The organism is Streptomyces sp. NPDC013317 (genome assembly GCF_055563155.1).
In genome coordinates this window covers 1-51939 of the sequence record NZ_JBVHDX010000009.1, presented here as the reverse complement: position 1 = coordinate 51939, position 51939 = coordinate 1, and the positions used below count along the sequence as shown (strand labels likewise).

General features: G+C 71.4%; 67 protein-coding genes and 1 pseudogene (1 of these 68 only partly in view). 38 read left to right on the top strand and 30 right to left on the bottom strand.

Annotated elements, in window-relative coordinates; all coding sequences use genetic code 11:
* The 8 genes from ACZ3IJ_RS22965 to ACZ3IJ_RS22930 all read right to left on the bottom strand — a co-directional run.
* Positions 1–262, bottom strand: the 5' portion of a protein-coding gene (locus ACZ3IJ_RS22965; RefSeq protein ID WP_467470960.1) for a hypothetical protein. Its footprint begins 212 nt before the window's first position; only the first 262 of its 474 coding nucleotides appear in the window; the start codon lies at positions 260–262; the stop codon falls past the left edge of the window.
* A gap of 195 nt (positions 263–457) precedes the next feature.
* A complete protein-coding gene (locus ACZ3IJ_RS22960; protein WP_467470958.1) occupies positions 458–820 on the bottom strand; it encodes a cytidine deaminase in 363 nt (120 codons plus the stop codon).
* A 27-nt stretch (positions 821–847) separates the two neighbouring features.
* On the bottom strand, positions 848–1573 hold the full coding sequence (locus tag ACZ3IJ_RS22955; RefSeq protein WP_467470956.1) for a hypothetical protein: 726 nt from the start codon (positions 1571–1573) through the stop codon (positions 848–850).
* A gap of 217 nt (positions 1574–1790) precedes the next feature.
* Positions 1791–2144, bottom strand: coding sequence for an MmcQ/YjbR family DNA-binding protein (locus ACZ3IJ_RS22950; RefSeq protein ID WP_352187912.1), 354 nt, complete (start codon positions 2142–2144; stop codon positions 1791–1793).
* Positions 2134–3438, bottom strand: coding sequence for a hemolysin family protein (locus tag ACZ3IJ_RS22945; RefSeq protein ID WP_467470954.1), 1305 nt, complete (start codon positions 3436–3438; stop codon positions 2134–2136). The genes ACZ3IJ_RS22950 and ACZ3IJ_RS22945 overlap by 11 nt, the downstream gene beginning before the upstream one ends.
* 7 nt (positions 3439–3445) lie before the next feature.
* The gene (gene ybeY / locus ACZ3IJ_RS22940; RefSeq protein ID WP_352187910.1) at positions 3446–3943 is read right to left on the bottom strand and encodes an rRNA maturation RNase YbeY; all 498 of its coding nucleotides are present in this window, start codon (positions 3941–3943) and stop codon (positions 3446–3448) included.
* Positions 3944–3971: 28 nt separating this feature from the next.
* Positions 3972–4994, bottom strand: a complete 1023-nt coding sequence (locus ACZ3IJ_RS22935) for a PhoH family protein (RefSeq protein ID WP_467470952.1) — start codon at positions 4992–4994, stop codon at positions 3972–3974.
* A 106-nt stretch (positions 4995–5100) separates the two neighbouring features.
* Positions 5101–6234 carry a PfkB family carbohydrate kinase gene (locus ACZ3IJ_RS22930; protein ID WP_467470950.1) on the bottom strand — a complete coding sequence of 378 codons (1134 nt, stop codon included), beginning with the start codon at positions 6232–6234 and terminating at the stop codon, positions 5101–5103.
* A 239-nt stretch (positions 6235–6473) separates the two neighbouring features.
* On the opposite strand from ACZ3IJ_RS22930, the gene ACZ3IJ_RS22925 reads away from it, so the two are divergent.
* Positions 6474–7838, top strand: coding sequence for an MFS transporter (locus tag ACZ3IJ_RS22925; protein WP_467470948.1), 1365 nt, complete (start codon positions 6474–6476; stop codon positions 7836–7838).
* A gap of 76 nt (positions 7839–7914) precedes the next feature.
* Here the strand turns inward: ACZ3IJ_RS22925 and ACZ3IJ_RS22920 are convergent, their stop codons facing one another.
* From ACZ3IJ_RS22920 to ACZ3IJ_RS22895, 6 genes are read right to left on the bottom strand one after another with little or no spacing between them, the layout of a single operon-like run.
* On the bottom strand, positions 7915–8913 hold the full coding sequence (locus ACZ3IJ_RS22920; RefSeq protein ID WP_467470946.1) for an adenosine deaminase: 999 nt from the start codon (positions 8911–8913) through the stop codon (positions 7915–7917).
* A 4-nt stretch (positions 8914–8917) separates the two neighbouring features.
* Entirely contained in the window at positions 8918–9820 is a 903-nt protein-coding gene (locus ACZ3IJ_RS22915) for a ribonuclease Z (protein ID WP_467470944.1), read from the bottom strand.
* A 3-nt stretch (positions 9821–9823) separates the two neighbouring features.
* Complete coding sequence (locus ACZ3IJ_RS22910; RefSeq protein WP_391797586.1) at positions 9824–10183, bottom strand: histidine triad nucleotide-binding protein; 360 nt, start codon at positions 10181–10183, stop codon at positions 9824–9826.
* A 55-nt stretch (positions 10184–10238) separates the two neighbouring features.
* Positions 10239–11327: a tetratricopeptide repeat protein gene (locus tag ACZ3IJ_RS22905; RefSeq protein ID WP_467470941.1), complete on the bottom strand. Its 1089-nt coding sequence runs from the start codon at positions 11325–11327 to the stop codon at positions 10239–10241.
* Positions 11327–12412 carry a tetratricopeptide repeat protein gene (locus tag ACZ3IJ_RS22900; protein WP_467470939.1) on the bottom strand — a complete coding sequence of 362 codons (1086 nt, stop codon included), beginning with the start codon at positions 12410–12412 and terminating at the stop codon, positions 11327–11329. Before ACZ3IJ_RS22900 ends, ACZ3IJ_RS22905 begins: the two co-directional genes overlap by 1 nt.
* Positions 12409–13734 (bottom strand): AAA family ATPase, encoded by a 1326-nt coding sequence (locus ACZ3IJ_RS22895; RefSeq protein WP_467470937.1) that lies wholly within the window; start codon positions 13732–13734, stop codon positions 12409–12411. Before ACZ3IJ_RS22895 ends, ACZ3IJ_RS22900 begins: the two co-directional genes overlap by 4 nt.
* Positions 13735–13825: 91 nt before the next feature.
* On the opposite strand from ACZ3IJ_RS22895, the gene ACZ3IJ_RS22890 reads away from it, so the two are divergent.
* Entirely contained in the window at positions 13826–14191 is a 366-nt protein-coding gene (locus tag ACZ3IJ_RS22890; RefSeq protein ID WP_467470935.1) for a hypothetical protein, read from the top strand.
* Here the strand turns inward: ACZ3IJ_RS22890 and ACZ3IJ_RS22885 are convergent.
* The 4 genes from ACZ3IJ_RS22885 to hrcA form a co-directional block, all read right to left on the bottom strand.
* Complete coding sequence (locus ACZ3IJ_RS22885) at positions 14188–14931, bottom strand: 16S rRNA (uracil(1498)-N(3))-methyltransferase (protein ID WP_467470933.1); 744 nt, start codon at positions 14929–14931, stop codon at positions 14188–14190. The genes ACZ3IJ_RS22890 and ACZ3IJ_RS22885 overlap by 4 nt on opposite strands.
* Positions 14928–16007, bottom strand: coding sequence for a nitronate monooxygenase (locus tag ACZ3IJ_RS22880; protein ID WP_467470931.1), 1080 nt, complete (start codon positions 16005–16007; stop codon positions 14928–14930). The genes ACZ3IJ_RS22885 and ACZ3IJ_RS22880 overlap by 4 nt, the downstream gene beginning before the upstream one ends.
* A 308-nt stretch (positions 16008–16315) precedes the next feature.
* Positions 16316–17455 carry a molecular chaperone DnaJ gene (gene dnaJ, locus ACZ3IJ_RS22875; RefSeq protein ID WP_383169887.1) on the bottom strand — a complete coding sequence of 380 codons (1140 nt, stop codon included), beginning with the start codon at positions 17453–17455 and terminating at the stop codon, positions 16316–16318.
* On the bottom strand, positions 17456–18475 hold the full coding sequence (gene hrcA / locus ACZ3IJ_RS22870; protein WP_361434985.1) for a heat-inducible transcriptional repressor HrcA: 1020 nt from the start codon (positions 18473–18475) through the stop codon (positions 17456–17458).
* Between the two features lie 152 nt (positions 18476–18627).
* On the opposite strand from hrcA, the gene ACZ3IJ_RS22865 reads away from it, so the two are divergent.
* Together ACZ3IJ_RS22865 and ACZ3IJ_RS22860 are read left to right on the top strand one after the other, a co-directional pair.
* Entirely contained in the window at positions 18628–19356 is a 729-nt protein-coding gene (locus ACZ3IJ_RS22865) for an MBL fold metallo-hydrolase (RefSeq protein WP_467470928.1), read from the top strand.
* 10 nt (positions 19357–19366) lie between these two features.
* Positions 19367–20167, top strand: a complete 801-nt coding sequence (locus ACZ3IJ_RS22860) for a DUF3097 domain-containing protein (RefSeq protein WP_467470926.1) — start codon at positions 19367–19369, stop codon at positions 20165–20167.
* Between the two features lie 261 nt (positions 20168–20428).
* Here the strand turns inward: ACZ3IJ_RS22860 and hemW are convergent, their stop codons facing one another.
* The 3 genes from hemW to lepA form a co-directional block, all read right to left on the bottom strand.
* Positions 20429–21631: a radical SAM family heme chaperone HemW gene (gene hemW, locus ACZ3IJ_RS22855; RefSeq protein WP_467471384.1), complete on the bottom strand. Its 1203-nt coding sequence runs from the start codon at positions 21629–21631 to the stop codon at positions 20429–20431.
* A 105-nt stretch (positions 21632–21736) separates the two neighbouring features.
* Positions 21737–23611, bottom strand: coding sequence for an AMP-dependent synthetase/ligase (locus tag ACZ3IJ_RS22850; protein WP_467470923.1), 1875 nt, complete (start codon positions 23609–23611; stop codon positions 21737–21739).
* A gap of 228 nt (positions 23612–23839) precedes the next feature.
* A complete protein-coding gene (gene lepA / locus ACZ3IJ_RS22845; protein WP_467470921.1) occupies positions 23840–25711 on the bottom strand; it encodes a translation elongation factor 4 in 1872 nt (623 codons plus the stop codon).
* 185 nt (positions 25712–25896) lie between these two features.
* Here lepA and rpsT point away from each other — a divergent pair, with 185 nt between their 5' ends.
* Positions 25897–26163: a 30S ribosomal protein S20 gene (rpsT, locus tag ACZ3IJ_RS22840; RefSeq protein WP_137989361.1), complete on the top strand. Its 267-nt coding sequence runs from the start codon at positions 25897–25899 to the stop codon at positions 26161–26163.
* Between the two features lie 315 nt (positions 26164–26478).
* Here the strand turns inward: rpsT and holA are convergent, their stop codons facing one another.
* Positions 26479–27465 (bottom strand): DNA polymerase III subunit delta, encoded by a 987-nt coding sequence (gene holA, locus ACZ3IJ_RS22835; protein WP_467470919.1) that lies wholly within the window; start codon positions 27463–27465, stop codon positions 26479–26481.
* A gap of 38 nt (positions 27466–27503) precedes the next feature.
* Between holA and ACZ3IJ_RS22830 the strand changes: the two genes are divergently transcribed.
* Positions 27504–27764 carry a hypothetical protein gene (locus ACZ3IJ_RS22830; RefSeq protein ID WP_467470917.1) on the top strand — a complete coding sequence of 87 codons (261 nt, stop codon included), beginning with the start codon at positions 27504–27506 and terminating at the stop codon, positions 27762–27764.
* Positions 27765–27779: 15 nt separating this feature from the next.
* Here ACZ3IJ_RS22830 and ACZ3IJ_RS22825 read toward each other — a convergent pair whose 3' ends face one another.
* Positions 27780–28685, bottom strand: coding sequence for an arylamine N-acetyltransferase family protein (locus tag ACZ3IJ_RS22825; RefSeq protein ID WP_467471382.1), 906 nt, complete (start codon positions 28683–28685; stop codon positions 27780–27782).
* A gap of 37 nt (positions 28686–28722) precedes the next feature.
* Here ACZ3IJ_RS22825 and ACZ3IJ_RS22820 point away from each other — a divergent pair, with 37 nt between their 5' ends.
* On the top strand, positions 28723–28875 hold the full coding sequence (locus ACZ3IJ_RS22820; protein ID WP_467470915.1) for a hypothetical protein: 153 nt from the start codon (positions 28723–28725) through the stop codon (positions 28873–28875).
* A gap of 23 nt (positions 28876–28898) precedes the next feature.
* On the opposite strand, the gene ACZ3IJ_RS22815 is transcribed toward ACZ3IJ_RS22820, so the two are convergent.
* From ACZ3IJ_RS22815 to ACZ3IJ_RS22805, 3 genes and pseudogenes are all read right to left on the bottom strand, one after another.
* Entirely contained in the window at positions 28899–30161 is a 1263-nt protein-coding gene (locus ACZ3IJ_RS22815) for an MFS transporter (protein ID WP_467470913.1), read from the bottom strand.
* A 3-nt stretch (positions 30162–30164) separates the two neighbouring features.
* Positions 30165–30815 carry a winged helix-turn-helix domain-containing protein gene (locus ACZ3IJ_RS22810; protein WP_467470911.1) on the bottom strand — a complete coding sequence of 217 codons (651 nt, stop codon included), beginning with the start codon at positions 30813–30815 and terminating at the stop codon, positions 30165–30167.
* Positions 30816–30870: 55 nt separating this feature from the next.
* Positions 30871–32511: pseudogene (locus ACZ3IJ_RS22805) on the bottom strand (ComEC/Rec2 family competence protein); the annotation flags it as partial.
* A gap of 37 nt (positions 32512–32548) precedes the next feature.
* On the opposite strand from ACZ3IJ_RS22805, the gene ACZ3IJ_RS22800 reads away from it, so the two are divergent.
* Entirely contained in the window at positions 32549–34054 is a 1506-nt protein-coding gene (locus ACZ3IJ_RS22800; RefSeq protein ID WP_467470909.1) for a recombinase family protein, read from the top strand.
* On the opposite strand, the gene ACZ3IJ_RS22795 is transcribed toward ACZ3IJ_RS22800, so the two are convergent.
* Together ACZ3IJ_RS22795 and ACZ3IJ_RS22790 are read right to left on the bottom strand one after the other, a co-directional pair.
* On the bottom strand, positions 34044–34583 hold the full coding sequence (locus tag ACZ3IJ_RS22795) for a hypothetical protein (protein WP_467470907.1): 540 nt from the start codon (positions 34581–34583) through the stop codon (positions 34044–34046). The two genes, ACZ3IJ_RS22800 and ACZ3IJ_RS22795, sit on opposite strands and share 11 nt — an antisense overlap.
* 15 nt (positions 34584–34598) lie before the next feature.
* Entirely contained in the window at positions 34599–35048 is a 450-nt protein-coding gene (locus tag ACZ3IJ_RS22790) for a helix-turn-helix domain-containing protein (protein WP_467470905.1), read from the bottom strand.
* A gap of 235 nt (positions 35049–35283) precedes the next feature.
* Here ACZ3IJ_RS22790 and ACZ3IJ_RS22785 point away from each other — a divergent pair, with 235 nt between their 5' ends.
* From ACZ3IJ_RS22785 to ACZ3IJ_RS22670, 24 genes are all read left to right on the top strand, one after another.
* Positions 35284–35514 (top strand): helix-turn-helix domain-containing protein, encoded by a 231-nt coding sequence (locus ACZ3IJ_RS22785; RefSeq protein WP_467470903.1) that lies wholly within the window; start codon positions 35284–35286, stop codon positions 35512–35514.
* On the top strand, positions 35511–35672 hold the full coding sequence (locus ACZ3IJ_RS22780; protein ID WP_467470901.1) for a hypothetical protein: 162 nt from the start codon (positions 35511–35513) through the stop codon (positions 35670–35672). Before ACZ3IJ_RS22785 ends, ACZ3IJ_RS22780 begins: the two co-directional genes overlap by 4 nt.
* An 84-nt stretch (positions 35673–35756) precedes the next feature.
* On the top strand, positions 35757–36086 hold the full coding sequence (locus tag ACZ3IJ_RS22775) for a hypothetical protein (RefSeq protein ID WP_467470899.1): 330 nt from the start codon (positions 35757–35759) through the stop codon (positions 36084–36086).
* A complete protein-coding gene (locus ACZ3IJ_RS22770; RefSeq protein ID WP_467470897.1) occupies positions 36083–36799 on the top strand; it encodes a hypothetical protein in 717 nt (238 codons plus the stop codon). Before ACZ3IJ_RS22775 ends, ACZ3IJ_RS22770 begins: the two co-directional genes overlap by 4 nt.
* A 78-nt stretch (positions 36800–36877) precedes the next feature.
* On the top strand, positions 36878–37246 hold the full coding sequence (locus tag ACZ3IJ_RS22765) for a hypothetical protein (protein WP_467470895.1): 369 nt from the start codon (positions 36878–36880) through the stop codon (positions 37244–37246).
* Complete coding sequence (locus ACZ3IJ_RS22760; protein ID WP_467470893.1) at positions 37243–38136, top strand: PD-(D/E)XK nuclease-like domain-containing protein; 894 nt, start codon at positions 37243–37245, stop codon at positions 38134–38136. The genes ACZ3IJ_RS22765 and ACZ3IJ_RS22760 overlap by 4 nt, the downstream gene beginning before the upstream one ends.
* Positions 38133–39005: a hypothetical protein gene (locus tag ACZ3IJ_RS22755; RefSeq protein WP_467470891.1), complete on the top strand. Its 873-nt coding sequence runs from the start codon at positions 38133–38135 to the stop codon at positions 39003–39005. Before ACZ3IJ_RS22760 ends, ACZ3IJ_RS22755 begins: the two co-directional genes overlap by 4 nt.
* Entirely contained in the window at positions 39002–39706 is a 705-nt protein-coding gene (locus ACZ3IJ_RS22750) for an exonuclease domain-containing protein (RefSeq protein ID WP_467470889.1), read from the top strand. Before ACZ3IJ_RS22755 ends, ACZ3IJ_RS22750 begins: the two co-directional genes overlap by 4 nt.
* On the top strand, positions 39703–40287 hold the full coding sequence (locus tag ACZ3IJ_RS22745; RefSeq protein WP_467470887.1) for a hypothetical protein: 585 nt from the start codon (positions 39703–39705) through the stop codon (positions 40285–40287). Before ACZ3IJ_RS22750 ends, ACZ3IJ_RS22745 begins: the two co-directional genes overlap by 4 nt.
* Positions 40284–40880, top strand: a complete 597-nt coding sequence (locus ACZ3IJ_RS22740) for a WhiB family transcriptional regulator (protein ID WP_467470885.1) — start codon at positions 40284–40286, stop codon at positions 40878–40880. The genes ACZ3IJ_RS22745 and ACZ3IJ_RS22740 overlap by 4 nt, the downstream gene beginning before the upstream one ends.
* Positions 40877–41125, top strand: coding sequence for a hypothetical protein (locus ACZ3IJ_RS22735; RefSeq protein ID WP_467470883.1), 249 nt, complete (start codon positions 40877–40879; stop codon positions 41123–41125). The genes ACZ3IJ_RS22740 and ACZ3IJ_RS22735 overlap by 4 nt, the downstream gene beginning before the upstream one ends.
* A complete protein-coding gene (locus tag ACZ3IJ_RS22730) occupies positions 41122–41445 on the top strand; it encodes a hypothetical protein (RefSeq protein WP_467470881.1) in 324 nt (107 codons plus the stop codon). Before ACZ3IJ_RS22735 ends, ACZ3IJ_RS22730 begins: the two co-directional genes overlap by 4 nt.
* Positions 41445–41747 (top strand): hypothetical protein, encoded by a 303-nt coding sequence (locus ACZ3IJ_RS22725; RefSeq protein WP_467470879.1) that lies wholly within the window; start codon positions 41445–41447, stop codon positions 41745–41747. Before ACZ3IJ_RS22730 ends, ACZ3IJ_RS22725 begins: the two co-directional genes overlap by 1 nt.
* An 8-nt stretch (positions 41748–41755) precedes the next feature.
* Positions 41756–43522, top strand: a complete 1767-nt coding sequence (locus tag ACZ3IJ_RS22720; RefSeq protein ID WP_467470877.1) for an AAA family ATPase — start codon at positions 41756–41758, stop codon at positions 43520–43522.
* 14 nt (positions 43523–43536) lie between these two features.
* Complete coding sequence (locus ACZ3IJ_RS22715) at positions 43537–43692, top strand: hypothetical protein (RefSeq protein ID WP_467470875.1); 156 nt, start codon at positions 43537–43539, stop codon at positions 43690–43692.
* A 55-nt stretch (positions 43693–43747) separates the two neighbouring features.
* Entirely contained in the window at positions 43748–44215 is a 468-nt protein-coding gene (locus tag ACZ3IJ_RS22710; RefSeq protein ID WP_467470874.1) for a hypothetical protein, read from the top strand.
* On the top strand, positions 44212–44547 hold the full coding sequence (locus ACZ3IJ_RS22705) for a hypothetical protein (protein WP_467470872.1): 336 nt from the start codon (positions 44212–44214) through the stop codon (positions 44545–44547). Before ACZ3IJ_RS22710 ends, ACZ3IJ_RS22705 begins: the two co-directional genes overlap by 4 nt.
* A 42-nt stretch (positions 44548–44589) precedes the next feature.
* Positions 44590–44775 carry a hypothetical protein gene (locus ACZ3IJ_RS22700; protein WP_467470870.1) on the top strand — a complete coding sequence of 62 codons (186 nt, stop codon included), beginning with the start codon at positions 44590–44592 and terminating at the stop codon, positions 44773–44775.
* A 71-nt stretch (positions 44776–44846) separates the two neighbouring features.
* A complete protein-coding gene (locus ACZ3IJ_RS22695) occupies positions 44847–45458 on the top strand; it encodes a hypothetical protein (protein ID WP_467470868.1) in 612 nt (203 codons plus the stop codon).
* A 189-nt stretch (positions 45459–45647) separates the two neighbouring features.
* The gene (locus ACZ3IJ_RS22690; RefSeq protein ID WP_467470866.1) at positions 45648–45866 is read left to right on the top strand and encodes a hypothetical protein; all 219 of its coding nucleotides are present in this window, start codon (positions 45648–45650) and stop codon (positions 45864–45866) included.
* Positions 45863–46198 (top strand): hypothetical protein, encoded by a 336-nt coding sequence (locus tag ACZ3IJ_RS22685; protein ID WP_467470864.1) that lies wholly within the window; start codon positions 45863–45865, stop codon positions 46196–46198. Before ACZ3IJ_RS22690 ends, ACZ3IJ_RS22685 begins: the two co-directional genes overlap by 4 nt.
* Complete coding sequence (locus tag ACZ3IJ_RS22680; protein ID WP_467470862.1) at positions 46195–46401, top strand: hypothetical protein; 207 nt, start codon at positions 46195–46197, stop codon at positions 46399–46401. The genes ACZ3IJ_RS22685 and ACZ3IJ_RS22680 overlap by 4 nt, the downstream gene beginning before the upstream one ends.
* A 98-nt stretch (positions 46402–46499) precedes the next feature.
* A complete protein-coding gene (locus ACZ3IJ_RS22675; protein ID WP_467470860.1) occupies positions 46500–47129 on the top strand; it encodes a hypothetical protein in 630 nt (209 codons plus the stop codon).
* A gap of 38 nt (positions 47130–47167) precedes the next feature.
* Positions 47168–47446, top strand: coding sequence for a hypothetical protein (locus ACZ3IJ_RS22670; RefSeq protein ID WP_467470858.1), 279 nt, complete (start codon positions 47168–47170; stop codon positions 47444–47446).
* Here ACZ3IJ_RS22670 and ACZ3IJ_RS22665 read toward each other — a convergent pair.
* Both ACZ3IJ_RS22665 and ACZ3IJ_RS22660 read right to left on the bottom strand, forming a co-directional pair.
* Entirely contained in the window at positions 47443–47667 is a 225-nt protein-coding gene (locus ACZ3IJ_RS22665) for a hypothetical protein (RefSeq protein ID WP_467470856.1), read from the bottom strand. The genes ACZ3IJ_RS22670 and ACZ3IJ_RS22665 overlap by 4 nt on opposite strands.
* A 92-nt stretch (positions 47668–47759) precedes the next feature.
* Positions 47760–48065, bottom strand: a complete 306-nt coding sequence (locus tag ACZ3IJ_RS22660) for a sigma factor-like helix-turn-helix DNA-binding protein (RefSeq protein ID WP_467470854.1) — start codon at positions 48063–48065, stop codon at positions 47760–47762.
* Between the two features lie 155 nt (positions 48066–48220).
* Here ACZ3IJ_RS22660 and ACZ3IJ_RS22655 point away from each other — a divergent pair, with 155 nt between their 5' ends.
* The 6 genes from ACZ3IJ_RS22655 to ACZ3IJ_RS22630 all read left to right on the top strand — a co-directional run bounded on the left by ACZ3IJ_RS22655 (position 48221) and on the right by ACZ3IJ_RS22630 (position 51746).
* Positions 48221–48502, top strand: a complete 282-nt coding sequence (locus ACZ3IJ_RS22655) for a hypothetical protein (protein WP_467470852.1) — start codon at positions 48221–48223, stop codon at positions 48500–48502.
* Positions 48502–49368: a hypothetical protein gene (locus ACZ3IJ_RS22650; protein WP_467470850.1), complete on the top strand. Its 867-nt coding sequence runs from the start codon at positions 48502–48504 to the stop codon at positions 49366–49368. Before ACZ3IJ_RS22655 ends, ACZ3IJ_RS22650 begins: the two co-directional genes overlap by 1 nt.
* Entirely contained in the window at positions 49368–49877 is a 510-nt protein-coding gene (locus ACZ3IJ_RS22645; RefSeq protein WP_467470848.1) for a hypothetical protein, read from the top strand. The genes ACZ3IJ_RS22650 and ACZ3IJ_RS22645 overlap by 1 nt, the downstream gene beginning before the upstream one ends.
* A complete protein-coding gene (locus ACZ3IJ_RS22640) occupies positions 49874–50473 on the top strand; it encodes a hypothetical protein (RefSeq protein ID WP_467470846.1) in 600 nt (199 codons plus the stop codon). Before ACZ3IJ_RS22645 ends, ACZ3IJ_RS22640 begins: the two co-directional genes overlap by 4 nt.
* 250 nt (positions 50474–50723) lie before the next feature.
* Positions 50724–50933, top strand: coding sequence for a hypothetical protein (locus ACZ3IJ_RS22635; RefSeq protein ID WP_467470844.1), 210 nt, complete (start codon positions 50724–50726; stop codon positions 50931–50933).
* A gap of 276 nt (positions 50934–51209) precedes the next feature.
* Positions 51210–51746, top strand: coding sequence for a DUF4352 domain-containing protein (locus ACZ3IJ_RS22630; RefSeq protein WP_467470842.1), 537 nt, complete (start codon positions 51210–51212; stop codon positions 51744–51746).
* Positions 51747–51939: the final 193 nt, after the last annotated feature.

Sequence of the window (51939 nt, the reverse complement as noted above, 5' to 3'; positions counted from 1 at the left end):
CCTTGGCCATCGTCAGCCGGGCGTTGATGGTGTCGGCGCCGACCGCCACCGGCGTCTTGACGGCCGAGGTGAGGGTGATCGTCGCGGCCGTGCCGCTCTGCGTGGCCTGGAGGGTTGCGAGCCCTCCGCCCCAGAACCCGCAGTCGTACGTCGCCGTGGCGCTGCCCGGTGTCACGGCGGCGGCCGCCGGGGCGAGGGCGAGTCCGGTCACGGCCAGCGCGCCCGCGAGGACGGCACCGATTCCTAAGTTGCTGCCTCTCATGAGGTCGTACCCCTTCCCGATGAAGCACGCAGGGGTGCGGACGCTGCGTGAGGCGTGAATCTGACGGCCCGTCGGACGGGCCGCTGTCATTGACGCGCACCCGGCCTGGGAAGACAAGAGACGTCCGTTGATTCTTCACGGACGCGCAAAGGGGGCCCGGCGTGCTGCCGAGCCCCCTTCGGGTCCGCCTGGACCTCAGCCCGCCGTGACCGCGACGCGCAGCTGCCCGTCGGGCCCGGCGAGCAGGACGGGGGTGTCCGGACCGCCGAGGTCGCGCACCGCCGCCCGGTCCGCGTCCGAGGCCGCGTCGGCGGTCGAGACGACGGCCGCGGCCTCCAGGGACTGGGCGCCACTGGCCACGGCCATCGCGACCGCGGTCTGCAGCGCGCTCAGCTTGAGCGACTCCAGGGCCACGGTCCCGGCCACGTACGTGCGACCGGTCTCGTCCCGTACCGCCGCGCCCTCGGGCACACCGTTGCGGGCGCGGGCGCTGCGCGCCAGCGTGATGATCTTGAGGTCCTCGGCGCCGAGGGCGCCGTGGTCAGGCTGAATCGTCATGCCCCGAGGATAGGTCGGGGCCCGGGATCAGCTCTGCGCGCCCTTCACGAACTTGTCGGTGGCGAGCTTGGCGAGGGTGTCGAAGTCCTTCTTGGCGGTGGCGGCGTCGGCGAGGTGCAGGAACCGCATCACACCGGTGCCCTGGCGGACGACGATGAGGTTCGGCTCGATCTTCATGCCGGGCGCGACCTCCAGCGACAGCTGGAAGGCGAGCGCCTCCTCCGCGCCCTGCGGGGCGGTGATCTTCTTCACCGCGACCTTCATCTTGGTGCCGTCGGCCTCGGTGGTGAAGTCGGGGCAGGCGTCCAGCGCGCCGCCGAGCTTCTTGATGTAGTCCGCGGCGCCGGTGCCGTCGAAGGTCACGATCTCCTCGGCGATCTCGGAGTCGTTGTTGCCCACCGCGAAGTCGCCGGTGGCGCCCTTGGTGGCGCCCGCGATGTCGCCGCCCAGCATCGGGGCGAGCGGCTCGCACGCGGCCTTGTCGACCTTGTAGACCGAGGAGGTCGTCTCGTGCTTGGTGGTCTTCCAGCCGGACGGCAGGTCCTTCACCTCGAGGATGCCGGCCTTCATCTGGGCGGCCGTCAGCGGCGTGGCGGGCGCGGCGGAGGTGGGTGCCGCGGACGTGGTGGCGGCCGGCTTGTCGGCGTCCTTCGTGGCGTCGTCCTTCGTGTCGCCGCCACCGCACGCGGCGACGAGGGAGAGCGCGGAGACGGTGAGGGCGGCGGCCAGGCCGTGGCGGATGCGAGTACGCATGGTGAGAGAACCCCTTGCAGGTGCGAGTGACGTGACTAACCGGCACCGGAGGGAGGGGACGGCCGGATCGCGAGGAGGATATCCGGCCGCTGTGACGTTCCTGTGCGCGGGGCGTCCATATCTGGAGCCCGAACGGCCGCTGGTCGGACCGTGATCGGGTGGGTACGAAGCCCGGCGGCGCTTCTCCGGGCCGGCCGGGCGCCGCGAGGCCTGCGGGCTACGGCCGGTCGAGGCGGAGACGGACCGCCTTCGGGAGGCCCGCGACCACCAGGTCGTAGGAGTCCTCGACGAGCTCCCGGACCATGCGGTCCGGGAGTTCGCCGACGGTCACCGTGTTCCAGTGACGCTTGTTCATGTGGTAGCCGGGGGCGACCGCCGGGTACTCCTCGCGGAGCCGCACCGCCTCCTCCGGCTCGCACTTGAGGTTGATGCGCAGGGGTCTGCCGTCGAGCCAGGACAGCGCGAACATCTTCCCGGCGACCTTGAAGACGGAGGTGTCCGGCCCGAAGGGGAACTCCTCCGTCGCGTCGTTGAACTCCAGGCAGAAGGCGCGCAGCTGGTCAGGCGTCATCCCCGGTCCCTTCGGCGGCGGGCACGGGCTCCGCGAGCACCGTCACGATCTTGTTCCGCCGACCCGCCGGGGACTCGGCGGTCAGCCGCAGTGAGCGCCCGTCGGGCAGCTCCACGACCGCCTTGGCTCCGGAGATCGGCACGCGGCCGAGCGCCTTGGCGAGGAGTCCGCCGACGGTCTCCACGTCCTCGTCGTCGTACTCGTCAGGGCCGAAGCCGTACAGCTCGCCGAGGTCGCCGATGTCCAGTCGGGCGGTGACCCGGTAGCGGTCGTCGCCCAGCTCCTGGACCGGCGGGAGCTCCCGGTCGTACTCGTCGGTGATCTCCCCGACGATCTCCTCCAGGATGTCCTCGATCGTGACGATCCCGGCCGTGCCGCCGTACTCGTCGATGACGACGGCGACGTGGTTGCGCTCCTGCTGCATCTCGCGCAGCAGGTCGCCCGCGTTCTTGGTGTCCGGTACGAAGGCCGCCGCGCGCATCGCCGTGGACACCAGGTCCGCCTCGGCGTCCCGGTTGATGTGCGTCTTGCGGACCAGGTCCTTCAGATACACGATGCCGACGATGTCGTCCTCGTTCTCGCCCGTGACGGGGATCCGCGAGAAGCCGGACCGCAGCGCGAGCGTGAGCGCCTGACGGACCGTCTTGTACCGCTCGATGCAGACGAGGTCGGTGCGCGGCACCATGACCTCCCGTACGAGCGTGTCGCCGAGTTCGAAGACGGAGTGCACCATCCGGCGCTCGTCGTCCTCGATCAGCGACTCCTGCTCGGCCAGGTCGACCATCGCCCGCAGCTCGGCCTCGGAGGCGAAGGGTCCCTTGCGGAAGCCCTTGCCGGGGGTGAGCGCGTTGCCGACGAGGATGAGCAGCTGCGGGATCGGGCCCATGACGCGGGCCAGCGGCAGCAGGACGTACGCGGCCGCGGTCGCCGTGTTCAGCGGGTGCTGCCGTCCGATGGTGCGCGGCGAGACGCCGACGGCGACGTACGAGACGAGCACCATCACCGCGATGGCGACCAGCAGGGCCTGCCAGGTCTCGGAGAACTCCTCCAGGCAGGCGTACGTGACGAGGACGCCGGCCGCCATCTCACAGGCGACGCGGACGAGCAGCGCGACGTTGAGATAGCGGGTCGGGTCCGCGGCGACCTGCGCCAGCTTCTCGGCGCCGCGGCGCCCCGACCGTACGGCCTCGGCGGCGCGGAAACTGGAGACCCGGGCGATGCCGGCCTCGGCGCAGGCGGCCAGCCAGGCGACGATGACCAGGCCGACGGCGCCGAGGATGAGCGATGCGTCCATCGGGGGCTCAGGAGACGGTCGGCGCCGGGGAGGGGCCGGTCAGGCCCTTCTCCGCGCGCCAGCCGTCGACGATCGCCGCCTGGAGGCCGAACATCTCGGCCTTCTCGTCCGGCTCCTCGTGGTCGTACCCCAGCAGATGCAGCACTCCGTGGACGGTGAGGAGCTGGAGCTCCTCGTCCATGGAGTGCTGCGTCGGCGCGTCCTTGCCCTGCTGGGTGGCGACCTCGGGGCAGAGCACGATGTCGCCGAGGAGGCCCTGCGGGGGCTCCTCGTCGTCCTTCGTGGGCGGGCGCAGCTCGTCCATCGGAAAGGACATGACGTCCGTCGGGCCCGGCAGGTCCATCCACTGGATGTGGAGCTGCTCCATCGCCTCGGCGTCCACGACGATCACCGAGAGTTCGGAGAGCGGGTGGATGCGCATCCGCGCGAGCGCGTAGCGGGCGATGTCGAGGATCGCCTGCTCGTCGACCTCGGTTCCGGACTCGTTGTTGACGTCGATCGACATGGTGCTTCTCTGCTCCAGCTTCGGAAAGTCACAGGCCGTTGCGGCTGTCGTACTGCTCGTACGCGTCGACGATACGGCCGACGAGCTTGTGCCGGACGACATCCTGCGAGGTGAGCATCGAGAAGTGCACGTCGGGGACGCCGTCCAGGATGTCCCGGACCTGGCGGAGACCGCTCTTGGTGCCGCCGGGCAGGTCGACCTGGGTGATGTCGCCGGTGATGACGATCTTGGATTCGAAGCCGAGCCGGGTGAGGAACATCTTCATCTGCTCGGGGTTCGTGTTCTGCGCCTCGTCGAGGATGATGAACGCGTCGTTGAGCGTCCGTCCTCGCATGTACGCCAGCGGCGCGACCTCGATCGTGCCCGAGGCCATCAGCTTCGGGATCGAGTCCGGGTCGAGCATGTCGTGCAGCGCGTCGTAGAGCGGGCGCAGGTACGGGTCGATCTTCTCGTAGAGCGTGCCGGGCAGGAAGCCGAGCCGCTCGCCCGCCTCGACGGCCGGCCGGGTCAGGATGATCCGGGTGACCTGCTTGGACTGCAGGGCCTGGACCGCCTTGGCCATGGCCAGGTACGTCTTGCCGGTGCCCGCGGGGCCGATGCCGAAGACGATCGTGTGCTTGTCGATCGCGTCGACGTACCGCTTCTGGTTGAGGGTCTTGGGGCGGATGGTGCGACCGCGGCTGGAGAGGATGTTCTGCGTGAGCACCTCGGCCGGGGTCTCCTGGCCGGCCTCCGCCTTGCCGTTCTCGCTCGCCCTGAGCATGGCGATCGAGCGTTCCACTGCGTCCTCCGTCATCGGCTGTCCGGTGCGGAGCACCAGCATCATCTCGTCGAACAGGCGCTGGATGAGAGCGACTTCCGCCGCCTCGCCCACCGCGCTGACCTGGTTGCCCCGGACATGGATGTCGGCCTTCGGGAACTCCCTCTCGATCACGCGCAGGAGTGCGTCACCGGAGCCGAGAACGGTCACCATCGGATGCTTGGCGGGGACGGTGAAGTGGGCGCGGGCCTCGCCCGGCGCGCCCTGGGGTGCTGTGGGTGTCTGAGTCATGGGCCGGCACTGTGGCCTGCGCATACCTCCCGTTGCAGGGTTCTCGCTGCTCGACAACCTCTGGGGTACCAAGCCTACGACTTGTCACCGACACGGCCGAAGGCTTTTACGACGGGGCCGCTCTGAACCCGATCGTCGGGACCGCTCGCCGCAGGGGCCAGGGGCGGGTCGCGGCCGGGAGCAGCCGCTCCAGGAAGGCGTACCGGCCGCGCAGGGCCTCCGGGTCCTGGCAGACGTGCTCCTGGACGTGCTCCCACCAGGTGGCGACCTCGCCCCAGCCGGGCGCGGAGAGCGAGCCGCCGAATTCCTGGACGGAGAGCGCGGCGATCAGTCCGGCGAAGGCCAGCCGGTCGGCGAGGGGCCAGTCCGCGAGGGTGCCGGTGACGAATCCGGCCACGAAGACGTCGCCCGCGCCGGTCGGGTCGAGGGCGGAGACCTCGATGGCCGGGACCTCCGCGGTCTCGCCGGTGGCGCCGTCGACCGCGTACGCGCCCTCCGCGCCGAGGGTGACCACGGCGTAGCGGACCTTGTCGGCGAGGGCGCGGGCGGCGGCCCGCGGGCAGTCGGTGCGGGTGTAGCGCATGGCCTCCTGGGCGTTGGGCAGGAAGGCCTCGCAGTGCTCCAGGTCGGTCAGGCCGTTCAGGTCCCAGCGGCCGGTGTCGTCCCAGCCGACGTCGGCGAAGACCCGCGCGCCGCCCCGCGCGGCCTGGGCGACCCACTCCTCCGTGCGGCCCGGCGCCAGGGAGGCGACGGCGGCCCGGGCGTGCGGCGGGTAGGCGGGCAGGGCGTCGTCCAGGGGCGGGGCCTCGTGGCCGTGGGAGACCATCGTGCGCTCGCCCTCGTACGCCATGGAGACGGTGACCGGGGAGTGCCAGCCGGGCACGGTGCGGGAGAGCGAGAGGTCGATGCCCTCGCCCTGCTCAAGGGCGTCCCAGCAGTACTCGCCGTAGTGGTCGTCCCCGAACGCGGCGGCGAGCGAGGTGCGCAGGCCGAGGCGGGCGAGGGCGGTGGCCATGTTGGCGACGCCGCCGGGGCTGGAACCCATGCCCCTGGCCCAGGACTCGGTGCCGCGCACGGGGGCGCAGTCGAGGCCGGTGAAGATGATGTCGAGGAAGACCGTGCCGGTGAGGAAGACGTCGCAGGCGGGGTCGGTGGGCTCGCGCAGACGCACCAACGGGTCGACTCCCGCGTCGCGTTGCTGGTCTCCCCTTGCTGTGGTCACGGCAGGCTCCCCGAACATGGTGCGGATCAGGTCAAGTGTGCCCGATGGGGCCTGAGTGGCGGGTGCGGCGAGACGAGAAAGCGCGCTTTTACCCGGGGAACCCGACCCCAAACCCATGGTGACCCAGATCACATTCCGAATGCGGGGTTTCCTTCCCTTTCGGGCTTCTGCGGGCCCCCGCCCGCTTGATAAATATGTCCCGCGACCCCGTGCAACACCGGGCGCCCCTCCCGTACCTTCCGTTCCCTGGAACACCCATGTCGTCGCGCCCGCGTGCCCTGGGGCCTCTTGTCGCCCTGTTCACGGCCGGTTATCTCGCTCCGTACCTCCTCCCGACCGTCGTCGGCAGACTCTCCGCCGGACTCGGCCTCACCCCGGCCCAGGCGGGACTGGTCGGCTCGGTGCTGCTCCTCTCCTCCGCCTCGGCCGGCTTCACGCTGGCCTCGCGCGTGGAGCGGCTCGGCCCGCGCCGGGCGGCCCGCATCGGCCTCCTCGCGATGATCGTCGGCTATGGCTCGGCGGCGCTGACCACGAGCGTTCCGCAGGTGGTCGGCGGTGCGGTGGCCGGCGGCTTCGGCTCCGGTACGACGCTGGCGGTGGCCGCGGCGGGCATCGCGGCGCAGCGGGACCCGCACCGGGCCTCGACGCTCGGCCTGCTGTCCGTCTCGGCGACGGCGGGCGCGCTCTACCTCTCGCTCCCCCACCTCGGCGGCGGCCACGCGCTGCCGTTCGCGTCCATCGCGGTGGCGGCGGCGCTGGTCTGGCCGCTGACACGGGGCCTGGCGGGCGGACCGGCAGGCGGCCTGGGCCGTCCGACGGGCGGGGCCGGGCGCCCCGCCGCGGAGCCGGTCCGGGTCGGGGGCGGGGGCTCTCCGCTCCCCCACCGGCGCTCGGGTCTCGTCCTCGCCGGGGCGATCCTGTGCTGGTCCATGGCACAGAACGCCCTCTGGGGCGTCAGCGGCCGGATCGGGCTCACCCAGGCCGGGCTGAGCGAGGTCACCGTCGGCGCCGTCTTCGCGGTGGCGCTGGGGGCCGGACTCGCGGGAGTGACGGCCGCGGGGGCGCTCGGCTCGCGGATCGGCAGGGCCGCGCCGGTCGGGGCGGGCACGGCGATCATCGCCGGGTGCGTGCTGATCAGCTCACGCGCCGAGAACCTGGCCGCCTTCGCGACCGGCGAGATCCTCTGGAACGTCTTCTACCCGGTCGTCCTGTCGTACCTGCTCGGTCTCGCCGCCTCCCTGGACCCGCGCGGCCGCTGGGCCGTGCTGGTCGGCTCGGCTTCCTCCCTGGGCGTGGCCTGCGGGCCGGTCGCCGGCAGCGTCCTGTCCGAGCAGGCCGGCTACCCGGGCATGGGCCTGGTCCTGTGCGTGCTGCTCCTGCTGGTCGCGGTCCCGATGACGGCGGTCGCGCTGCACACCTCGGGCCGCCCGCTGGTCCCCGGCTCCGTGCGCCGTCGCGGCGGCGCCCCGGCGGCGGTGCTGGCGGGCACGACGACCGCCGCGACGGGCCTGGTGCCGCAGATGGGCGCCCCCGAGCAGGAGGTCACCGAGATCCCGGTCCCCACCCGCCGCCGCGCCGACCGCCGGTCCTTCCGCCTGGCCCGCCCGAGCGACCGGGGCTAGCGAGAAGGGCCTACGGGCGCCGGGATCGGCCCGGCGCCCGTCCACGGCCTCGGCCACGGCCTCGACTCCGTACGCCTCACTCCGCGTCGAAGTCGTACGCCTCGACCTCGGCCACGTAGCGCGCCCTGCGGTCCTCGTCGTCGTCCAGGAACGAGGCCTCGAAGGAGTTGCGGGCCAGCGTCCGCAGCTGCTCCCGGTCCAGCCCCAGCGCACCCCGCACCGCGTCGAACGTGTCGCCCACGTAGCCGCCGAAGTACGCCGGGTCGTCCGAGTTGACCGTCGCCATCAGACCCGCGCCCAGCATCGAGGCCAGCGGGTGGTCCTCCAGGACGTCGATCGCGCGCAGGCGTACGTTCGACAGCGGGCAGAGCGTGAGCGGCACCCGCTCCCGCACGAGGCGTGACACCAGCTCCGGGTCCTCCATGCACCGCAGCCCGTGGTCGATCCGCTCCACGCCGAGGACGTCCAGCGCCTCGCGGATGTACGCCGGCGGGCCCTCCTCGCCCGCGTGCGCGACCTTCCGCAGACCGAGGGCCTCGGCCGCCGCGAACACCTCGCGGAACTTCGACGGCGGATGGCCCACCTCCGCCGAGTCCAGGCCGACGCCCGTGATCCGGTGCAGATACGGCCGCGCGGCCTCCAGCGTGGCCATCGCCGACTCGGCGGACTCGTCCCGCAGGAAGCACATGATCAGCCGCGTCGAGACGCCGTGCCGTTCCTCCGCCCCGTCGAGCGCGCGGGCCAGGCCCTCGATCACGGTGCCGATCGGGAGCCCGCGCGCCGTGTGTGCCTGCGGGTCGAAGAAGATCTCGGCGTGCCGCACCCCCTGCGCGGCGGCCCGCGCCAGGTAGGCGTCGGCCAGCTCGGTGAAGTCCTCGGCCGTGTGGAGCACGGCCATCAGCCCGTAGTACAGGTCGAGGAAGGACTGCAGATCGCTGAAGAGGTACGCCTTGCGCAGCTCCTCGGTGTCCGCGTACGGCAGGGTGACGCCGTTGCGCGCGGCGAGCGCGAACGCCAGCTCGGGTTCGAGGGTGCCTTCGATGTGGAGGTGGAGTTCGGCCTTGGGGAGGGGCATGGATCTATCTTTTCGGTAGGGGGACCCTCATCAGGTCCTGGGCAATGCTCAACTCGCCGTCGAACCCGGCCGCCCGCGCCTGCCGTTCGAACTCGGCGGGGTCGCCGTACCGCTGCGAGAAGTGGGTCAGGACGAGGTGCCTCACCCCCGCGTCACGCGCGACGGCGGCGGCCTGTCCGGCCGTCAGATGGCCGTGGTCGGTGGCGAGCCGGACGTCCTCGTCGAGGAAGGTCGACTCGATGACGAGCATGTCGGCGCCCTCGGCGAGCGCGTACACGCCGTCGCAGAGCCGGGTGTCCATGACGAACGCGAACCGCTGCCCGCGCCGCACCTCGCTGACCTCCTCCAGCGTCACACCGTCCAGGACGCCCTCGCGCTGGATCCGGCCGACGTCCGGACCCTTGATGCCGTGCGCGGCGAGCCGCTCGGGCAGGATGCGGCGCCCGTCGGGCTCGGTGACGCGGTAGCCGTACGACTCCACCGGGTGCGAGAGCAGGTACGCGTCGAGCGTGTACGAGTCGGTCACCGCGAGGAGCCCGTCGGCGTCCACCGGGGCCTCCGTCAGCCTCACCGTCTCGCGGTAGGCCGTCGCGTACCGGAGCCGCTCGAAGAAGCGCTGCCCGCTCGCCGGGTAGTGCGCGGTGACCGGGTGCGGGACCTGGTCGAGGTTGATCCGCTGGATCACCCCGGCCAGGCCGAGCGAGTGGTCGCCGTGGAAGTGCGTGACGCAGATCCGGTCGATGTCGTGCGCGGCGACACCGGCCCGCAGCATCTGGCGCTGGGTGCCCTCGCCGGGATCGAACAGGATGCCCTGGCCGTCCCAGCGCAGCAGGTAGCCGTTGTGGTTGCGGTGCCGGGTCGGGACCTGGCTGGCGGTCCCGAGCACGACGAGTTCGCGTACGGACACGTCTTATCCCGGGGGCCAGTTGAGACCGCGGCCGCCGAGAACGTGCGCGTGGGCGTGGAAGACGGTCTGGCCCGCGCCGGCCCCGGTGTTGAAGATGATGCGGAAGCCGGTGCCGTCGACCTTCTCCTGCGCGGCGATCTCGCCGGCCTCGCGCAGCACGTCCGCGGCGATGGTCGGCGCGGCGGCGGCGAGGCTGGCGGCGTCGGGGTAGTGGACGCGCGGGATGACGAGCACGTGCGTGGGCGCCTGGGGGTTGATGTCCCGGAAGGCGAGGGTGGTCTCCGTCTCACGCACGATCGTCGCCGGAACCTCCCCGTCCGCGATCTTGCAGAACAGGCAGTCGCTCTGCGGCTCTCCGGCCATGGCCCGGGCCTCCTCGCCTCGGAAGATCAGATACTCCGGCATCGTATCGGCCGTGTCACCGACCGCGCTCGGGTCCGGGGGCGCGGCGCTGCAGGCGGGAGCGGCTGACCCAGTAGGTGATGATCACGATCCAGAACAGCGGGTAGCCGAGTGCCCCGACGACGGACGCGTCCAGCGTCACCACGGCCATGGAGACCGCCGAGTGGAGCCCGAGCAGTCCGACGGCGATCGCCATGGCGAGCACGGGCGGGCAGTTGCGCGCCACGAGGATCAGCGGGCGGCGCAGCCGCGGCGGTACGCGCCGGGTGATCCACACCGCCCAGCCCGCCCAGCCGCCGACGAGGACGACCGTGCCGATCAGGTACGGGACCAGTGCGTCGCCACCCGAGCCGCCGGTGCGGAGCGGCGCGGAGCCGAGGCCGGCGGCGAGGAAGCCGGCCAGGGCCACCCAGCGGGCCCCCGCGGCGGTGCCCCAGGCCATGGTCTCCAGGTTGTAGCGGGCCTGGCGGTCGTTCGTGTCCAGCGCCGCCGACTCGACGAAGCCCGCGGCGGCCTTCGTCCACGACCCCGGCCGGAACCAGCGTCGGCGCAGATGCAGGAGGGAGAGGTTGTTGTGGGCCTCGCTGCTCTGCGGATCGAGGCGCAGCGCCGTCTCGTAGGCCTGCCGGGCGACGCGGTGGTCGCCGGTGCGCTGGGCGGTGAGGCCGACGAGGAAATGCGCGTCGCTCTCCTCGGGGCCCAGCGCGACGGCGGTCCGGGCAGCCTCGTACGCCTCGCGCCGGCGCTCGAGGCGGACGGACCGGTCGAGGACGGTGCCGAGGGCGTAGTGGCTGCCCCAGTACCGCGGGGCGAGTTCGACGGCGTACCGGGCGGACCGTTCCGCCTCCTCGTACCGCTTCAGGGCGAGGAGGACGTGGGTGCGCATCAACCAGGCCGGCAGCGAGTCCGGTTCGGCGAGCAGGGCCGCCTCGACCGACTCGAGTGCCTCCTGTTCGCGGCCCAGCCGGTGCCGGCAGCGGGCCAGCAGGACCAGCGCGGCGGCGTTCTGCGGGTCGGTGGCCAGATGCTGCGCGGCGAGGGCGGCGGCCTGCTCGTACCTCCCCACGTCGAAGAGGGCGTCGGCCCTGTCCAGGGCGGGGTGCATCAGACCTTGTCCCGGTCATGGGTGATGCTGAGCAGGTTCGGTACGAGTCCGACCCAGAACAGGACCTGCGGGACCGTGCGGTCGGTCCACGGCACGAGGAGCATCACCAGGGCGCAGAGCGTCGCGAGGGTGGCCTGCGCGAGGACGACCCGGGGCCAGAACAGCCGTCGCACGAGCGCGCGCACGGTCAGCCGGGCGCCGGTGCGCATCCGCCGGTAGCGGCGCAGGGCGCCGAAGCCCCACACCGCCGCCATCAGCGCGAACGCCCAGAGCCGGGTGCCGAGGTCGACGGGGAGCTCCTTCGGCTCCTCGCCGTCGGTCGGGAAGACGTCGAGGGTGACACCCGCCAGGACCAGGCAGAGCAGCGCGAGCCAGCGCGTCCCCCGCAGCATCCGGTAGACGGCCTTGTCGAGGTCCCTGCGCAGCCAGTTGGAGTCGGGGGCCGAGGCGAGACCGCCGGCGTAGAGGTCGGCGGCCTGCGCGGCGGAGGTGCCGGGCTTCGCGGCCTCGTCCTCCGTGGCCATCGTCACGGCGAGGGTGTTGGTCGGGTCGATCCGCAGGAGCTGCCGGACGGCGTCGTCGGCGAGGTCGGGGCGCCGGTTGAAGAGGGCCAGCTTGTACAGGGCCTCCCACGCGCGGGGCTCCTCGGGCCCCAGCCGGACGGCCTCCTGTGCCTCCGCGAGTCCCTCGACGACCGCCGCCGCGTCGCCTCCCGGGAACCGGTCGCTCACGAAGGGCATCAGCTCGGCGCGCACGGCGCGCGGTGCCCAGTAGTCCGGGTCGAGACGGATGGTCTCCCGCATCGCCTCCTCGGCGTCGTGGGGCCGCCCCTGCCGCCGCAGTGCGACACCGCGGATGTAGTGCCCGAAGGCGAAGTCCGGGTTGTGGGCCAGCGCCGCGTCGGCGGCGGCGAGGCCCTCTGCGCACCGCTCCTCGGCGATGAGGCAGCGGGCGAGCAGCACCAGGGCGTGGTGGTCGTCCGGGGCCTCGGCGATCCACCGGGCGACGCGCTCCCGGCTCTCGCCGTACCGGCCCATGCCGTAGAGCAGTTCGGCCTGTTCCAACTCCGGGTGCTTCACGCTCACAGCTTCCGCTTCTTCTTCAGGTAGGTGACCAGGTCGTCGTACATCCCGCCGTCGTTGGCGAACATCGCCACGTTGCGGGCGGCGGCGAACCAGGACTCGCTCGACGGCTTCAGCTGCTTCGCCGCGCCCAGCAGATCCCTCATGTCGATCATGCGGACGGTGCCGGTACGGGCGGAGTCGAGGAGCGCGGACTCGGCGGCCGTCTCGCAGAGATGGGCGAGGTCGGCACCGGAGAAGTCCTCGGTGATCTTGACGAGCTTGCCGAGGTCGACCGATTCGATGGGACGCTCGCGCAGGTGGTAGCGGAGGATCGCCTCGCGGGCCGGAGCGTCGGGCGGCAGCACGAGCAGGGTCCGGTCGAGGCGGCCGGGTCGGCGCAGCGCGAGGTCCACGTCCCAGGGGACGTTGGTGGCGGCGAGGACGAAGACGCCCTCGTTCTCGGCCCCGTCGACTCCGTCGAGCTCGGTGAGGAGCTGGTTGACGACGTTGCGCAGTCCGCTGTGGTGCGTACGGGAGCGCTTGGCGCCGAGGGCGTCCAGCTCGTCGAGGAAGACGACGCACGGGGCCTGGGCGCGGGCGGTCTCGAAGATGTCGTGGACGTTCTTCTCGGACGTGCCGATGTACATGTCGAGGATGTCGGAGAGCGAGATCGACATGAAACTCGCGCCGAGTTCGCCGGCGACGGCACGGGCGATGAAGGTCTTGCCGCAGCCGGGCGGGCCGTACAGGAGCAGGCCGCCGCGCAGGGACTTGCCGTACAGCCTGCGCAGTTCGGGGTTGCGCATGGGGGCGAGGAAGGCGGCCTCCAGGCGGTCCTTGACCTCCTGCATGCCGCCGACGTCGGCGAGGCGTACGGAGCCGGGGGCGTCGATGTCCCAGGCCGAGGCGTCCCCGGGGTCTCCGCCGCCGTCGGAGGTGAGCGGCTGCTCCAGGTCGTCGCCGTCACCGCTGCCGCCCTCGACGAACCGGGGCCCGACGAGGTCCCCGACCTCCTGCTCGGCCGCGTTCCAGTCGAAGGAGGAGGACCGGGCGGGGGCCGCGTCGGCGGCCGGGGCGGTCGCGGCGGCTTCGGTAGCGGGGGTCGCGGGGACGGCTTCCGCTGCCGGGGCCGCCGCGGGCTGTCCCATCGCCCGGAGCATCAGCGCCCGCGCCGCCTCGTCACCCGGCGCGCGCTGGAGGGCGACGGCGGCCTCGGTGACGGCCTCGTCGCCGCGCCCCTCCACGAGGAGCAGTTCGGCGAAGTGCAGCCGCAGGGGCACGTCTTCGGGCGCGGCGGCGACCGCGGCGCGCAGACTACGGATCAGAGGAGACTCGTCGGACATGCGGTCACCCTATGAACCGACATGCCTTCCGCACCCACCGGGTCCGAAATCCCGTTGCCGCGCCACCGGGCTCCGCGCATACCGTGGGCGCATGGGGCGACGAGAACGCGTACCGCGCAGGCTGACGGCGGACGGCACGGTCTGGCTCTGGTCGGTCGGACACCTGCACCCGCCCTGCCGGGAACTGCTGACGCTGCGCCGGGCCGAGACCCCGCACGCCCAACTGCGCCTGGTCTTCCAGGAGGGCCCGGGCCGTGTGACGCAGGGTGGGTACATGGGCGCGGGCCAGGTCGCGGACACCGGAGACGGCTACCTCAACCTCAACGAGCCCGGGGTGGTACGCCGTTTCCTCGACGAGGCCACTGCACGCGGTCTCCTGCCGACGGCCCACGGCCTGCACGAGACGGACGGCTGGCCCCTCTTCGACACGCTGGTGGCGCCGGCGCGCCCGGACTAGCTCCAGCGGCCCGTGCGGCCGAGGAGCAGCGCCGTGGCCGCCGTACCGGCCGTGGAGGTACGCAGGACGCTGTGGCCGAGCCGGTACGGCTTCGCGCCCGCCGCCTCGAAGGCCGCCAACTCCTCCGGGGACACGCCCCCTTCGGGGCCCACGACGAGCACGATCTCGCCCTCGGCAGGGAGTTCGGCGTCGGCGAGCGCGCCGCTCGGGTGGTCCCGGTCCTCGTGCAGCACGGCGGCGAGATCGGCCCCCGCGAGCAGCGCGGCGACCTGCTTGGTGGTCATCGCGTCGGCGACCTCGGGGAAGCGGGTACGGCGGGACTGCTTGCCGGCCTCGCGCGCGGTGGCCCGCCACTTGGCGAGGGCCTTGAGCCCACGGTCGCCTTTCCACTGGGTGATGCAGCGGGACGCGGCCCACGGCACGATCGCGTCGACCCCGGTCTCCGTCATGATCTCGACGGCCAGTTCGCCCCGGTCGCCCTTGGGCAGCGCCTGGACGACGGTGATACGGGGCGCGGGCGCGGCCTCCTCGTACCGGCCGGAGACCTCGACGGTCAGCTGGTCCCTGCCCTCGGCTCCGAGCACCACGCAGTCGGCCCAGGTGCCCCGGCCGTCGGTGAGGACGACGTCCTCCCCCGCGCGCAGCCGCTTCACGGAGACGGCGTGACGGCCCTCGGGGCCGTCGAGGAGGAAGGGGCCGTTGCCGGGGACGGCCTCGACGACGAAGACGGGTGCGGTCATGAGGCGTTGCTCCTGTGGGCCTGCGCGGTGAGTGCGGTGTCGAGTTCGGCGGCCAGCACCTCGACGAGCCGGCCCGCGGGGAGTTCGCGGGCCAGCCGGTGCCCCTGGCCGGCCCACAGGGCCATGCCCTGCGCGTCGCCCGCGGTGGCGGCTGCCTTGCGGACGGGGGCGGTGAGGTGGTGGACCTCGGGATAGGCGGCGGGGGCGTACGGCCCGTGCTCGCGCATGAACCGGTTGACGAGCCCGCGCGCCGGGCGGCCGGAGAAGGCCCGGGTGAGCTCGGTCCGGACGAAGAGGGGGTTGGTCAGGGCCTGCTTGTGCAGCGCGTGCGCCCCCGACTCGGGGCACACGAGGAACGCGGTGCCCAGCTGGGCGGCGTCGGCACCGGCGGCGAGGACCGCGGCGATCTGCGCGCCGCGCATGATCCCGCCGGCCGCGAGGATCGGCAGCTGCACCGCCTCCCGGACCTGGGTGACGAGCGTGAGGAGCCCGGTTCCGGCGAGAGCGGCGTCCGGGTCGTCGCGGTGCGTGCCCTGGTGTCCGCCGGCCTCCACGCCCTGCACGCAGACGGCGTCCGCCCCGGCCCGCTGGGCGGCCTGGGCCTCGTCGGCGGAGGTGACGGTGACGATCGTGTACGTACCGGCGCGGGCGAAGGCGTCGAAGGCGTCGCGGTCGGGGCAGCCGAAGGTGAACGAGACGACGGGTACCGGGTCTTCGAGCAGGATCGCGAGCTTGGCGTCGTAGGCGTCGTCGCGCCCGTTGTCGGGGTCGCCGAGGGCCGTCTCGTACCAGGTGGCCTCCCCGGCGAGCTGGTGCCGGTACACCTCGACGGCGGCCGGGTCGGCGGGCTGCCCGCCGGGCGGCACGAAGAGGTTGACGCCGAAGGGCCCGCCGGTCAGCCCGCGCACCTGCTTGATCTCCTGGTACAGCCCGCCCGCGGTCTTGTAGCCCCCGGCGAGGAACCCGAGCCCGCCGGCGGCGCACACGGCTCCGACGAGCTCCGGGCAGGACGCGCCACCCGCCATGGGGGCCTGCACGATCGGGTATCGGGAGAGATCGGTCAGCGCGGTGGACATGCAGGCATCGTGTCATACGGAAGGGCGGCGTCCGCGACCCGCGGATGCCGCCCTTCCAGGCCCGAGACCGGGCGCCAGACGGACGGTGGGGATCCGGTCCACCGCCCGTCGAAAGCGTCCTTCAACCGCGAGAACAGCCCCTGCTGACCCGGCTGACTGCGCCTGCCCGGGGGACGACCCCCGGACCCCCGGCAGCAGCACGCCTACCGCCCGTTGAACGCGTCCTTCAACCGCGAGAACAGCCCCTGCTGACCCGGCTGACTGTGCCTGCCCGGGGGACGACCCCCGAACCCCCGGCAGCAGCACGCCTACCGCCCGTTGAACGCGTCCTTCAACCGCGAGAACAGCCCCTGCTGACCCGGCTGGAACTGGCCCGTGGGCCGTTCCTCGCCGCGCAGCTTCGCCAGTTCGCGCAGCAGCCGCTCCTGCTCGGCGTCGAGCTTCGACGGCGTCGTCACCTCGACGTGCACGATCAGGTCTCCGCGGCCGCCTCCGCGCAGGTGCGTGATGCCGCGCCCGTGCAGCGGGATCGACTGGCCGGACTGGGTGCCCGGACGGATGTCGACCTCCTCCATCCCGTCGAGCGTCTGCAACGGCACCTTCGTACCGAGCGCTCCCGCCGTCATCGGGATGGTGACCGTGCAGTGCAGGTCGTCGCCGCGGCGCTGGAAGACCTCGTGCGGGACCTCGTGGATCTCGACGTACAGGTCACCGGCGGGGCCGCCGCCGGGGCCGACCTCGCCCTCGCCCGCGAGCTGGATGCGCGTGCCGTTGTCGACACCGGCCGGGATCTTCACGGTGAGCGTGCGCCGCGAGCGGACCCGCCCGTCGCCCGCGCACTCGGGGCACGGGGTCGGGACGACCGTGCCGAAGCCCTGGCACTGGGGGCAGGGGCGGGAGGTCATGACCTGGCCCAGGAAGGACCGCGTGACCTGCGAGACCTCACCACGGCCGCGGCACATGTCACAGGTCTGGGCGGACGTGCCGGGCGCGGCACCCTCGCCGGAGCAGGTCGTACAGACGACCGCCGTGTCGACCTGGATGTCCTTCGTCGTACCGAAGGCGGCCTCGTTGAGGTCGATCTCCAGCCGGATCATGGCGTCCTGGCCGCGGCGCGTGCGCGAGCGCGGTCCGCGCTGCGACGCCGTGCCGAAGAAGGCGTCCATGATGTCCGAGAAGTTCCCGAAGCCGCCCTGGCCGAAGCCACCGGCTCCACCGCCGCCGCCGGACGCGGACAGCGGGTCACCACCGAGGTCGTAGACCTGCTTCTTCTGCGGGTCCGACAACACCTCGTAGGCGGCGTTGATCTCCTTGAACCGCTCCTGCGTCTTCGGATCGGGATTGACATCCGGGTGCAGCTCGCGGGCGAGCCGCCGGAATGCCTTCTTGATCTCGTCCTGGGACGCGTCGCGGCGCACGCCGAGTACGGCGTAGTAGTCCGTGGCCACTTACGACTCCGCCAGGATCTGTCCGACGTAACGTGCCACTGCGCGTACCGCTCCCATCGTTCCGGGGTAGTCCATGCGGGTCGGTCCGACCACGCCGAGTTTGGCGACTGCCTCGTCGCCCGAACCGTAGCCGACCGCGACGACGGACGTGGACGTGAGGCCCTCGTGGGCGTTCTCGTGCCCGATCCGTACGGTCATGCCCGAGTCCTTGGCCTCGCCCAGCAGCTTGAGGAGCACGACCTGCTCCTCGAGGGCTTCGAGAACGGGCCTGATCGTGAGGGGGAAGTCATGGCCGAAACGGGTGAGATTGGCGGTTCCGCCGATCATCAACCGCTCCTCGTGCTCCTCCACCAGGGTTTCGAGCAGGGTCGCGAGCACCGTCGAGACCGTGCCGCGGTCCTCCGTCTCCTCGAAGGACTCCGGAAGATCCTGCACCAGCTGGGGCACGTCCGCGAACCGGCGGCCGACGACACGGCTGTTGAGCCGGGCGCGCAGGTCCGCGAGCGAGGTCTCGCCGAACGGCGCCGGACAGTCGATGACGCGCTGCTCGACCCGGCCGGTATCCGTGATCAGCACCAGCATCAGCCGGGCGGGGGCCAGCGACAGCAGCTCCACGTGCCGGACCGTCGAACGGGTCAGCGACGGGTACTGCACGACGGCGACCTGCCGGGTCAGCTGCGCGAGCAGCCGGACCGTGCGGCCGACGACGTCGTCGAGGTCGACGGCTCCGTCGAGGAAGTTGTGGATCGCGCGCCGCTCGGGCGTCGACAGCGGCTTGACGCCGGCGAGCCGGTCGACGAAGAGCCGGTAGCCCTTGTCGGTCGGGATGCGTCCGGCGCTGGTGTGAGGCTGGGCGATATAGCCCTCGTCCTCCAGGACGGCCATGTCGTTGCGCACGGTGGCGGGCGAGACGCCGAGCTTGTGGCGCTCCGTGAGCGCCTTGGAGCCGACCGGCTCCTCCGTCCCGACATAGTCCTGGACGATGGCGCGCAGCACCTCGAGTCTGCGTTCGCTGAGCATCGCGCACACCTCCAGCTGTCGTATCGGTTGCTCCGCATTTGGCACTCGCCCTGTTCGAGTGCCAGGAATCCCCCGGCCAGTGTACGGCGGCGGGCATCGCTCCTGGCAAGGAGGCCGTGTCGGAGGCCACGTCGTGCGGATAGCGTCGCGGTATGGATGTCGATTGGGAAGAGTACGGCTGGGAGCGGCTCGGTAACGGGGTGGGCAGGCGCCGACTGCCCGGCTGGGACGCCACGGTGGGGCTGGTACTGGGCGAGCGCGCCGTGCTGCTGTACGACACGGGCTCGACGCTCGCCGAGGGCGCCGAGCTGCGGGGGCAGGCGGAGGCGCTCGCGGGCGGCCGGAGAGTGACACACATCGCACTGAGCCACCCGCACTTCGATCATGTCCTCGGCACGGCGGCCTTCGCGGGCGCGGAGGTGTTCGGGGCGGTGGGCCTGGACGAGCTGCTGCGGCGGGAAGCGCACGCGCTGCGGGAGGACGCGGTACGGCAGGGGGTGGCGGAGTCGGCGGCGACGGAGGCCGTGGACACCCTCGTCCTGCCGGGGCACATGGTGTCGGGCGAATGGACGCTGGACCTGGGCGGCCGCCAGGTGCTGCTGGCCAACGTGGGGCCCGGTCACTCGGGTCATGATCTGGCGCTCCTCGTCCCGGACGTCGACGGGGTGGAGGTCGTCTTCTGCGGCGACCTGGTCGAGGAGTCGGGCGAGCCGCAGGCGGGAAGCGACGCGATCGGCTCGCGCTGGCCGGCGGCCCTGGACCGGCTGCTGGCGCTGGGCGGGGAGGACGCGCTGTACGTGCCGGGACACGGGGCGGTGGTGGACGCGGCGTTCGTGCGGCGCCAGCGGGATGAGCTGGCACGGCGCTTCTCCGTCGCATAACGTCGCCCGAATGCGCAGCTACAACCCGGACCTGACGCCCCCTTGGAAGCGATCCGCCCCCGTGCCGGAGGTGCCGGCGGAGGTGGACCTCGTGGTGGAGGAGGTCGCGACAGGCTTCTGCGGAGCGGTGATCCGCTGCGAGGCCGGCACGGTCACGCTGGAGGACCGCTTCGGCAAGCACCGCGTGTTCCCGATGGATCCGCGGGGCTTCCTGCTGGAGGGCAAGGTGGTGACGCTGGTCCGCCCGGCGGCCGGTCCGGCGCGCCCCAGCCGCACGGCCTCGGGGTCCGTCGCGGTCCCGGGCGCGCGGGCGCGGGTGGCGCGGGCGGGCCGGATCTACGTGGAGGGCCGGCACGACGCGGAGCTGGTGGAGCGGGTCTGGGGCGACGACCTGCGCATCGAGGGCGTGGTGGTGGAGTACCTGGAGGGCATCGACGACCTCCCGTCGATCGTCGCGGAGTTCGGCCCGGCGGCGGACGCCCGGCTCGGCATCCTCGTCGACCACCTGGTGCCGGGCTCGAAGGAGTCCCGCATCGCGGCGCAGGTCTCGTCCCCGGACGTCCTGATCGTGGGCCACCCGTACATCGACGTCTGGGAGGCGGTGAAGCCGTCCTCCGTGGGCATCCCGGCCTGGCCGGCGGTCCCCCGGGGCCAGGACTGGAAAACGGGCGTCTGCCGGGCGCTGGGCTGGCCGCAGAACACGGGAGCGGTCTGGCAGCACATCCTGTCGAAGGTCCACTCCTACAAGGACCTGGAGCCGTCGCTTCTGGGCCGGGTGGAGGAACTGATCGACTTCGTGACGGCGCCCTAGCGCCGTCGCACCCGGCCGACCCGCGCGGGACACGGCGCCAGGCCACGACACCGGTGCCCTAGCGCCGAGGCGCGGCGCCGGGCCCTAGGGCGTGTTGCGAAAGTCCCGCCTGCCCCGCGACGCCTGGCACGCACGCTCGCTGCGTTGTCGGGATCGTCCGAGTACACCCGGTACGAGGACGACCCTCCGCCTTGCGATCGCACGCACCAGACGCCGCGGGGCCCGCCCTTCGGGCGGACGGCGCTACTTTCGCAACACGCCCTAGTCCACCAGGTCGCGGACGACCGCGTCGGCGAGGAGGCGGCCCCGCAGGGTCAGGACCGCGCGCCCCGCCTCGTACGGCTCGGGCGCGAGCAGTCCGTCCGCGAGAGCCTTGCGGGACGCCGCGAGGCCGTCGGGCTTCAGGAGGTCCAGCGGGCAGCCCTCCCGGAGCCGCAGCTCCAGAAGCACACGCTCCACGCGCCGGTCCTCCGCCGAGAGGAGCTCCCGCCCGGCGCCCGGCGACCTCCCGGCGCCGAGGGCCGCGGCGTACGCCCCCGGATGCTTCACGTTCCACCAGCGCACACCGCCCACGTGCGAGTGCGCCCCGGGGCCCGCGCCCCACCAGTCGGCACCGCGCCAGTACAGCTCGTTGTGCAGGCACCGCCCGGCCTCCGACGTGGCCCAGTTCGACACCTCGTACCAGTCGAAGCCGGCCTCGGCGAAGACGGAGTCGGCGATCAGGTACCGGTCCGCGTGGACGTCGTCGTCCGTCATCGGCACCTCGCCACGGCGGATCCGGCGCGCCAGCTGCGTCCCCTCCTCGACGATCAGCGCGTACGCGCTGACGTGGTCGGGGCCCGCTCCGATCGCCGCCTCCAGCGACGCGCGCCAGTCGTCGTCGGACTCCCCCGGCGTCCCGTAGATCAGGTCCAGGTTCACGTGCTCGAAGCCCGCCGCCCGCGCCTCCGCGACGCACGCCTCGGGCCGGCCCGGGGTGTGCGTACGGTCGAGGACCTTCAGGACGTGCTGCCGGGCGCTCTGCATCCCGAACGACACCCGGTTGAAGCCGCCGGCCCTCAGCTCCGCCAGATACGCCGGATCCACCGACTCCGGGTTCGCCTCCGTCGTCACCTCGGCGTCGTCCGCGAGCCCGAACTCGTCCCGGATCGCCCCCAGCATCCGTACGAGATCACCGGCCGCGAGCAGCGTGGGCGTACCGCCGCCGACGAAGACCGTCCGCACCGGCCGCGGGTCGTCGCCGAGCACCTTCCGGGCGAGGCGTATCTCCTCGACGACCTGCCCCGCGTAGTTGTCCCGGGAGGCGAGCACGCCTCCGGCACCACGCAGCTCACTGGCGGTGTACGTGTTGAAGTCGCAGTAGCCGCAGCGGGTCGCGCAGTACGGCACGTGCAGATAGAACCCGAGCGGCCGCTCCCCGGCCCCTTCCAGGGCGTGCACGGGCAGCGCCCCGTCCTCGGGCATGGGCTCACCATCGGGCAGTACGGAAGGCATGAGCCCATTGTCCCGTACCGCCCGAGGTGAGCCGCCGGCCTGTGGATAACCCCGGCTACGGCCGGACCGGAGCGGTCACGCCTCCCGCGCGCCCGCGTACATGTCCTCGATCAGGTCCTTGTACGTCCGCTCCACCACCGGCCGCTTCATCTTCAGCGACGGGGTGAGCTCGCCGTGCTCCACGTCCAGGTCGCGGGGCAGCAGCCGGAACTTCTTGATCGTCTGCCAGCGCTGCAGGCCCTCGTTGAGGCGGTCCACGTATCCCTGGACCATCGCCAGGGTCTGCGGGGCGGCCACGACCTCCACGTACGCCTTGCCCGCGAGGCCGTTCTCCGCGGCCCAGCCGAGGATGGCGGGCTCGTCGAGCGCGATGAGGGCGGAGCAGTAGTTCCGGTCGGCGCCGAGGACCACGATGTTGGAGACGAACGGGCAGACGGCCTTGAACTGGCCCTCGATCTCGGTCGGCGCGATGTACTTGCCGCCGGAGGTCTTGAACAGGTCCTTCTTGCGGTCGGTGATCCGCAGGTAACCGTCGGCGGACAGCTCGCCGATGTCCCCGGTGTGGAACCAGCCGTCCGCCTCCAGGACCTCGGCCGTCTTCTCGGGCAGGCCGTGGTAGCCCTGCATGATGCCGGGGCCGCGCAGCAGGATCTCGCCGTCGTCGGCGATCCGGACCTCGCAGCCGGGCAGCGGCTTGCCGACCGTGCCGGTGCGGTAGGCCTCGCCCGGGTTGACGAAGGAGGCTGCGCTGGACTCCGTGAGGCCGTAGCCCTCCAGGATGTGGATGCCCGCGCCGGAGAAGAAGAAGCCGATCTCGGGTGCCAGCGCGACGGAGCCGGAGACGGCGGCGCGGAGCCGGCCGCCGAAGGCCTCGCGGAGCTTCTTGTAGACCAGCGCGTCGGCGACCTTGTGCTTCGCGGTGAGGCCGAAGGGCGCGGAGGCGGTACCGGTGCGGCGGAAGTTGTCCTGGGTGACCTTGGCGTACTCGCGGGCCACTCCGGCCGCCCACTGGAAGATCTTGTACTTGGCCGCGCCACCTTCGCGCGCCTTGGCGGCGACGCCGTTGTAGACCTTCTCGAAGATCCGGGGCACGGCGGCCATGTAGGTCGGCTGGACCACCGGCAGGTTCACGATGATCTTGTCGATGCGGCCGTCGACGGCGGTGACGTGGCCCACCTCGATCTGGCCGGAGGTGAGCACCTTGCCGAAGACGTGCGCGAGGGGCAGCCAGAGGTACTGGACGTCGTCGCCGGTGACGAGACCGGTCGCGGCGATGGCCTTGGCCATGTACGACCAGTTGTCGTGCGGGAGGCGGACGCCCTTGGGGCGGCCGGTGGTGCCCGAGGTGTAGATGAGGGTGGCGAGCTGGTCGGCGGTGATCGCCGCGACGCGCTCCTTGACCGCGTCGGCGTGCCGCTCCAGGTAAGCCTGGCCGCGCTTCTCCAGTTCGGCCAGCGAGAGGACCCAGTCGTCGCTCTCGACGCCCGTCGGGTCGATGACGACGACGTGGTGGAGACCGGGCAGGTCGGCACGGGTCTCGCGGGCCTTGGCGACCTGCGCCGCGTCCTCCGCGATCAGCACCTTGGACTCGGAGTCGGAGAGGATGAACGCCGACTCCTCGGCGTTGGTCTGCGGGTAGATCGTGGTGACGGCGGCTCCCGCGCACATCACACCGAGGTCGGAGAGGATCCACTCCACCCGGGTGGAGGAGGCCAGGGCGACGCGCTCCTCCGCCTGCACCCCCAGGTCGATCAGACCGGCCGCGATGGCGTAGACCCGCTCGGCGGCCTGCCCCCAGCTGAGCGACTTCCACTCGTCCGGACCCTGGCCGGAAACCGCCGGAACCGGATAGCGATAGGCCTCCGCATCAGGAGTCCGCTCGACGCGCTCAAGGAAGAGGGTCGCCACGGAGGGCGGCCGGTTCTCGATCAAGGTCTGTGTGTCGCTCACGACGTCCTCCGGGCGGCGGCGGTGCCTGCGGGTGGTGCGATCTGGCGGTGCGTATCTAACTGGCGAGTAACCTTTGATTCGGGGATCAGAGTAGATGGCCGAAGTCCGACGCGTAAGAGCCTGGTGGCCGCCTCTTCATACCCGGTTGATAACAGAACGAACGCCGAACGGGCCCCCGCACTGTCCGCGCGGCGACCCGTTCGATGTATCAGTCAGCTAAACAGCCGATCACTTCTTGCTCTTGCCGCCGGCGGAGTCGTCGCTCGACAGGACGGCGATGAAGGCCTCCTGCGGGACCTCCACGGAGCCGACCATCTTCATCCGCTTCTTGCCTTCCTTCTGCTTCTCCAGGAGCTTCCGCTTACGGGAGATGTCACCGCCGTAGCACTTGGCGAGGACGTCCTTGCGGATGGCGCGGATGGTCTCACGGGCGATGACCCGGGAGCCGATCGCGGCCTGGATGGGCACCTCGAACGCCTGCCGCGGGATGAGCTCGCGCAGCTTGGCGACGAGCCGCACACCGTAGGCGTACGCGGCGTCCTTGTGGGTGACGGCGGAGAAGGCGTCGACCTTGTCGCCGTGGAGCAGGATGTCGACCTTGACCAGGCTGGAGGCCTGCTCGCCGGTGGGCTCGTAGTCGAGGGAGGCGTACCCGCGCGTCTTGGACTTCAGCTGGTCGAAGAAGTCGAAGACGATCTCGGCGAGGGGGAGGGTGTAGCGGATCTCCACGCGGTCCTCGGAGAGGTAGTCCATCCCGAGGAGCGTGCCGCGACGGGTCTGGCAGAGCTCCATGATCGCGCCGATGAACTCGCTCGGGGCGAGGATCGTGGCGCGTACGACGGGCTCGTACACGTCGTTGATCTTGCCCTCGGGGAACTCGCTCGGGTTGGTGACCGTGTGCTCGCTGCCGTCCTCCATGGTCACGCGGTAGACCACGTTGGGGGCGGTGGCGATCAGGTCGAGACCGAACTCGCGCTCCAGCCGCTCCCGGATCACGTCCAGGTGCAGCAGGCCGAGGAAGCCGACACGGAAGCCGAAGCCGAGCGCGGCGGAGGTCTCCGGCTCATAGACCAGCGCGGCGTCGTTGAGCTGCAGCTTGTCGAGGGCCTCACGGAGGTCCGGGTACTCCGAGCCGTCCAGCGGGTAGAGGCCCGAGAACACCATCGGCTTGGGGTCCTTGTAGCCGCCGAGCGCCTCGGTGGCGCCCTTGCTCAGGGAGGTGATCGTGTCACCGACCTTGGACTGGCGGACGTCCTTCACACCGGTGATGAGGTAGCCGACCTCGCCGACGCCGAGACCGTCCGACGGCGTCATCTCCGGGGACGAGACACCGATCTCCAGCAGCTCGTGGGTGGCGCCGGTCGACATCATCTTGATGCGCTCGCGCTTGTTGAGCTGGCCGTCGACGACACGGACGTACGTCACGACACCGCGGTAGGAGTCGTAGACGGAGTCGAAGATCATCGCGCGGGCGGGGGCGTCGGCGACACCGACGGGGGCCGGGACGTTCGCGACGACCCGGTCGAGCAGCGCCTCGACGCCCATGCCGGTCTTGGCGGAGACCTTGAGCACGTCCTCGGGCTGGCAGCCGATGAGGTTCGCGAGCTCCTCGGAGAACTTCTCCGGCTGGGCGGCCGGCAGGTCGATCTTGTTCAGCACGGGAACGATCGTGAGGTCGTTCTCCATCGCGAGGTACAGGTTCGCGAGGGTCTGCGCCTCGATGCCCTGGGCCGCGTCCACCAGCAGGATCGTGCCCTCGCAGGCCGCCAGGGACCGCGAGACCTCGTAGGTGAAGTCGACGTGCCCGGGGGTGTCGATCATGTTGAGGATGTGGGTCTTGCCCTGGTCCTCGCCCTCGGTGGGCGCCCAGGGGAGACGCACGGCCTGGGACTTGATCGTGATGCCGCGCTCGCGCTCGATGTCCATCCGGTCGAGGTACTGGGCACGCATCTGCCGCTGGTCGACCACACCGGTCAGCTGGAGCATCCGGTCGGCAAGCGTGGACTTGCCGTGGTCGATGTGCGCGATGATGCAGAAATTGCGGATCAACGCCGGGTCGGTACGGCTCGGCTCAGGCACGTGGGTAGGAGTCGCGGGCACGCAAGGTCTCGTCTCGGGGCGATGGTCGGTTGGATACGTAGGCTCCATCGTCCCACGAGTGAGCGGCTCCGCTCGGTTTGGGCAGAGCTTACGGGCCCTGATACCGTGGACAGCTGTGTCTCGTACGCCCTCTCAGCGCAGAGGCACACCTCAGAAACAACACCGAACCTGAAAAGGCTCTTTTCGTGGCGAACATCAAGTCCCAGATCAAGCGGAACAAGACGAACGAGAAGGCGCGCCTGCGCAACAAGGCCGTCAAGTCCTCGCTCAAGACCGCGATCCGCAAGGCCCGCGAGGCCGTCGCCGCGGGTGACGTCGAGAAGGCCGTCGTGGCTTCTCGCGCCGCCTCCCGCGCGCTCGACAAGGCTGTCTCGAAGGGCGTCATCCACAAGAACGCCGCCGCCAACAAGAAGTCGGCGCTGGCCACCAAGGTTGCCGCTCTGCAGGGCTGAGCTCTCTGATGTAACGCCGGACGGGACCCAGCGGGCCCTCTCTCCCGCTCCCAACCGGCACCCCGGACTCGTACGCGACACGCGTTCGCCACGCGTGTACGAGCCCACCAAGCACCACGCCGAAGGCCCCGCGCGCTTCTTCCCCAGAAGCCCACGGGGCCTTCGCCGCACCCGGACCCGGCCGCCGGGTCCCCGACTGCGGCAGCGTCAGCCCGGCCGGCCGCCGGCAGGATCCGGAAGGGGCCTGAAGGGGCCTGAAGGGTCTCGGGGCGGGCAGGAGCGTGGCGGGGCAAGCGACCCGCCACAGCGCCGCGCCTAGCGGCGCAGCCTCGCCGCCCGCGCCACCGCGACCACCGCCTTCTCCAGCGCGTACTCCGGGTCGTCCCCCCCGCCCTTCACACCCGCGTCCGCCTCGGCCACCGCGCGCAGCGCCAGCGACACCCCGTCCGGCGTCCAGCCCCGCATCTGCTGCCGCACGCGGTCGATCTTCCACGGCGGCATCCCCAGCTCCCGCGCCAGATCAGCCGGCCGCCCGCCCCGCGCCGACGACAGCTTGCCGATCGCCCGGACGCCCTGCGCCAGCGCGCTGGTGATCAGGACCGGCGGGACTCCGGTCGAGAGCGACCAGCGCAGCGCCTCCAGCGCCTCCGCCGCCCGACCCTCCACCGCACGGTCCGCCACGTTGAACGAGGACGCCTCGGCCCGCCCCGTGTAGTACCGCCCGACGACCGCCTCGTCGATCGTCCCCTCGACGTCCGCCGTCAGCTGCGCGACCGCCGACGCCAGCTCCCGCAGGTCGCTGCCGATCGAGTCGACCAACGCCTGGCACGCCTCGGGCGTGGCCGACCGCCCGAGCGTGCGGAACTCCTGCCGTACGAACGTCAGCCGCTCCGCCGGCTTCGTCGTCTTCGGGCAGGCCACCTCCCGCGCACCCGCCTTGCGTGCCGCGTCGAGCAGGCCCTTGCCCTTGACGCCGCCCGCGTGGAGCAGCACCAGCGTGATCTCCTCGATGGGCGCGCCGAGGTACCCCTTGATGTCCTTGATCGTGTCCGCGGACAGGTCCTGCGCGTTCCGCACGACCAGCACCTTGCGCTCGGCGAAGAGCGACGGGCTCGTCAGCTCCGCGAGCGTCCCGGGCTGGAGCTGCTCGGAGGTCAGGTCCCGTACGTCCGTGTCGGCGTCGGCGGCGCGCGCGGCCGCCACCACCTCCTGGACGGCGCGGTCGAGGAGCAGGTCCTCCTGGCCCACGGCGAGCGTGACGGGGGCGAGAAGGTCGTCGTTCGAATTCTTCCTGGTGGCCATCGCGTCCAGCATCCCACGGGCCACTGACACCGTTCCCCATGCCTGAGAATGGCGAGGTGAGTGAACGACACGTACTGGTACTGCCCGACCGCGACGCCGCCGAGGAGGTCGCCGAAGAGCTCCCCGCCCGCTTCGCGGTCGCCCATGAACCCCAGCTCGTACGGGACGCCCTGGCCGGCGAGGACGACGCCGAGGACGCGCAGTGGCTGGTCGTCGTCGAGGACCCGGACGGCCGGCTCGACTCCGCGGCGCTGGACGAACTCGCCGCGGAGTACGAAGGCTGGCTGGAGGCACCGTAGCGAGCCGAGCGGCCCCTACGCGGACGGGTCCGAACCGTCCGGGGCCGAGGCCGGGTCGGCGCCCGGGCGGGAGCCCGTGTCGGCGCCCTCGGCGGCAGGCTCCCGCGACGGCGGTACGGCCGGCAGCTCGGCGAGCTCGATGCCGAACAGCTCCCGGTACGCCGCCCTCACCTCCCCCTCACCGTCGAGCAGCCGCTCCGTCCGCTTCCCGCCCTGCGCGGTCGTGACGAGCCTGTGGCCGCTGAGGGTGATCCGGCCCTCCTCGGTGAGCCGGGAGCAGATGGGCGAGCGGGTGAAGTGCGAGTCCGGGGAGGTGCGGTGGTACCAGGCCCCGGCCGTGAAGTCGGCGAGCACACGCGGCCGGCGCTCCAGCCGGTACCGCGGCTCGCCGTCGCGCAGCACGTCCAGGTCGCCGTCGTCGGTCTCCACGACACGGAACGTGCCTGCGGGATCGAGCTGGTCGCCCCGCTCGTCCAGCGCTAGCGGGAAGTGGCTGTGGTCGCCGAATCCGACGTCCACGAGCCACCGTCCTTCCTCCGCCGTCTCCACCAGCACCGCCATGTGGTCGTACGGGATGCCCAGCACACCGTCCTTGCCGACGACACGCGCCTGAAGGAGCGTGGCGGTGAAGCCGAGCTCGCGCAGCAGGACGGCGAAGGTGGAGTTGAGTTCGTAGCAGAACCCGCCCCTGCCCGCCTCGACGATCTTGTCGAGCAGCGGCTTCTCCTCCAGGACGATGTCCTCGCCGAGGTGGATGGACAGGTTCTCGAAGGGGATGGCCCTCAGATGCCGCAGATGAAGGTCGCGCAGCGCGGCCAGGTCCGGGCTTTCCGGTCGGGCCGCTCCAATGCGCCGCAGATAGGCCTCGACCGGCACGTCCACCGGGACCGCGGCGACCGCCGCCTCCACCGTGTCCCCCATGTCCGCCGTGTCCGAAGCCCGCTGGGTATGAGTGGTCATGCTCCGAGTCTGGCGCCACGCCCCTCTGCTCGGCCATGCGGCGCTGGTCCTAGGTCGGATGCCCGAGGCCCCCAGGTCGGTGAAGGCCTGGCGCGAGGTGGACGAACCGGCGGACCGGGAGCTGATGCGCGCCGGGGCGTGGCTGGTCTGACGTCGGGCCTGCGCCGGACGGGCTCAGGCCGTGGGTACGGCGTCCTGGGCGGGCGCGGGCAGTTCGCGGGTGCGGGCGAGCGGCGAGGGCAGCAGCCACAGCACGGCGAACAGGCCTCCGACGGTGGCGATCCAGAGGGTCGGACGCAGCCCGAGGGCCGTGCCGAGCACACCGGCGGCGAGCGCTCCGATCGGGCGGAAGCCGTGGTTGAGGGTGCGGAAGGCGCCCATCACCCGGGCCCGGATGCTCTCGGGTATCAGCGCCATCTGCCACGACGCCGCGGCGATGTCGACGATCATGACGGCGACGCAGGAGAGGAACTCCGCCGTGAACAGCAGCGCGACGACGAGAGCGGTGGGGCCCTGGGCGAGGGGTATGAGCAGCAGCGGCGCGGTGAAGCCGACGAAGCCGAACACGATCGAGGGGCCGATCCCGATGCGGCGTACGACCGCCCCGCTGCACGCGGCGCCGATCAGCCCTCCCACCGCTCCCGCGCCGAGCACGGCGCCGAGAACGCCGGCGCTGAGGCCCAGTTCGACGGTGGCGTAGAGCACGAACAGCGTGTGGAACATGTAGTTGAAGAACTGGATCGTTCCCGAGGCCGCGAACAGCGCCCGCATGGACGGCTCCCGGACGAGCCAGCGCAGGCCCTCGGTGAAGTGGCCCTTGCCGCCGGGTGCCGGCGGGGGCTCCACAGGTCTGATCCGGGCCAGGTAGACCGCCGAGACGAGATAGGTGACGGCGTCGGCGACCAGGGCGATGGGCGCCGTCAGCATCTGCACGAGGACACCGCCCGCGCTGGGACCCGCCAGCCAGGCCATCGAACGACTGCCGTTGACCAGTGAGTTGGCCTGGACATAGCGGTCGGCCGGGACCAGCGCCACGAACAGCGAGGCGTTGCAGGCCTCGAAGAGCACGGCGAGCGCGCCGACCCCGAAGGCCACGAAGTAGAGCTGCCCGAGGGTGAGGGCGTCGAGCAGATAGGCGACGGGAAGGGTCAGCAGCAGCGCGGCCCGTGCGAGGTCGGCCGCGATCATGGCGCGCCGCCGCTGCGCCTGCCGGTCGGCCCAGGCCCCGAAGGGCAGGTTGAGCAGCAGCGCGGGCAGCAGTTCCGCGGTCTTGAGCCAGCTCATCTCCGCGGCGTCGGCGCCGAGGACGAGGACGGCCGCGAGCGGAATCGCGATGAGGGAGATCTGGTCGCCGACGAGCGAGACGGTCTGGCCGGTCCAGTACCGCCGGAAGGTCCGCTCCCGCAGCAGCGCGGGTATGCGTTCCGTCAGCCTCATCCCTCACTCCTCATCGTCGTCGTGGAGGAGTTCGGGGATCTCCTCGGGAATCTCTCGGTCCAGATACGCGATCCGCAGCACGCTGACCGGCCTGGCCCCTTCGGGGCGCAGTGACGCGTCGCCCGCGCGGTCCTCGTACGGCTGCAGCAGCTCGTCGACCCGCCGGCTGAAGGTGGCCAGCTCGTCCGGCGTGAGGTGGAGCAGGGAGTCACCGAACATCTCGACCTCCCGCCACTCCCTGGGCAGCCGGTGCCGGTCCTCCATGGCCCGGAGGACCCTCTCGAAGTACCGCTCGGCGATCGCGACGCTCAGGGCGTCCGCCGCCTCCGCGACGGAGGCGTCCTCGCTGTCGCCCGGCCAGTCGGTGTACCGGGCGGTCGCGCGCCAGGGCTTCTCCCTCCCCCGGCCGCCCGGCGCCTCCTCCACCAGCCCGTACTTGGCGAGTATCCGCAGGTGGTACGAGCAGCTGGCCACCGACTCCCCGGTCAGCTCGGCCGCCCGGGTCGCGGTGAAGGGACCGCTCCGGCGCAGCAGACCGACCAGGGTCATCCGCGTGGGGTGGGCGTAGGCCCGCAGGGCGCGGGCGTCCGTGAGGCTGACGCTGCGCGGCTGCTCGTCGCCGGGCGGCGAGGCCGCCGTCTCATGCTCCGACATGATGTAAAGCTATCTTTAGAAAGACTCCTTTACAAGTATTTCTTTACAAGCCTCCTCACAGGCGTCGCCGCGCGCTCGGCACGGCCAGCAGCCCCGCTCCTGCCCCCGTCACCGCGATCGCGCCGTCCCGGTCCGTCCGCAGCACCTCGGCTCCCGCCGCCCGCAACGCCTCGACCGTCCGGGGCGAGGGGTGGCCGTACGGGTTGTCCCGGCCGGCCGACACCAGCGCCAGCCGCGGCCTGACCGCCCGTATCAGCCCGGGATCCTGATGGGCGGAGCCGTGATGGGCGACCTTGAGCACGTCCACCGGCCCGATCCCCGGGTACGCCCGCAACAGTCCTCGCTGGGAGGGCGGTTCGAGGTCTCCCAGGAGCAGCAGCCGCAGTCCGCGCCCGGTCCTGACGAGCAGCGTCACGCTGGCGTCGTTCGGTCCCGACTCCTCCGCCCCCACCCCGTCGGCCCGCGCCCACGGCCACAGCACCTGCCACTCCAGCGGGCCCAGGCGTCTTCGCTCCCCGGTCCCCGCCCGGACGACGGGCACGCCCGCCTCCGCGGCCGTGCGGCGCACGAACGCCGCCTGCCCTGGGGGCTCTTCGAGCACGGTCGTCTGGATGGCCCCGACCGCGCGCCCGCGCAGCACCCCGGGCAGCCCCGCGACATGGTCCGCGTGAAAGTGCGTCAGCACCACCAGCGGGACCGTGCTGACCCCGAGATCGTGCAGACACCGGTCCACCAGGACCGGATCGGGCCCCGCGTCCACGACCACCGCCGCACCACCACCGGCGGCCAGCACCGTCGCGTCGCCCTGCCCCACCTCGCACATCGCGAACGACCAGTCCGGCGGCGGCCAGCCGCTGACCAGCCGGGATAGCGGCGGCGGCCTCACCACCGCGAGGAACAGCAGGACGACACAGCCCGCTGCGATCCTCCGCCGGAAGGGCAGCCTCCAGGCCCCGAACACCACCAGGCCGAAGACACCCGCCAGCAGCAGCGCACCCCACCATCCGCCGGGCCACTCCGTCTCCGCCCCGGGCAGGGAGGCACCGGCCCGGGCCACGCGGGCGACCCACCCGGCGGGCCAGGCCGCGACCCTCGCCACCAGCTCCGCCGCCGGCGGCGAGACCGGGGCCAGCGCGAGCGTCGCGAAGCCCAGCACCGTGGCCGGCGCCACGGCCAACTCGGCGAGCACGTTGCAGGGGATCGCGACCAGGCTCACCCGGGCGGCGAAGACCACCACCACCGGCGCGCACAGCGCCTGGGCGGCCAGGGCCGCCGCCAGCGCCTCGGCGATCCTCCCCGGCACCCCGCGCCGCCGCAGCGCATCGCTCCAGCGCGGCGCGACGGTCAGCAGCGCACCGGTGGCCAGGACCGAGAGCAGGAATCCGTAAGTCCGCGCGAGCCACGGGTCGTAGAGCACCAGGACGAGCACCGCAGCGGCCAGCGCGGGAACGAGCGACCTGCGGCGGCCCGTGCCGATGGCGAGCAGAGCGACCGCGCCGCAGGCCGCCGCCCGCAACACGCTCGGATCCGGTCGGCACACGACGACGAAGGCGAGCGTCAGCCCTCCCCCGACAACGGCGGTGGACCGCAGCGAGAGCCCGAGCCGAGGCGCGAGCCCGCCGCGTTCCGCCCGCATCGCCGTACCCGGCCGTCCGATGAGCAGGAGCAGCACGATCGTGAGGTTGGAGCCGGACAACTTACGCTAGACACATGTGTCGTGGGACGCTGGCCGCATGCCGATCCAGCCTGAGGTACTCCACCTGCTCCACGAGGGCCCATTCCCCACCCTCCTGTACGGCCGCGCAAGCCGAGACCCCAAGCGCAAGGGCCGCAGCATCGCGTCCCAAATCGCCGTCCTCCAAGACCTCTGCGACAAACACGGCTGGCCCGTCGTCGGCATTTTCGACAAGGACGCAAACCGCTCCGCGAGCCGACACCGCACGCGCGAGCGCGAAGACTTCGAAGCCCTCATCGAAGCCATCGAATCGGGTCAAGCCCGAATCGTCGCCGCATTCGAAGCCTCGCGCTACTACCGCGATATCGAGGTCTACATCCGAATTCGGAACGCCTGCGCCAGGAATGGCGTCCTCTTCTGCTACAACGGCGCCGTCTACGACCTGAGCAAGCGCGAAGACCGGCGCGCCACCGCCCTCGACGCTCTCCAGGCCGAGGACGAGGCCGAGGGCATCCAGGTCCGGAACATGCGGACCCATGACCAGATCGCCGCCGCAGGAAGCCCCGTGGGGCGCATCCTGGAGGGGTATGCGCGCCGGTACGACCCGGCCACCGGCGAGCTCATCGAGGAGTACGAACACCCGCTGCAAGGCCCTCAGGTGCGGGAAATCTTCGTCCGGTTCGACGCTGGCGAGGGCATGCACGCGATCCTCCGCGACTTCCAGGCGCGCGGACTGACGAACCAGTACGGCAAGCCGTACAGCCTGTGGCACTTCACGCACATCCTCAGGAACCGGGCCTACACGGGCCGCCGGATGCGGCACGGGCAGGACATCGGCAAAGCCCAGTGGCCGGCGCTGGTCGACGAGGTGCTGTTCAACCGGGTGCAGGCGCTCCGCAAGGAGCGGGATCAGCGCAAGGACCGGGACAACACGGCAAAGTGGCTCCTGACGGGAATTGCGACCTGCGGGCCGTGCGCTGAGGCTGGCGGGAAGGACGCCGAGCCGGTGGGGCTTCATGTGCGGCCGAACCGTGGCCTGAAGAGCTACACGTGCATTTCGTGCTTCGGCGTGACGATGGAATCCCGGAAGTTCGAGGCCTACGTCGAGACGGGGCTCTTGCGGTGGCTCGCGTCCCCGGCGGCGGCGTCAGTGTTCCAGTCGGATTCTGCGGTGATCGAAAAGGCGGAAGCCGCGCGGCAGTTGCGTGAGGGGCTGCAACGGCAGCTGGCCGAGGCGCGGGAGGCGGCGGCCACGCTGGACGAGCAGGGGCGGCCGAAGCTGAGCGTGATGACGCTGGCGGACCTGGAGTCGCGGCTGATTCCACAGATCGAGCGGGCTCAGCAGACCTCCCAGGAGGCCGGGGTGCCGCCGTCGCTGCGAGGCTTGTTGGGGGCGGCGGACATCGACGAGCGCTGGGAGCGCATGGCCCTGTCGCAGCGTCGGAACGTGCTGCGGGCCGTGGTCAACGTGCAGTTGAACCGGGCCGCGTTCCGCGGGCTCCGGGCGATCGAGCCGGGTCGGATCACGATGACGTATGTGGGGCAGCGCGGGTTCAGGGGATGACGTCGCGCCCCCGGCTGCGGGCCCGCTCCTGGTCCGCGGGCTGGGCGGGGAACGGCACGATGACGCGCTCGCGTACCTGCGCCTGCTCCTCGAACGCGCCGGCCTTGTAGAGCTGGACCGTGGTTTCCATGGTCCGGCTGATGAGTTCGGAGCGCTTCTCCTCGAACTCGGCGTGCAGTGCTGCGCGCTCGACTTTCAGAGTCTGGTCAAGGCGGCGGGCGCCGTCGAGGAGCGCGCGGCGGGTCCGGTCCTGCTCGGCGGCGGTGGCGAGCAGGCCGGCGGAGTACTTCGCCGCTTCCTCGTCGTGGTGCTGCTTGGACCTGAGGAGAGCGGCGCGTTCGGCGCTGGTGCTGGAGACCCATCGATAGATGAGGCGCATGCAGCCGAGCATCTGTGCGCTGATGCAGAGGACGACGCCGACGAGTGTTTCGGGTGTCGCGTTGTGCGCGAGTCCGAGTACTACGAGGGCGAGTCCGACGGCGAGGACGGCGCTTGCTGCGGTGTAGGTGCGGTGGCGCATGTGGTGCAAGGCGGTACTCCCCGTTCACTGCTCGGCGGCAACACCCCCACTGCCGCGCTCGTGGTTGCGTTCTTCGGGGGTCGCGGTGGGGCGCTGCCTCCGGAGTCGTTCGATGGTGGCGAAGAACATCTCTCGGTCGACTGCATCGGTGATGCCGAGTGCGTCGGCTGCCGTTTCTGGGGTGATGTCTGAGCCTACCTGTGACGGTGTGGTTTCTGTCAGTGCTCGTTCCGAAATAATCCCGGCTTCAACCAGCAGGGTTTGTACGGGCATCTCGATGGCGTTGGCGAGGGGTTCGAAGAACTTGGGGTCCGGGATGCTCTGGCCGAGGAGCATGCGGGAAACGCTGCTCTCGGTCATCCCGGTGTCGCGGGCGAGTCTGCTCTTGGAGCCGTGCCCGGTGTAGCCGGCGCGGCTGGCCGCGGGTCCAACGATGTCGGCGAACCGTTGGGCGCGCGTGGGGGGAGTATCCATGCCCAGCACTTTAGCTCCCTAGGTAGGGAGTATCCATACCCTCCCTTGCGGGCAAGGGTGTGTGACAAGCCACACCGCATGCGCCGTCCGGCATATGCATGCAATCGAACTCACGCTCGATTCTAACCAAAACCCTCCCTCCCTCGCAAGTTCCCTTGCGCGGGAGGGAGATTCGCCCTAGAGTCTCCCTCGTAAGCAAGAAACCCCGAGCTACCTGCAAGGGAGGGGTGACCACGTGTATCGACTGGACATCGGCGCGCTGCTCAAAGCGGCCGCCGCCAAGGGCGACAAGACCGGATACGCCATCGCGATCCGGACCGGAATCGCCCAGTCCTCCATCTACCGCCTCCTCCGAGGCGAAGCACAGCCTGACCTGATTTCGGCTCTCCGGCTCGGAGAGACCTACGACATTCGTGTCGAGGACCTCATGCAGCGCGAGGAGACCCGCGCAAAGGCCGTCGCATGACCCGCGCAGAACGGCTCGCCATCCTCGGCGACGCCGTGACCGCCCGTATCGAGGCCGAGGCCGACGAGGCCATCGCCAAGAACCCGCCGGCGCCCGAGCTGCTGGACCGGCTGCGGCCGATCCTCTCCCGGCCCGCGATGCCCGCGAAGGCCGCCTGACCACATGAAAACGGGGCCACCCCGGACCCTGCACGGTCCGAACGCAGCCCCTCGGCACCTCACCCACAGAGAAATGAGGACACCGTGAGCACCAACCCTAACCCGCAACGGAGCGCCGCCACAGCGCTCGCCGAACTCCTCACGGAGAACCCGGCTCTCCCTGCTATCGACTGGACACTCAACGACTCCGGGTTCCTGAACGGAGTGATCGTCAACGAGACCGTCGACATGCGGTCCGTGGTCGGCCGCTACGCCGCGGTCCTCGGGGGCCGTTCCTCGGAATTCTGGTACTCCAGCTCCGACGGCAGGTCGATGTTCTCTTCGACGCTGTTCGTCACCTGGCGGGACGTTCGCGTGGTCGTGAAGGGCGTCTGCCTCGCTGCGGCTGTGGCACCTCCGGCGGTGGCGGCATGACGCACTCGCCCACGCCGACGGAGCTGTTGGCGCTGAAGACCGCGAACGCTGCGTTGCTGGAGAGCGCCGACTCGTTCTGCGACATGGTCGCGACGGTGGTGTTCGCGCTGGGTTCGGCGCAGCTGCTTCAGTCGCCGGAGTCGGCCGCCGAGCTGGAGCGTCTGCGGGAAGCGAACGGACGGCAGGCTCAGGACGACCCGCACGCCTGCGGTACGTGCAAGTCCCTCGTCCAGGACGGGCAGCCGGTTGAGCACGAGCAGTGTGCCGCCCGCGCGGTTCTGCTCCTTCCGCCCGACCAACCGATGTACGAGGACCTGGTCGACCTGAGCGACGAGGAGCGCATCGCCTTCCCGGCCCGCTTCCACACGCCGGTCTTCGATGGCCTCGGGCAGCCGAACGCGTGGCTGTGCCGGGTGTGCTGGGGCGACGGCTGGGTGTCGCAGTGGCCGTGCGGCCCGGCGCAGAAGCACGGCGCCCTGGTGTTCACGTCCGAGGTGGCGGCGGAGGACATCGCCGCCGAGCTGGCCAAGCTGCGGGCCCGGGTGGCTGAGCTGGAGACCGAGCGCGCTGAGCTGATCCAGCAGCGGGACCGGATCGCCATGAACACCATGCGCGCCATCACGTCGCCGGCGGGTTCCCGCGAGGACGTGTACCGGTCGCCGCTCCACAGCGACTACCTCGTGCCTCACGACATGCCGGAGACGACCTCATGAGCGGCGTGGGCTGGTTGATCGCCCTCTGCCTCGCCGTCCTCTCCTTCTGGCTCCTCGAACTGCTCCTCGGAGGCACCGATGCCCGCTGACCTCACCCCCATCGACGGCCCCACCCCGTTCCACATCGCGCCCATCCCCGGCGGCGCCCGCCTGGAAATGGACGGCCTCCGCCGCCAGATCGTCGACGACGTCCTCACCGCGCTCCTCGACCCGGCCGACACCGCCCTCTGGGACCGCCTCCACGAGCTTGCCGACGCGACGCCGGAGAGCGTCGCCCTCGACCGGGAGCGGGGACGGCTGCCGTACGAGGAGTTGGTCGACGCGCTGGCCGAGCGGTCGTCGTACCGGGTGCCGCTGTACGGGCGTGACCGGCTGCTGGAGGTGGCGCGGGTGCTGCGGGTCCTGGCGATCCGCGTCCCGGGCCAGCAGGACCGGAGGGCGTCGTGACCGACACCGCGCTGGCTGGGGCTTCGGCCCCGGCCGCCGGCCTCATCACCGAGCCCGGCGTCTACGACATCACCGCCGAGGAGTACCACGCCGACCCCATCCCGGGCGGCTCGCTCTCCTCCAGCGGCGCCCGGCTCCTCCTCCCCCCGTCCTGCCCCGCCCTGTTCCGGCACGCCCAGGACAACCCCCAGGCCCCGAAGCAGACCTTCGACGTCGGCACCGCCGCCCACAAGCTCGTCCTCGGCGAAGGACCCGACCTCGTCCGCATCGACGCCACCGAGTGGCGGGCGAAAGCGGTCAAGGACGAGGTGGCCGCAGTCCGCGCCGTCGGCGGGGTCCCGCTGAAGCCGGACGACTACCAGATGGTCCACGACATGGCCGACGCCCTGCGCCGCCACCCCGTGGCTTCCCGCCTGTTCGACCCGGCCCGCGGCCGCCCCGAGCAGACCCTCGTCTGGCGTGACGGCCCTACTGGCGTCATGCGGCGGGCCCGTCTCGACTGGCTGCCTGACACCCGCGCAGGGCGGTTGATCATCCCCGACTACAAAACCTGCCGGTCCGCCGAACCGAAGGCCCTGGCCCGCTCCGTCGAGGAGTTCGGCTACCACCAGCAAGACGACTGGTACCGCTCCGGCGCGAAGGCCCTCGGTCTGGCCGACGAGACGGCCGCGTTCGTCTTCGTATGCCAGGAGAAGACCGCCCCGTACCTGGTGACCGTCGTCGAAATGGACGCCGTCGCCCGCCGCATCGGCGCCGCCCGCAACCGCCGGGCCCTGGAGACCTACGCCGAGTGCGCCAGCACCGGTCACTGGCCCGGCTACAGCGACGAAATCGCCTACCTCTCCCTGCCCCCGTGGGCCGAAATCCGCGACACCGAGGAGTACCTGTGAACCAGCCCATCGAGCGTATGACGCCGGCCGCCGCTCCGGCGCGGGTCGGGCAGGGCACCGCCGTTGAGCAGTCCCGCGCGGTCGCCGAGGTCCAGGCCGCGATCGTCGTGGCGCAGCAGTGCCCGCGGAACATCAACGCCGCGATCGAAGAGATGCGGCAGTCGTGCAGGCAGCCGTTCCTCGCCGAGCGGGCGTTCTTCCGGTACTCCCGCGGCGGCGGGAACATCACCGGTCCGTCCGTGCACCTCGCCCGGGAGCTCGCCCGCTGCTGGGGCAACATCCAGTACGGCCTGGTCGAGATGCGCCGCGACGACGAGTTCGGGCAGTCCGAGATGCAGGCGTTCGCCTGGGACGTGGAGAAGAACTCCCGCAACTCCTCAACCTTCATCGTCCCGCACAAGCGGGACCAGAAGGGCGGCCCGAAGCAGCTCACCGACATGCGGGACATCTACGAGAACAACGCCAACAACGGCGCCCGCCGCGTCCGTGAGGCCATCTTCGCGATCCTCCCGCCGTGGTTCGTCGAGGAGGCCAAGCAGCTCTGCTCGAAAACCCTCCAGGACGGCGGAGGGAAGCCGCTCCCCCAGCGCATCGCCGACGCGATCCGCGCGTTCGAAGGCATCGGCGTCACCCAGGACCGCATCGAGACCAAGTTCGGCCGCCCGTCGGGGAAGTGGACGGAGCACGACGTCGCGCAGCTGCTCGTGGCGTTCCAGTCGATCCAGCGCGGCGAGGTGTCCGTCGACGAGGAGTTCCCGCCGCAGCGGGTGACCGTCGAGGAGATCGCGCAGCAGGCCGCCACGCCCGCGGCGAGCGGTTCGACGGAGTGGCCGGCGGCCGCGCAGCCCGGATCGGGGGCCCGCGCATGAGCTGGCACCTCGGCCGCATGTGTGGCTTCGACCTGGAGACCACCGGTGTCGACGTCGACACGGACCGCATCGTCACCGCCTGCGTCGTCCAGTGCGGCAGCGGACAGCCCACGGTCTCCGCGAACTGGCTCGCCGACCCCGGGATCGAGATCCCCGACGAGGCCGCCAAGGTCCACGGCATCACCACCGACGTCGCCCGCGCAAAGGGCCGCCCCGCGCCGGAGGTCGTCGCCGAGCTTCTCGCCGCCCTTGGCCAGGTCATCGCCAGCGGCGTCCCCGTGGTGGCAATGAACGCCCGCTTCGACCTCACGATGCTCGACCGCGAGGCCGCCCGCTACGGACTCGCCCCGCTGCCCACCGGGCCCGTGGTCGACCCGTTCGTCATCGACAAGCAGATCGACCGCGACCGCAAGGGTAAGCGGCGCCTGACCGACCTGTGCGCGCACTACGAGGTCCCGATCGGCGAGGCCCACACCGCCGACGCCGACGCCATCGCCGCGTGCCGCGTCGCCTGGCGGCAGGGCGCCCGCACACCGCGCCTGGCCGCCATGTCCCTCACCGAGCTCCACACCGCGCAGGTCGGATGGGCGGCCGAGCAGGCCGCCTCGCTCCAGGAATACCTGCGCAAGAGCGACCCGGCCGCCTACTGCCCGCCCGAGTGGCCCCTCATCCCGCACCACCAGAACGGAGCCGTCCTGTGACGCTCATCGAGACCCCCGCGGCCGGGCTGACCACCCGCCCGGCCGCGGGTATCCACCGCCCCCTCGTGATCGGCCTCGACCTCTCCCTCACCTCCACCGGCATCGCGGGCGAGGGCTGGACCGACCACATCCGCACCAAGACCCGCGGCGACTACCGGCTGAACTACCTCGCCGGCACCATCGGCGACTTCATTAAGCAGGCCGACCTCGTTGTCATGGAAGGCCCCAGCTACGGCCACGCCGCGCTGGCCGGGCACGAGGACATGGCCGGGCTCCGCTGCCTCGTTCGGGTGTGGTGCTGGCGCCGCCAGGTCCCCTACGCGGTTATCGCGCCGTCGTCGCTGAAGCTGTACGCCACCGGCTACGGCAAGGCCGCGAAGGGCGAGATCCGTTCGGCGGTCGCAGACCGGTACGGCGTGCACACCGAGGGCGCCGCACGGTACGACGAGGCCGACGCCTACGTCGCGATGGCGGCCGGCATGGACTGGCTCGGCTACCGCCTGGCCGAGGTCCCCGAGCGGTCCGCCGCGGCGCTGGCGAAGGTGCAGTGGCCCGAGCAGGTCCCGGCGGTGGCCCGATGAGCAGCGCCTACGGCCTGGACCTGCCCCGCACCCCCGACTGGCGTCACCAGGCCGACTGCCGCCGGTCCACCCGCCGACCCGACTGGTGGTTCCCCAAGGGCATCACCACCAACTCGGATCGCGAGCAGGCCGCCGACGCCAAGGCCGTCTGCCGCGAGTGCCCCGTCGCCATGCAGTGCGCCCGCATGGCCCTCGAACAGCGCCTCGACGACGGCATCTTCGGCGGCCTCGACGCCGACCAGCGCCGCAGCCTCAACCGGCGCGCCGCCCGGGACCAGTACACCGACGCGGAACTCGCCGAGGACATTCGGGCCGTGTGGGCCAAGGACGCCCGCGACCCCATCGTCGATGCCTACCTCGCCCGCACCGAGCCCGGCGACGACGGCCACGTCTGGTGGCGCGGCAAGAAGTCCTCGTACACCATCGTCGGCCGCGTCCTCACCCCCGGACAGATCGCGTTCGAGGTCGGCTACGGCCGACGCCCGGAAGGCCCGGTCCGCACGTCGTGCGGCCAGCCGTACTGCATGGCGGCGGAGCACCTGTCCGACAGCCGAATGCGCTGGCAGCGCGACCACATGGCCACAGCGGCATGACCGTCCAGCGGGTCACCAGCGCGCTGTTCATCGACTGCGGCGAAGGCCGCGAGATCCGCCACGGCGACCGCGCCGGACAGATCCGCTGGACCCGCCAACCCCGCGCCCGCTTCGAATGCGCCGCCTGCAACTACCAGTCCGAAATCGTCACCGGCCCCGACGCCGTCAAGGCGTTCGTCGCCCACATCCGCACCACCCACCAGGCCACCTGCCCGGCGGCCGCCACCGGAAGGACAGCAGCATGAGCGCCACCCCGATCCGTATCGACGCCGACGTCAAGGTCGACTCGAAGGTTCTCACCGACGTCGCCGAGGCCCTGGAGCCCTTCGCCGACCAGATGTTCAAGCAGCGCGCCGGCCGGTGGATGGCCGTCGTCGAGCTGTCTCACACCGAGCGCACCGAGCCCGGCCCCGAGGAGGACAAGAACCCCTCCGTGAAGGTCCGCATCACGCAGATCGAAGTCGCCGCCGACGCGGTCACCGACGGCCGTCTCCGCGGCATGCAGCGGGAGATGTACCAGCGGCGCACCGACGCCGGAACCCTCGACGAGATCGACGCGGCCTGATGAGCCGGCCGCGCGGGACGGGCGCCGCCGACTCCCGGTGCCCGTCCTGCGCGGCCCCCGTCCTCACCCAGTGGGTCGGCCAGACCGCGGCCCTGAAAGCCACCGTCGACCTGACGCCGCTCACGCCCGAGCAGCAGACCGCCGCACGTGAACCCAACCGGCTGATCTGGTGCCGCTTCCAGGCCGGACCGCACTCCCCGCCCCGCCTCCGCTGGGCGACACCGCCCCACCCGCCCGACTGCGGCCACCCACATCTCGCCGAACACCGCTGCCCACCCGCCGAGCCCACCACCCTGTTCTAGGAGAGCCCGTGGAGAACGTCCGCCACATGAACCCGCGCGAGGCGGATCCGCTCGGCCCCGAACACCTCGACGCCGAGCGGTACATCCTCGGCGACTGCATGAGCAACGCCCGCCACATCGACCGCCTCCACGCGGCCGGCTTCCAGCGGAGCGACTTCTCCCAGCCGTCCCACGAGCTCATCTGGGACGTCCTCGTCGACCTGTACAAGGCAGGCGAGCCCACCGCCCCGGCCGCCGTCCTCCTCGCCCTGGAGAAGCGCAAGGACACCCAGCGCGCCGGAGGCTACGGCTACGTCACCGGCCTGTCCCAGTACATCAGCGGCGACCCGCTGTACTACGCCGACCAGGTCCACGCCCGCGCCGCCCTGCGCGACGAGGCCGACCTCGGCCGCCGCATCGTCCAGGCCGCCACCGCCCCCGACGCCGAACCCGGCGTGTCCGTCACCTTCATCGACGAGTACCTCAAGCGGCAGAAGGAACGCGCCGCCGGCCGCTCCGGCGACCCGGCAGACGCGCTCCTCGCCGAACTCCTCGACGCCTCCAGCCTCGACAACATGCCCACGCTGGAACCCCTCGTCGGCGACCTCCTCCACCGCGACACCCTCGCCCGGATCATCGGCCCGTCCGGGCACATGAAGTCCTTCGTCGTCATCGACATCGCCGCCCACGTCGGCACCGGCACCGACTGGCACGGCCACCACGTCAAGCAGGGCACCGTCGTCTACCTCGTCGCCGAAGGCGCCCGCGGCATCCGCAAGCGCGTCCGCGCATGGGAGAAGCACCACGGCCTGAAGATGGACAACGTCCTCTTCCTCCCCCGGCCCGTTCAGGCCCGCGGGCCCGAGTGGGACACCCTCATCGAGGCCATGCGCCGCCTCCAGCCCGCGATGATCGTCATCGACACCCAGGCCCGCGTGTCCGTCGGCGTCGAGGAGAACTCCAACACCGAACTCGGCATCGTCGTCGAGCGCATGGACGACCTTCGCCGCGCCACCGAAGCCTGCGTCCTCGTCATCCACCACACCGGCCACATCGGCGAACACGGCCGAGGAGCATCCGCCGCCAAGGGCGCCCTCCAGTCCGAGATGCACGTCTCGAAGAAGGGCGACAACGCCTCCAACATCATCGTCACGATGAAGGTCGGCAAGCAGAAGGACGACGAGGAAGGCGCCGACCTCCAGTTCGGACTGAAGGTCATCACCCTCGACGGCGAGCACAAGCCCGACGGCCGGCCCGTCACCTCCGTCGTCCTCCACAGCCTCGACACCGCGTCCCGCGGCCCGGCGCTCGGCACCCCCGAGTGGCTGGTCACGGTCCTCGACAAGGCCGACATCCCACTCTCCTGGGGCAGCCCCCGCGTCATCAAGTGGTGCGCCGACGCGGGTGTCCAGATGCGGAAGTCGAAGATCGAAGAGGCCGTCCGTTTCCGCAAGACACGGAACACGTTCGACGACCCCCGGAATGCCCGAATTGACCTCCCCCCGGACCTCCCCCGCGATCTTGAAACGGAAACTCCCCCCATTTCCGGGGGGACCCCGGGGGAGTTCGAGCAAAACCCCAGGTCAAACATCCCCCCACAAACGGGGGGAGCCCCGGGGGATGGCCCAACAAAACCTCCCTCCCCCCGCTCCCCCTCTAGGGAGGGGGGAGGTGCGGGGAGCGAGGGAGAAGAAAACCCCTCCAACACCCCCCGCTGCACCGTCTGCAACGACCCCCTCCACGGCTACCGCCTTGAACGCGGATACGACACCTGCCTCAAGCACGACGCCGCCTGACCCAGGAGACCCACATGCCCCTGTTCCTGCTCGGCCTCGCCCTCGGAGCCATCTCCGGAGGCACCACCTACGGCCTCACCGACGACACCCAACTCGCCGCCATCGTCGCCGCCATCGCCGCAGTCCTCACCTGGCTCGGCCTCGCCACCCTCCTCATCGCCGACGACTGACCGCCTGACCGCTGATCCGGTTCCACCACCACACACACAGGAGGCGGAGAGACCCGTGCGCCTACTGCTCTGCTCCATCACCGACTGCCAACGACCGCACGTTGCCCGCACCTGGTGCGACGCCCACTACCGCCGCTGGCGCAAGCACGGCCACCCCCTCGCCGGACGCCACCACACCACCGGATGCCGCGTCCCCGAATGCAACCGGCCGCACAACGCCAAGGGCTGGTGCTCCATGCACTACGCCCGGGTTCGCGCCCACGGCGACCCCCACTGGAACGGACGCGCTGACGCCGACGAGATCGTCGTACTCCGAGCCGTGCAAGGTGACCGCTCCCACGGCCGAATGACCCAGGCCGAACGGGAGGACGCTGTCCGCATACTGCATCGGCAAGGCCTCTCCGACCGGCAGATCGCCGAGCGCCTCGATGTCGGTGACACCGGCGTGTGGACCATCCGCAAGCGGCTGAAGTTGCCCGCGAACCAGGCGCCCATCGGTGACTTCACGGGGAGGGTGGCGTGAGCGTCTGCACCTGCCTCCGCTGCCGCACTGCTGCTGAGACCCCCGACGATGCCCCGGTCGTGCACGCCCCGGTCATCCTGCCCGAGCAGCCGCGCTCGTTCCGCGTCCACCGCAACGACCGCACCCAGGACTGCACCCTCCACCCCGACGGCCGACTCAGCATGACCGCTGCCGGCCAGGAGTGGGTGTCTGCCCTGTCGTTCGACGAGATGCGTGAACGGAACTGGGCCGACGCGCACATCGAGTGGGATCCGGCGCCACTCGAAGCCGTTCAACCCGAGCCGCCTGTGGCAGAGCAGTCGGTGCAGGCCGCGCTCGACCTCGCCTCGTAGCCGTCTGCCGGCCCGCCCCACCCGAACCCGAAGGAGCACCACATGACGTACATCGCACCCCACTTCATGACCGACGCCGCACCCGAGGCCATTGAGCGTGCCATCGCCGAGGCCGAAGCCACCCGTGACCGGTACGACCGCAAGGCGTCCGTTCTCCGCGGCCTGCTCGCCACCCGCCACGACCAGATCGCCGCCGGTACCTGGCCGCCTGCCAAGCCGTCCGCCTGAGCACGCGACCGCCCGCCCCGAGGTGAATTCGGGGCGGGCGTCACCCCGACCCTACCCAGCCAGGAGAGACCATGACCGACCAGACCACCTTCGAGTACCGCGACGAGACCGCCGCCCGCCTCAGCGTCGCCGCCGTCCAGGCCAGCACCCACCACGGCACCGTGCCCGTGGTCGCCCTCCTCACCGAACACCCCGACGGCGACGACGTGCCCGTCGTGTACGTCCCGCTGGACCGCGTGGAGGAGGTGATCGCCGGGATCAGGGACGCCGCCCGCCAGGCCGCCGGACAACCCGCCGCCGAGACGCCGTCCAACTGTGGACTGCCTCACCCCGACTACTCCGAGACGCTGTGCACTCGATCCCCCGGCCACGGCGGACGGCACGGTGGAGCGTTCATCATGTACGGGAAGTCGGTTGGCGGCGCATCGTGGGTCAAGTCCACCCCCGCCGTCGGGGGGCAGGACGCCACACCGCCGGCCGAAGCCGAAGCGCAGCCGCCGATCACCGCTCAGGCCGAGGTGCGGCGCTGGATTCCGGAGCCCACCGAGGCCGACCGCCAGTTCCTCCGCTTCGCCCTCGACCTCGCCTCCGACCGCATGGCCTGCCAGCCCGACGACTTCGACGACGAGGACGAAGCCGCGCAGGAGCGCCTCTACCGCCTCGCCAACGGGCGCACCCCGTGAGCGGCTGGGCATGGGCCGCCCTCGCCTGCGCACCGTTCGCCATCACCGGCCTGATCGCCCGCATCGGCTACGTCCTCAAGAAGCCCCGCCAAGGCCCCCGATGATCGCCGTCCTCGCGTTCGTCGCCCTCACCGTCACCCTCGCCGGCCTCCCCTGCGGCCACTGGCAACACCACCCCAGGAGCACCCGATGACCCAGCCCACCAGCATCAACGTCGAGCCCAACAGCGGACCCACGCTGCTCTACATCGGCAGCAGCGACGTGAACGGCGTCTTCCGCGTCGAGAACGTCGACCGCGGGTCCGTCGAGGACCCCCGCGAGCGCGCCCTCTGCCGGGCCCTCCTCCACCACGCCCTCGCGCTCCTCGACGCGAGCGAGCCGACCCGCACGACGGGGAGCACCCGATGACCGACCCCACGCCCGCCGAGCAGCTGCTCAACCTCGCCGACAGGGCAGAACGCCACGGCGGCCTCACCGCCGAGGAAGCCGGGCGGCTCCGCGAAGGCCTCGCACACCACTGCGCCCGCGCCGAGCAGGCGGAGAAGAAAGCAGCGCAGCACTGGGCCCGCATCCTCAAGCAGAGCCGCCTCCAGCAAGAACTGAAGCGCGACAACTTCGAACTCCGCATGGATCTCATCTCGCTCCTCAACGGACGTCTCGGAGAGATCGGCCCTGGCGACATCCAGCCTGGCGCGATCCGCCTCGCCGCCCTCGACGAGCAGCAGGAGCAGCAGACATGAACGTCACCCCGCCCACCGACGAACAGCGCGAGGCGCTCGCCCGCTCAACCGCCCAGTTCGCCGCCACCGTCCAGCAGATGGCCGTCGCGCTGCTCCCCGCCGTGCAGGCCGCAGCCGAGAACTTCCGCGCCCTGTACGAGGCGCTCCAGGCCGCTGGGCTGATCGACGAGGACGGGAACGTCGTCCGCGAGCCGACCACCTGACCGAAACAGCGATGGGGCGTGCCACAGACCTCCCCAGGCCAGCACGCCCCACACGGTGCGATCACCGTACCGCCCGCACGCACACCACGGAGCGCACCATGACCGCCACCACCCTCCGCACCATCGCCCAACTCTGGCCCGCACTCGACGACGCCCTCGCCACACCCACACAGCACTCCTGGCCCCCCGTCGAACTCCGCGGCTACCTGGCCGCCCTGGAGCAGTACGACATCGTCGAGGCCGCCGCCCTTCGCGCCCTGGAGCGCTCCCCCGAACAGCTCGGCACCCGGCCCGTCCCCATCAACCTCGCCGTGCACGACACCATGCACGCCGTGGAGGCCGCGCTCCACGAGACCGCCACCCAGATCGCCTCCGCGAACCAGCACGACGTGCGCACCTCCCACCCGCACCGCTGGCAGTTCACCGGACGGCCCCCGGGCGCGGCCTGGACGGCCCTGTGGCTGTCCGCGCGGGCGGACGGAATGTTCTGGCCCGGGCGTGCTCTCACGGAGGCGCAGCAGCGGCACCTGGGGCACGTTGCCACCGGAGCGCTCGCACGGATTGAGCAGGCTCTCGACCTCGCCAGCCGTAGCCACGAGCTGGCCGCGGAGCACCCGTGCCAGTGCGGCGGCCGGATCACTCTGATGGGCGGCGCCGGCGACCAGCCCGTGGCGTACTGCGGGCAGTGCGGCGCCCATTGGTCCGAAAACGGAGTCATCGCGGCCTGAACCCGGGCACACTGGGGCGCCTCATCAGGGAGGGAACCATGCGCCACCGTCACATCCTGGCCTGCACCGCGCTGCTACTCGCCGTCGGCACCGCCTGCTCCGGGCTGTCTTACGACGAGTCCGTACGCGAGTGCCGGAAAGTCCTGGTCGAGCGGCCCGAGGGCGAGACGGGCAAGCCGAAGGAGTGCGAGCCGCTGAAGGACGAGGACTACACGACCGTCGTGGGCTCAGCCGCCATGGAGCGCCTCGGCTGGACCGACGAAAACGGCCGTTTCGACAGGAACAAGATGCTGGAGGACGCGGCCAACGACGACTAGGAGCTGCCGTCCGGCGGTTCGGAGGACCAGTGCTCCGGGCCGCCGCCACGCCACTCGATCGGCGGCCACTCGTCCGCGTCAAGCCACCCCGCGCGGCGCAGGAACTCGATGATGTCCGTGAGCGACGTCGCACGGCCGAGGATCTCCCCGTCGACACGCACCCGCCGGCTCCCATCCTCGTCGGGCGGGTAGACGATCACACGCGGCTGCTCCTCGCTCATCCCCCCACCGTGCGCCCGGACAGGCCCGGACGCATCCGGACAGCACAAAGCCCCCGCCGGATTCGCCCGGACGGGGACCCTTGCGCTTGCGACTATTCAGCTGGCGCTGCCTTCGGTCGTGACGACCACTTGGCCGCGCCCCGCTCGATGTCCTGCACCGTGCCGAGAGACACCCCCAGCTCGGCCGCGATCTTCCGGTAGGGCATGGGCGGCTCCTGCGCCCGCAGTTCCAGCACCACCTGACGCCGGTACTCCGTGAACCGCTTGTTCCGCTCGGCCTGATCCTTGAGAAGGCGCCCGATCACGCGCGCCCGCTCCAGCGGGTCCGGCATCGCTTCGACGCCATCGAGAGCCTCGAACACGCGCTGCGCCTCCTCTTCGATCGGTTCCTCGGCCATTCCGTCCCCTTCTCGGACGAGCCGCTTGCGCCGAGTGTATGGGCGCCCATACATTGGCGACAAGCAGTCCACGCTGCTGATGCGAAAGCGCCCCCGGTCGGTGTGTCAGAGCCCGGCCGGGGGCGTGTCCAGCCCCGACGAACCCGGAGCCAGACATGCCCGAGCGTACCCACCCGCCCCAGCAGGACGAAGCCCTCCGACGCGTCCACGCTGGCTGCCCCATCCGCACCGCACTCCGCGCCATGGCGCACGGCCTCAAGACCGTGCGCCCCGTCGCCGAGTTCACCCCGGCCGACCGCCTCACCCTCGCCCGCGAGCACGCCGGCGGCGACCACACCCGCGAGCACGCCCTGCTCATGCGCATGCCGCACGTCACCTGGGCCGTCAGCCGCGGCGAATACAGCCTGATCCTCGACCGCGCCTCCTGGGGTGCCTGATGCGCACCCCCAAGCTCCGCCAGCCCCCGATTCTGTACGGCGCCTACACCCTCGCCGCCCTCTCCCTCGTCTGGTCCGGCTACGCCATCACCGACCTCATGAACTCCGGACGCTTCGGCCTCTCCGTCGCCCTCGCCGGCGACATCGGATGGCTCTCCGTCATGTGGGCCGAGCACAAGCGCCGCGGCGGCACACCCGTCACCGTCGCCGGATGGGCCATTGCCGTCGGTGTCGGCGTCCTCCTCGCCCTCCACGGCATCGACGAGCGCAGCTGGGCGCAGGCCATCGCAGGCCCGTTCGTCGTCCTCGTCGGGAAGACCGTCGGCACCATCGCACTCCTCGTCCTCCGCGACCCGGCGGCGCTCACCGCCGAGCAGGAGGACGAGATCAACGACGTCATCCGCCAGAGCGAGTACAAGGCCCGGCTCCACCACGCGCAGCTCGACCAGCTCGACCGCGAGGCCGACGCCGAGATCGCCCGCATCCACACCGAGGCCCGCATCACGCTCGCCCGCGACGAAGCCGACTTCCAGATCGGCCTCCAGCGGCTGGAGAAGCGAGCAGCGATCGAGCGGAACAGCCGGATCGCGATCGCCCCGATCGCGCCCGAGCAACCCCCGATCACGCTCACGAGCACCCCCGAGCAGCCGACCGCCTCGGGACGCCCCGAACCGGGCCCGACCAGCCCGATCACGGATCGCGAGCATCCGAGCATCGCCGATCTCGCCCGCGAGCAGGTAGCGATCACGCCCGACAACGCGATCGCCACCCGAGCGGTCCTCGCTCTCCGTCCCGACGCCCACGAGCCGTCCGTAGCCGCCGCCGTCCGCAAGGCCCGGCGCACCATGACCGGGGGGCACAACTGATGATCTGGGCAACCCGCGGCGCGATCGTCGTCGGCCTCGCAGTCCTCGCCTGGTACCTCATCAAGTTCTGGTGGCCCGGCACCAAGGCACTCCAGACGCGCCCCGTCGAACACCTCGGCCGCCTACTCCCCTTCCTCGCAGGATGGGCCTACGGCGCCCTCGGCATCCTCGCCGTCGGCGGCCTCATCGGCTGGGCCTTCGACACCGCCCTCTGGGCCACCAACTGGCTCGGCGACGTCGCCCTCGTCTGGGGCGTCGGCGGCACCGCCGGCGTCTCCTCCCGCGGCAACTACCTGCCACTCACCGACGACGGGGCAGGCCTGGTCCTCATCCTCACCGTGGCGTTCGTCGCCGCGGTCAAGGCCACCCGCGCGGGCACGGACCTCAAGCTCGGCTCGTGGTGCGGCCTATCCCTTGGCACGTCCAGCGGCATCGCAGGGTTCGCCGCTGTCCCGCTCGCGCAGGCCACCAACTCTGCTGGCCAGCTCGTGTTCGGGTGGGTCGGATGACCGTCGAGGCGCAGGCCGTTGAGGCGGAGGAGCAGCCGAGCAAGCTGGCCGGGGGCTGCGTGCTCACCATCGGAGCGGCCGTCGGCGGAGGTGCCGTCTACGCCTTCCCTGAGCTGGGCTACACCGTGGCCGGGGCGCTCGCCCTGGCTGGGGTGCAGCGGGCCCGCACGTGGGCGGCCGGGCGCCGCCGGGCGGACGTTGACGAGGTGGGCGAGGAGCAGCCGGTCGACATCGTGGCCATGCTCCAGGAACTCGGCCAGGACGGCGGGAACGTCCTCCTTACCCGCCTTCGCGAGGCCGCAGGGGTGGCCGACACGAAGGCTGTCCGCGCCCTCCTCGACGAGGCCGGCATCCCCGTCCGCGCGGGCGTGCGCACCCCGGGCGGGAACGGGCCAGGCGTCCACCAGGACGACATCCCCCGCGAGAGCGGCACCCCTTCCGACGGTTGTTTGTGCAGGTCAGGCGCCAACGCCAACGCCAACAACACGCCCGAGCAGGACTGCGAGAAGGGGTTCCGTGTAGAGGCCATCGGCCAGGGCGGGGCGCTCGTCCACGACCCCGCCGACGCCCACCGACACCACGCGATCACCAAGTAGGAGGCCCTCGTGGGCAAGTTCAAGACCACCATGTCCATCGGCGAACTCCGCGACCGGAACGAGGCCAGCAAGGCCGCCGCGAAGGCGCAGACACCTCCCCCGCCGCCTCCGAAGAAGGGATGATGGAGACCATGAAAGCTGCGTTCCGCTGGCTGTACGCGAACTTCGAGATGGCCGCCTACGCGTTCGGGGCCGCGATGGCGCTCACCCTCGCGGCTGCCGCAGCCATCACGTTGGGAAGGTAGTCAGCATGAGCCATCGCCCGTACCCGTCCGTCGAGCGCGCGACACGACAACTCGCCCGCCACACCCAGCACCCAGAACTTCCGCCGTGGCGTCGGCAGCTCGCCGAGCAGGCAGCGCTCGCCCTGAAGGCTGCGGAGGAAGCAATGCGACCGTTCGTCGAGTCGCTGGAACAGATGAGCCGCTCCCCCCGCTACGGCGGTACCGGTCGGCTGTAGTCGGCACCCTGACTGCCCCGCCACGTTCCCCCGTCGTGGCGGGGCTCTTTCGTGTCCCGATCCGGCAGATCCCCCTCCATATCCCCCGCACGCACGGTACGTTCACGCCACCTCCACACCAGGACCACCAGCGAGGGGACCGCCGTGAACAACCAGCCGCCGCCCGGCCAGCAGCCCTACCCGCCCCAACACCCCGGCCAGACCCCCGCCTGGGGACACCCACAGCAGCCCGGACAGCCCTACGGCCCCTACGGACCCCCGCCCCCGAAGAAGGGCATGAACCCGTGGGCCATCGTCGGCATCACTGTTGGCGGCCTGTTCGCGTTCCTGATCATCGTCGGTCTCCTCGTCGGCGACCCTGAGACCGCCAGCGACGACAAGGCTGGCGGCAAGACGACGCCCACCGCCGAGGCGCCCGCTGCGCAGCCGAGCAAGGCCGCCCCGGCAAGGAAGACTCAGGCCCCTGCCGAAGAGCCGGCGGAAGAGGCGCCAGTGACGGTGTCCGCGAAGAAGGCCAAGTTCACGCCGAGCGTCCTGCACGACGGCGGGGACTACACGAGCGTCTCCGTGACGCTCACCAACAACAGCGACAAGCAGATCAGCACCAACCCGCTGTACTTCACGATCACCGACACCGAGGGCGTGAAGCATCACGCCGAGCTCGCGGCCGACGACAATCAGATGGACCTGATGAAGCTCGCGAAGGGCGAGAAGGCCACCGGCATCATCACGGGGAAGGGAAAGTTCACCCCGGCCTACGTGACGTACTCCGAGGGCCTGTTCGGCGAAGGCGTGCGTGGCGACGTGTCCTGACCGGTTCTGCACCTAGTTGCAAAACCAGGGGCCGTGCCCCATCATGGGGGCGTCTCCGGGGTGCCCGGAAACAGCAGACGCAGGCCCCACCCAACGGTGGGGCATCTCAATAACCGGTGTCAAGCGGTAGGGGCATCGGCGTGGAGTGGGTGAAGGTGCGTTTGTCGCGCAGCATGGCCCACAGAACATCGAC

What these genes read in the sequence shown, in the direction of transcription:
- ACZ3IJ_RS22960 (WP_467470958.1), bottom strand. Translation starts at nt 820, where the DNA reads ATGACGATTCAGCCTGACCACGGCGCCCTCGGCGCCGAGGACCTCAAG.
- ACZ3IJ_RS22955 (WP_467470956.1), bottom strand. Translation starts at nt 1,573, where the DNA reads ATGCGTACTCGCATCCGCCACGGCCTGGCCGCCGCCCTCACCGTCTCC.
- ACZ3IJ_RS22950 (WP_352187912.1), bottom strand. Translation starts at nt 2,144, where the DNA reads ATGACGCCTGACCAGCTGCGCGCCTTCTGCCTGGAGTTCAACGACGCG.
- ACZ3IJ_RS22945 (WP_467470954.1), bottom strand. Translation starts at nt 3,438, where the DNA reads ATGGACGCATCGCTCATCCTCGGCGCCGTCGGCCTGGTCATCGTCGCC.
- ybeY (WP_352187910.1), bottom strand. Translation starts at nt 3,943, where the DNA reads ATGTCGATCGACGTCAACAACGAGTCCGGAACCGAGGTCGACGAGCAG.
- ACZ3IJ_RS22935 (WP_467470952.1), bottom strand. Translation starts at nt 4,994, where the DNA reads ATGACTCAGACACCCACAGCACCCCAGGGCGCGCCGGGCGAGGCCCGC.
- ACZ3IJ_RS22930 (WP_467470950.1), bottom strand. Translation starts at nt 6,234, where the DNA reads ATGTTCGGGGAGCCTGCCGTGACCACAGCAAGGGGAGACCAGCAACGC.
- ACZ3IJ_RS22925 (WP_467470948.1), top strand. Translation starts at nt 6,474, where the DNA reads ATGTCGTCGCGCCCGCGTGCCCTGGGGCCTCTTGTCGCCCTGTTCACG.
- ACZ3IJ_RS22920 (WP_467470946.1), bottom strand. Translation starts at nt 8,913, where the DNA reads ATGCCCCTCCCCAAGGCCGAACTCCACCTCCACATCGAAGGCACCCTC.
- ACZ3IJ_RS22910 (WP_391797586.1), bottom strand. Translation starts at nt 10,183, where the DNA reads ATGGCCGGAGAGCCGCAGAGCGACTGCCTGTTCTGCAAGATCGCGGAC.
- ACZ3IJ_RS22905 (WP_467470941.1), bottom strand. Translation starts at nt 11,327, where the DNA reads ATGCACCCCGCCCTGGACAGGGCCGACGCCCTCTTCGACGTGGGGAGG.
- ACZ3IJ_RS22895 (WP_467470937.1), bottom strand. Translation starts at nt 13,734, where the DNA reads ATGTCCGACGAGTCTCCTCTGATCCGTAGTCTGCGCGCCGCGGTCGCC.
- ACZ3IJ_RS22890 (WP_467470935.1), top strand. Translation starts at nt 13,826, where the DNA reads ATGGGGCGACGAGAACGCGTACCGCGCAGGCTGACGGCGGACGGCACG.
- ACZ3IJ_RS22885 (WP_467470933.1), bottom strand. Translation starts at nt 14,931, where the DNA reads ATGACCGCACCCGTCTTCGTCGTCGAGGCCGTCCCCGGCAACGGCCCC.
- ACZ3IJ_RS22880 (WP_467470931.1), bottom strand. Translation starts at nt 16,007, where the DNA reads ATGTCCACCGCGCTGACCGATCTCTCCCGATACCCGATCGTGCAGGCC.
- hrcA (WP_361434985.1), bottom strand. Translation starts at nt 18,475, where the DNA reads ATGCTCAGCGAACGCAGACTCGAGGTGCTGCGCGCCATCGTCCAGGAC.
- ACZ3IJ_RS22865 (WP_467470928.1), top strand. Translation starts at nt 18,628, where the DNA reads ATGGATGTCGATTGGGAAGAGTACGGCTGGGAGCGGCTCGGTAACGGG.
- ACZ3IJ_RS22860 (WP_467470926.1), top strand. Translation starts at nt 19,367, where the DNA reads ATGCGCAGCTACAACCCGGACCTGACGCCCCCTTGGAAGCGATCCGCC.
- hemW (WP_467471384.1), bottom strand. Translation starts at nt 21,631, where the DNA reads ATGCCCGAGGACGGGGCGCTGCCCGTGCACGCCCTGGAAGGGGCCGGG.
- holA (WP_467470919.1), bottom strand. Translation starts at nt 27,465, where the DNA reads ATGGCCACCAGGAAGAATTCGAACGACGACCTTCTCGCCCCCGTCACG.
- ACZ3IJ_RS22830 (WP_467470917.1), top strand. Translation starts at nt 27,504, where the DNA reads ATGCCTGAGAATGGCGAGGTGAGTGAACGACACGTACTGGTACTGCCC.
- ACZ3IJ_RS22825 (WP_467471382.1), bottom strand. Translation starts at nt 28,685, where the DNA reads ATGGGGGACACGGTGGAGGCGGCGGTCGCCGCGGTCCCGGTGGACGTG.
- ACZ3IJ_RS22820 (WP_467470915.1), top strand. Translation starts at nt 28,723, where the DNA reads ATGCTCCGAGTCTGGCGCCACGCCCCTCTGCTCGGCCATGCGGCGCTG.
- ACZ3IJ_RS22815 (WP_467470913.1), bottom strand. Translation starts at nt 30,161, where the DNA reads ATGAGGCTGACGGAACGCATACCCGCGCTGCTGCGGGAGCGGACCTTC.
- ACZ3IJ_RS22810 (WP_467470911.1), bottom strand. Translation starts at nt 30,815, where the DNA reads ATGTCGGAGCATGAGACGGCGGCCTCGCCGCCCGGCGACGAGCAGCCG.
- ACZ3IJ_RS22800 (WP_467470909.1), top strand. Translation starts at nt 32,549, where the DNA reads ATGCCGATCCAGCCTGAGGTACTCCACCTGCTCCACGAGGGCCCATTC.
- ACZ3IJ_RS22790 (WP_467470905.1), bottom strand. Translation starts at nt 35,048, where the DNA reads ATGGATACTCCCCCCACGCGCGCCCAACGGTTCGCCGACATCGTTGGA.
- ACZ3IJ_RS22780 (WP_467470901.1), top strand. Translation starts at nt 35,511, where the DNA reads ATGACCCGCGCAGAACGGCTCGCCATCCTCGGCGACGCCGTGACCGCC.
- ACZ3IJ_RS22770 (WP_467470897.1), top strand. Translation starts at nt 36,083, where the DNA reads ATGACGCACTCGCCCACGCCGACGGAGCTGTTGGCGCTGAAGACCGCG.
- ACZ3IJ_RS22765 (WP_467470895.1), top strand. Translation starts at nt 36,878, where the DNA reads ATGCCCGCTGACCTCACCCCCATCGACGGCCCCACCCCGTTCCACATC.
- ACZ3IJ_RS22750 (WP_467470889.1), top strand. Translation starts at nt 39,002, where the DNA reads ATGAGCTGGCACCTCGGCCGCATGTGTGGCTTCGACCTGGAGACCACC.
- ACZ3IJ_RS22740 (WP_467470885.1), top strand. Translation starts at nt 40,284, where the DNA reads ATGAGCAGCGCCTACGGCCTGGACCTGCCCCGCACCCCCGACTGGCGT.
- ACZ3IJ_RS22735 (WP_467470883.1), top strand. Translation starts at nt 40,877, where the DNA reads ATGACCGTCCAGCGGGTCACCAGCGCGCTGTTCATCGACTGCGGCGAA.
- ACZ3IJ_RS22730 (WP_467470881.1), top strand. Translation starts at nt 41,122, where the DNA reads ATGAGCGCCACCCCGATCCGTATCGACGCCGACGTCAAGGTCGACTCG.
- ACZ3IJ_RS22725 (WP_467470879.1), top strand. Translation starts at nt 41,445, where the DNA reads ATGAGCCGGCCGCGCGGGACGGGCGCCGCCGACTCCCGGTGCCCGTCC.
- ACZ3IJ_RS22715 (WP_467470875.1), top strand. Translation starts at nt 43,537, where the DNA reads ATGCCCCTGTTCCTGCTCGGCCTCGCCCTCGGAGCCATCTCCGGAGGC.
- ACZ3IJ_RS22700 (WP_467470870.1), top strand. Translation starts at nt 44,590, where the DNA reads ATGACGTACATCGCACCCCACTTCATGACCGACGCCGCACCCGAGGCC.
- ACZ3IJ_RS22695 (WP_467470868.1), top strand. Translation starts at nt 44,847, where the DNA reads ATGACCGACCAGACCACCTTCGAGTACCGCGACGAGACCGCCGCCCGC.
- ACZ3IJ_RS22690 (WP_467470866.1), top strand. Translation starts at nt 45,648, where the DNA reads ATGACCCAGCCCACCAGCATCAACGTCGAGCCCAACAGCGGACCCACG.
- ACZ3IJ_RS22685 (WP_467470864.1), top strand. Translation starts at nt 45,863, where the DNA reads ATGACCGACCCCACGCCCGCCGAGCAGCTGCTCAACCTCGCCGACAGG.
- ACZ3IJ_RS22680 (WP_467470862.1), top strand. Translation starts at nt 46,195, where the DNA reads ATGAACGTCACCCCGCCCACCGACGAACAGCGCGAGGCGCTCGCCCGC.
- ACZ3IJ_RS22675 (WP_467470860.1), top strand. Translation starts at nt 46,500, where the DNA reads ATGACCGCCACCACCCTCCGCACCATCGCCCAACTCTGGCCCGCACTC.
- ACZ3IJ_RS22670 (WP_467470858.1), top strand. Translation starts at nt 47,168, where the DNA reads ATGCGCCACCGTCACATCCTGGCCTGCACCGCGCTGCTACTCGCCGTC.
- ACZ3IJ_RS22665 (WP_467470856.1), bottom strand. Translation starts at nt 47,667, where the DNA reads ATGAGCGAGGAGCAGCCGCGTGTGATCGTCTACCCGCCCGACGAGGAT.
- ACZ3IJ_RS22660 (WP_467470854.1), bottom strand. Translation starts at nt 48,065, where the DNA reads ATGGCCGAGGAACCGATCGAAGAGGAGGCGCAGCGCGTGTTCGAGGCT.
- ACZ3IJ_RS22655 (WP_467470852.1), top strand. Translation starts at nt 48,221, where the DNA reads ATGCCCGAGCGTACCCACCCGCCCCAGCAGGACGAAGCCCTCCGACGC.
- ACZ3IJ_RS22650 (WP_467470850.1), top strand. Translation starts at nt 48,502, where the DNA reads ATGCGCACCCCCAAGCTCCGCCAGCCCCCGATTCTGTACGGCGCCTAC.
- ACZ3IJ_RS22645 (WP_467470848.1), top strand. Translation starts at nt 49,368, where the DNA reads ATGATCTGGGCAACCCGCGGCGCGATCGTCGTCGGCCTCGCAGTCCTC.
- ACZ3IJ_RS22640 (WP_467470846.1), top strand. Translation starts at nt 49,874, where the DNA reads ATGACCGTCGAGGCGCAGGCCGTTGAGGCGGAGGAGCAGCCGAGCAAG.
- ACZ3IJ_RS22635 (WP_467470844.1), top strand. Translation starts at nt 50,724, where the DNA reads ATGAGCCATCGCCCGTACCCGTCCGTCGAGCGCGCGACACGACAACTC.
- ACZ3IJ_RS22630 (WP_467470842.1), top strand. Translation starts at nt 51,210, where the DNA reads ATGAACCCGTGGGCCATCGTCGGCATCACTGTTGGCGGCCTGTTCGCG.